Raw genomic sequence first — 45,923 nt, 5'->3', positions numbered from 1 at the left:
GGTGGCTGAGCCGGCACCGACGCCCCCACCCGCACTGGCGCCCCCACCCGCACCGGAGTGGCCGCCGGTCCCGGGCAGGCGCAGGAAGCGCAGCGGCTCCCGACCCGGGGGCTGCTTCGGCCGTTCCAGGACGGGCGTCGGCGGGACCTCCATGCTGACCGGCTGGCCGGGAACCACCCGGACGGTCTTGCCGTGGTGCAGCAACGTCATCGCCGGCCCCGCGGGGACGGTGTAGACCGCCGTCGAGTCGGAGACCTCCACCCGCAGGTGCCGCCCGCGGACACAGAGCCCGAAGGCCAGCCTGGTCAGTCCCTCGGGCAACCGCGGCGCGAACGAGATCACCTCACCGCCGTCACGCAGCCCACCGAAGCCCTCGACGAGGGCGATCCAGCTTCCCGCGAGGGAGGCCATGTGTAGCCCATCTCCGGTGTTGTGCTCGATGTCATGCAGATCCATCAGGGCGGCTTCGCGCAGGTAGTCATGGGCGAGCGACAGGTGCCCACACTCAGCGGCCAGCACCGCCTGGGAGCATGCCGACAGTGACGAGTCCCGAACCGTCAGAGCTTCGTAGTAGGCGAAGTTGCGGATCTTCTCGTCCATCGTGAAGGCATCACCCCGGCGCTGCATCGCCAGGACCAGGTCCGCCTGCTTGACGATCTGCTTGCGGTAGAGGTCGAAGTACGGGAAGTGCAGCAGCAGAGGGTACTGCTCGGGCGCGGTGTTCGCGAAGTCCCAGACCTGGTGTTCGGTGAATCCCTCGGACTGCGGGTGGACGCCGAGATGGGGGTCGTAGGGGATGGACATGTTCTCGGCCGCGTCCCGCCAGGACGCCGTGACCTCGGCATCCACGCCCAACTCGGCGGCCCGGTCGGGATGGCGGCGGGCGGCGTCCGCCGCGGCCACGAGGTTCCGCTGCGCCATCAGGTTCGTGTAGACGTTGTTGTCGGCGATAGCCGAGTACTCGTCCGGGCCCGTGACACCGTCGATCCGGAAGCGGCCGTCGAGGTCGTGATGTCCCAGCGACCGCCACAGCCGAGCGGTCTCGATCAGGATCTCCAGCCCCACCGTGCGCTCGAACTGCTCGTCCCCGGTGATGGTGACGTAGCGGGCGACCGCGTCGGCGATGTCGGCGTTGACGTGAAAGGCGGCCGTCCCGGCCGGCCAGTACCCGGAGCACTCCTCGCCGTGGATGGTGCGCCAGGGGAAGACGGCGCCCTTCAGATTGAGCAGATCGGCTCGTTCCCTGGCCAGTGGCAGAGTCGCGTACCGCCAGTGCAGCGCGTCGGCCACCGCGTCAGGCGCGGTGTACGTCAGGACGGGGAGCACGTACGACTCGGAGTCCCAGAAGGCGTGCCCGTCGTATCCGGGGCCGGTCAGGCCCTTGGCCGGGATCGCCCGCCGCTCGGCCCGCGCTCCGGCCTGCAGGACGTGGAACAGCGCGAAGCGAACGGCCTGCTGCACCTCCGGGTCGCCGTCGACCTCGACGTTGGCCCGCTTCCAGAAGGTATCCAGATACTGCCGCTGCTCGCCGACGAGACCGGGCCACCCGGTCTGCCGCGCTGCGACCAGCGCCGCGGCGGCCTGGTCCCTCAGGGCTGGGAGGGACCGTTGCTCCGACCAACCGTAGGCGATGAACTTGACCATCCGTAGCTTCTCGCCCGGGGCGAGCACCGCCGTGGCCGTCACCCGGCCGGCGTCCGGCTCGCTCTCCGAGGAGACACCCAGCGAGTCCGGCCCGGCGAACTCGTGGTCCATGGCCGCGGCGACACGGATCTCGCTGCGGTGGGTGATGTGGACGAGCTCGACCATCGTGCCGCTCGCCCGATGGCGCTCGGACCGCAGCGGCGACTCCAGCGCAGCCGCGGCCCGCGGGTCACCGTGCCAGGCCGGCAGCTGCTCGTTGGCCACCAGCTCCGACTGGATGACGATCCGCGCCGGGTCGCCCACCGGCTCAATCTCGTAGTACACGGCCGCGATGGAACGCTGCGAGAACGACACCAGCCGCTCGGAGTGCACCCGGATGGTCTGCCCCGCCGGCGAGACCCATTCCACGTCCCGCCGGAGCACGCCCTCCCGGAAGTCGATCGCCCGCTGATGCGACCGCAGATCGCCATAGCGGATGTCGAACGGCTCGTCGTCGACGAGTAGACGGATCACCTTGCCGTTGGTGACGTTGATGACCGTCTGGCCGGACTCGGGATATCCATAGCCGGCCTCGGCATAGGGCAGGGGCCGCAGCTCGTGGACCGAGTTCAGGTAGGTGCCCGGCAGGCCGTGCGGATCGCCCTCGTCGAGGTTTCCCCGGAGCCCGATATGGCCGTTGGACAGGGCGAACAATGACTCGGACCGGCCCAGATCGGAGATGTCGAGACCGGACTCCTGGATGGACCACGGCTCAATCAGATAAGACACTTTGTCGATCATGCGGGGCCGGGTCCGGAGCCGTGGCCGAGCAGGTCCGCCAGGTCGTTTACCACGATGTCGGCCCCGTGGGCGCGCAACGCTGCGGCGTGCCCTACCCGGTCGACCCCCACGACCCAGCCGAACCCGCCGGCCCGCCCCGCCTCGACGCCGGCCAGGGCGTCCTCAAACACCGCCGCCCGCCGCGGCGGCACCCCGAGCAGCCGGGCGCCGGCGAGGAAGGTGTCGGGCGCTGGCTTTCCGGCGAGATGGTCACGGGCGGCGACGATGCCGTCCACCGCTCCGTCGACGAGGGCGTCAAGCCCGGTCGCCTTCAACACCTCGGCGCAGTTGGCGCTGGAGGAGACGACCGCGCGGGGGATCCCCCGCGCGGCCAGTTCCCGCAGGTACGTCACCGAGCCGGGGTAGATGTCCACACTGTCCCTCCTAATCCGTTCCAGCAGGAGGAAATTCTTCCGGTTGGACAGCCCATGCACGGTGAGCGCGGACGGCGGGTCGTCCGGTGTTCCGTCGGGAAGCCTGATGTGACGGGCGTCGAGAAAGGCTCGCACTCCGTCGATCCTGGGCCGGCCGTCAACGCACTCGGCATAGTCATGCTCGAGGTCGAAGGGGACGAACGGCCCTCCCGACCGCTTGGCCCAGTTCTCCAGAAAATCGTCGAACATCTCTTTCCACGCGGCCGCGTGGATCGTCGCAGTGTTCGTCAGCACGCCATCCAGATCGAACAGACATGCCTCGATGTGATCGGGTAGCCCGAGCATCCGTCCCGCCTGTCCCTTCCGCCCCAGCCTTCCCCGGGAGCACCCACCCGTCCGGCCGGGTATTCATCGACCGGCCACGTGCCTCCTACCCGGGTCACGCTCCGTCTCACTCTTCCACACGGCTCCGTCCTCCTCCGGGTGGACGGTGAAGATCAACCTCCGGGTGGAGGGTGAAGATCAACCGCTCATGCTCTAACGTCCGGGACGTGCTGTTGTCCGACCGGGACATCCGGACCGAGATCGCCACGGGCCGGATCCGTCTCGACCCCCACGACCCTGGCCTCATCCAGCCGTCCAGCATCGACCTACGGCTGGACTGCTGGTTCCGGGTCTTCGCCAATCACCGGTACAGCCACATCGATCCCTCTCTCGAGCAGGAGGATCTCACCGAGCTCATCGCCCCGGAGGGCGACGAGCCGTTCGTCCTGCATCCGGGCGAGTTCGTCCTCGGCTCGACACTGGAGATCGTCACCCTGCCCGACGATCTCGCCGGCCGGCTGGAAGGGAAGTCGAGTCTCGGCCGGCTCGGGCTGCTCACGCACTCGACGGCGGGCTTCATCGACCCCGGCTTCTCCGGGCACGTCACGCTGGAACTGTCGAACGTGGCGACGCTGCCGATCAAACTCTGGCCCGGCATGAAGATCGGCCAGCTCTGCCTGTTCCGGCTGTCCTCGCCGGCCGAGCACTCGTACGGCTCGACCATTTACGGCTCGCGCTACCAGGGCCAGCGCGGCCCGACTCCGTCGAGGGCCTACCGGGGCTTCACCCGCGCACCGGTCCCGAACGGGGAGATCCCCCCAGGCTGACTTCCTTGCCTTTCAGCTTCCTTGCCTTTCCAGAGGGTTTCATGTTCGATTTATCCCTCTGGAAAGGCAAGGGCACAATCTAGCCGACAGGCTCGGCGGACGCCTCGGTCGGAGCCGCTGGCGCCGCCGGCGCCAGCGAACGGGCCAGGAGCTGGGAGACGTCAAGCACCTCGACGCCGTCCTTCGCCTCGCCGCTCAGCTTCTTCTCGGTGACGGCGTCGGTGAGCATCACGATGCAGAACGGGCAGGCGGTGGACACGACGTCCGGGTCGAGGCCGAGGGCCTCCTCCATCCGGTCCACGTTGACCCGCTTACCGATCTTCTCCTCCATCCACATCCGCGCGCCGCCGGCACCGCAGCAGAAGCCGCGGTCCTTGCAGCGGTGCATCTCCTGGCCCCGGATGCCCGGGATTGCCGCCAGGATCTCCCGCGGCGGGGTGTAAACCTTGTTGTGCCGCCCGAGGAAGCAGGGGTCGTGGTAGGTGACCGACGACTCCACCCGGGTCACCGGCACCAGCTTGCGCTCCTCGACCAGTTTGCCGAGCAGCTGGGTGTGGTGGACGACCTCGTACTGACCGCCGAGAGCCGAGTACTCCCGGGCGAGGCTGTTGAAGCAGTGCGGGCAGGTGGCAACGATCTTCTTGACGCCCGTGGCGTTCAGCAGCTCGATGTTCGCCTTGGCCATCTCCTGGTACAGGTACTCGTTGCCGAGCCGGCGCGCCGGGTCTCCGGTGCAGGACTCGTTCGTACCGAGGATCGCGAACTCGACCCCGGCGGTGTGCAGGAGCTCCGCGAAGGCCCGCGCGACCTTTTTGGCGCGGTCCTCGATCGCCCCGGCGCAGCCGACCCAGTACAGGTACTCGACGTCGTCGGGGATCTGCTCACCGTCGCCGAGGACACGCACCTCGAAGGGCAGGCCCTCGGTCCACTCGGTGCGGGTCCGCGGCGAGACGCCCCACGGGTTGCCGTTGTTCTCGAGGTTGCGCAGCATGACGCCGGCCTCGGACGGGAACGCCGACTCGATCATCACCTGGTAGCGACGCATGTCGACGATGTGGTCGACATGCTCGATGTCCACCGGACACTGTTCAACGCACGCGCCGCAGTTGGTGCACGACCACAGGACGTCGGGATCAATGACCCCGCCCTCCTCCTCGGTGCCGACCAGCGGCCGGTCGACCTGCGGCTGACCGGGCTGCGGCACCCGGCCGAAGCCGGACTCGGGCACATGGTGCACGGTGTGGGAGTCGGAGGCGTCCTCGACGATCCCGGTGACCGCCTTCGGCGCCTCCTCGCCCTCCGCCGCGCCCTCGGTGGACAGCAGGTAGGGCGCCTTGGCGAAGAGGTGGTTACGCAGATCCATGATCAACAACTTCGGTGACAGCGGCTTGCCAGTGTTCCACGCCGGGCACTGGCTCTGGCACCGCCCGCACTCGGTGCAGGTGGCGAAGTCGAGCATGGCCTTCCAGGAGAAGTCCTCGACCTTGCCGACGCCGACGACCGGCTCGTCCTCCTCCATCAGCTTCTCGATGTCGGGGGTGGTGGCCAGCGGGCCGAGGGCCACCGGCTGGCGCTTGAGCACGACGTTGATCGGAGCCAGGCCGATGTGCAGGTGCTTCGAGTAGACCACCAGCACCGAGAAGCCCATGATCACCGCAATGTTGAGCAGTAGGAAGACCGTCTCGATGCCCTCGTTCACCTCGTGGGAGAGGCCGGAGAAGATGCGGCTCACGGCGTAGGACGCGAAGGCCCACTTTGTCTGGCCCTGCGGAAGGTTGCCGGTGTTGTACTGGGCGCCACGGCAGATCAACAGTGTCACGATGACGGCGGTGATCAGGCCGAGGATGACCCAGGCCGGCCCGGTGTGCGAACCGTAGAATCGCGACTTGCGCTCCAGCCGCGCCGGGGCGTCCTTCAACCGGATGATCGTGAAGGCGGCCAGGCCGGCGAGGACCGCCACGGCGAAGAAGTCCTCGAGGAAGCCGATGGCCGCCCAGTGCCCGAATCCCGGGATGTGGAAGTCGTCGTCGAACAGGCCGCCGTAGGCCTCGATGACGGTCAGCAGCAGGATCGTGAAGCCCCAGAAGGTGAAGAAGTGGGCCGCCCCGGGCACCGACCACTTCAGCAGCTTGCGCTGCCCCCCGACCTCGCTGATCTCCGTCCAGACGCGGGTCGGCAGGTCGTCGAGCCGGCCCTCGGCCGGCTGGCCGGACCTGATCAGCCGGAACAGCCAGAAAACCCGGCGCCCGGCAACCGCGAGAGCAATCAGCGTGATCGCTCCACCGATCGCAATTCTCACAGCATCCTCCATCTGGCACCCACTATCGCGGGCGAGCCTGCTCGTACCGACCAGCAACGTATGGGACGAGTGGCTCACGCCACCCGGACAAGTGGCCCGCGCCACCGTAGGGGCGGGTCCGGTACCACCTCCCGGCCAACCTGCCTGGCTGGGTCCCCACCCCTGGGCGTAGGGGCACTATGAGGCCGACAGCGAACCCGCTCACCGTCGGCCCTGCCACGATGTGGTCCGAGCGGCCCGAGCTAGGGGGCCCAAAGGCCCGATCGTCCGCGCGAGGTGCACGAGACTGCTACGTTCAGCGGCAGACGCCCAACCAACACGCAACGCCTCGCACCGTCACGACTACCACGGCGCCCCGGATCCCGCCATCCCGGAACGTCGCTCCCCCCGCCGGGAGCCTCCCGGGCCGACGAGGTCAACCCTTGTGCCGGCAGGTGCTTCGACGCACCATAAGGACAGCTTTCGCCCACGGTGACCGGGCGATCGTGTGTCCCGCGGTGCTCGCCACCTTCACGTTGTGCATGGGCCCGGTGCCAGCGCTGCCTTGACGACGCCCGGCATGCCCCGGCGGACGGGCCCCCTACCGACGTTGACGACCCCGCGAGCGACAACTCCGCGAACGACAACCCTGCGAACATGGTGGGCACGATGGCGACGATCACCCGGCCGACGATGACCCGAGTCGGCCGCCCTGGACACTCCCTGCAGACGGAGTACCTCCGGGCCAGGGAGAACCAGGCACTCGTGCGGCGGGACAAGCTGAGCCGCGAGGTACCCCGCACCGCGGTGCGCTCGGCCCTGGTGGGACTCGTTCTCGCCCTCGTCATCGGCTTCGGCCTGGGGCTGCCCACGGTCGCGGTCGTCGTGTTCCTGCTGGTCTTCATCGCCTGGCCGGCCGGGATCGTGATCGCCTCGTTCGGGACCGCCCCCGACGTCGAGTCGCTGCGCGAGGGGGCCGAGGCGGAGCGCAGGACCGCCCGCGCCATCGCCCGGCTGCGCCGCCAAGCGTACGTCATCCTGCACGACCGGGCCGTCCCCTACTCCGAGGCGACCATCGGTCACCTCCTGGTCGGGCCCGGCGGGGTGATGGTGCTCAGCAGCGACAACAACAAGGGCACCGTGCGGTACAAGAAGGGTGGGGCGACCTGTGACGGAGAGTCACTCAAGCCCCCGATCGACCGCACCGCCTGGTTGGGTGGCGAGGTCCGCAACCAGATCCGCGCAGCACTGCCGATGCTTAAGATCCCGGTAAGTTCGATCCTGGTGATGGTCGAGGCCAACGTCCTGTGGAGCGACGGCGCCCTCGACGGAGTGACGATCATCAGCATCAAGGACGTCGTCAACTACATCCGGCGCAAGCCCGGCCGGCTCAACCCCGGTGAGGTCCAGCAGATCGCCGCCGCCACGGAACGGCTGTTTCCGGCCTACTCGGCCAACCGCCTCGCCGAGCAGATCACCGTCGGTCGGGACCAGTGGCTGACCCTGATGGACGCGCTGCGCACGATCCGTGAGCGCGACGGGGACGCTTCCGAGATGCTCGACCGGCTCGCCCAGATCGAGTCCGACCTGGGCCGGCAGGCCGACCTCATCAACCGGACCGGAATGCCGCTCACGGTTCCCGGCCGAGCGGGCACTGACGAGGCCGCGAACGGCGGCGGCGCGGCCTCCGGGCCGGACGGTCCGTCGGCTGCCGGCATGGGGCCGGTCGTCTCGCCCCGGCTCGGATCACGCGCGGGCGGACGGCCGCGCCCGGGAGCCCGCCGCGGGCGCATCCTGGCCGCCGTTCGACCGCCCCGGGAGACGACGGACCCCGACGCCGGCCAGGCGCCCGGCGACGGTGCCGCGGGTGACTCGGCCCCGCAGCCACCCGCCGGAAGCTGACGCTCTCCCACTCCACTCCACGCGGCTCCCCCGCAGGCTCTTCCCGCCAGCTCCCCTTCCGGTCCCGTCCGGCGGCGCTGGCGGGAATTTCCCGGCCGCACAAAAGTTGAGCGCGCTAGGATCACCTCTGTCAGGCTATGATAAGAGCCGTCATCATGAGTCAGAGCGACTCAACACACCAGCCTGGCTTAGCGTTGGCGGAACCGAGGCTTCCCGGAGTGATCCTCAAACCTCGGTTCACCGACAGGTTCCATCCCCACGAGGTCGGTGCGCCCGCCTGATCGGCGCCACCGACATGATCGAAAGGCACACAGACATGGCACGAGCGGTCGGTATCGACCTCGGCACCACGAACTCCGTCGTGAGCGTGCTCGAGGGCGGCGAACCCACGGTGATCGCCAACGCCGAGGGCTCCCGGACGACCCCGTCGGTCGTGGCTTTCGCGAAGAACGGCGAGGTCCTGGTCGGCGAGGTCGCCAAGCGTCAGGCGGTGACAAACGTCGAGCGCACCATCCGGTCGGTCAAACGCCACATGGGCACCGACTGGAAGATGACGGTCGACGCGAAGGATCTCACGCCCCAGGAGATCAGCGCGTTCATCCTGCAGAAGCTGAAGCGGGACGCCGAGTCCTACCTCGGTGAGACGGTCACGGACGCGGTCATCACCGTCCCGGCGTACTTCGATGACGCCCAGCGTCAGGCCACTACCGAGGCGGGCACGATCGCCGGGCTCAACGTCCTGCGGATCGTCAACGAGCCGACCGCCGCGGCCCTCGCCTACGGGTTGGACAAGGGCGAGAAGGAGCAGACCATCCTGGTCTTCGACCTCGGTGGCGGTACCTTCGACGTCTCCCTGCTGGAGATCGGCGACGGTGTCGTCGAGGTGAAGTCCACCTCCGGTGACACCCACCTCGGTGGTGACGACTGGGATCAGCGCGTCACCGACCACCTGATCAAGACTTTCAACGGCCAGCACGGGGTCGACCTCGGCAAGGACAAGATGGCCCTGCAGCGGCTGCGGGAGGCTGCTGAGAAGGCGAAGATCGAGCTTTCGCAGTCCACCCAGACCACGATCAACCTGCCCTACATCACCGCGTCGGCCGAGGGTCCCCTGCACCTCGACGTCTCACTGTCGCGCGCCGAGTTCCAGCGGATGACCTCCGATCTCATCGACCGCTGCAGGCACCCCTTCCAGCAGGCGGTGAAGGACGCGGGGATCAAGGTCAGCGACATCGACCACGTCGTCCTCGTCGGTGGTTCCACCCGGATGCCCGCCGTCGTCGAGCTGGTCCGCGAGCTGACCGGGGGCAAGGAGCCGAACAAGGGCGTCAACCCGGACGAGGTCGTCGCCGTCGGCGCCTCGCTGCAGGCCGGCGTGCTCAAGGGCGAGGTCAAGGACGTCCTGCTCCTCGACGTCACCCCACTCTCGCTCGGCATCGAGACGAAGGGGGGGATCATGACCAAGCTCATCGAGCGCAACACCACGATCCCCACCAAGCGATCGGAGATCTTCACCACCGCCGAGGACAGCCAGCCCTCCGTGCAGATCCAGGTCTTCCAGGGCGAGCGCGAGATGGCCGCCTACAACAAGAAGCTCGGCATGTTCGAGCTGACCGGCCTGCCGCCCGCCCCGCGGGGCATGCCCCAGATCGAGGTCACCTTCGACATCGACGCAAACGGCATCGTGCACGTGTCCGCGAAGGACCTGGGCACCGGCAAGGAGCAGTCGATGACCATCACCGGTGGCTCGGCGCTGCCGAAGGACGACATCGACCGCATGGTCCGCGACGCCGAGCAGTACGCCGAGGAGGACCGCAGGCGCCGGGAGGAGGCCGAGACCCGCAACAAAGCCGAGACGCTCGTCTACTCGACCGAGCGGTTCCTCGCCGAGAACGGCGAAAAGATCGACGCCGCGGTGAAGAGCGACGTGGAGGAGAAGCTCGGCACGCTGCGGGGCGCCGTCGCCGGCACCGACACGGCGGCGATCCGCGAGGCGGCCGACGCGCTGGCCGCGGCTAGCCAGGCGATGGGCCAGGCCATGTACGCGCAGGCCGCCCAGGAGGGCGCGGGTGCCTCCGGCGGCGCCGGAGCAGCCGACGACGACGTGGTCGACGCGGAAATCGTGGATGAGGAGGACAAGAAGTGACCTCAAGCCAGGCCGCGGACTGGTGGGGTTCGTCTCGGCCCGACGGCCGGGACGAGGCCGAAGAGCCCCCGGTGGTGGTGCGGGACCGGCGCCGGATCGATCCGGAGAGCGGCGAGGTCCGGCCGGAGGCCGCTGCGTCCCCCGGCCCGACGGCCACGGAGGTTCCACCCGCCGGAGTCCCGGCGGGCGAGGGTAACGGTGAGCTCGTGGCGTCACTACGCCAGCAGGTCACCGAGCGGACCGCGGACCTGCAGCGCCTGAAGGCCGAGTTCGACAACTACCGTCGGCGGGTCGAGCGGGACCGTCAGCAGATCGGCGAGCAGGCGACGGCGAAGCTGCTGGCGAGTCTGCTGTCGACCCTCGACGACATCGGCCGGGCTCGTGACCACGGCGATCTGGAAGGCCCGTTCAAGGCGATCGCGGAGGCCTTGGAGGCAGCCCTGGAGGCGACCGGGCTGGAGCGCTACGGGGCGAAGGGCGACGAGTTCGACCCGTCGGTCCACGAGGCCCTGATGCACTCCTATCGGTCGGACGTGAGCGGGCCGACTTGCGTGGACGTCTTCCGGGCGGGTTACCTGCACGCGGGCAAGGTGTTGCGGCCCGCGCAGGTGTCGGTCGCGGAACCGTCGGGCGAGGTGGACGAGACCGTCGATCAGCCTGTCGAGGCGGAGGTCGTCGCCGGGGCCGGCGAGGCGGCGGGGAGCGGCCCGGGCCAGGCAGGCGGCCCGCCGAATCGGCCGGCATCGGTCCCCGATGACACGGGCAGTGCGCCCGGGCCGGACAACGGCGGGCCCACTGTCAGCGCCGACTGAACACCGGCTGAAGAGGGGAGCCAGGTCCGTCCGGCCGTCCGCGAGCCGGGGTCTGACGGGCATGGCCGGCCACCGCCTCGCGCGGATGACATCGTGAAGGAAGGAGGGGCGCCGTGAGTGTTCGCGACATGGTCGAGAAGGACTATTACGCCGCTCTCGGCGTTCCAAAGGACGCCTCGGCGACCGACATCAAGAAGGCGTACCGCAGGCTGGCCCGTGAGCTGCACCCCGACAAGAACCCGGGGGACGCCAAGGCCGAGGCGCGGTTCAAGGAGGTCTCCGAGGCCTACGACGTTCTCTCGGACGAGGGCCGTCGACGGGAGTACGACGAGGCCCGGGCGCTGTTCGCGGCCGGCGGTCGTCCCGGCGGCGGCTTCGGCGGGCCTGGCCGAGCCGGGGGTTACGGCGGGTTCGGCGCACCCGGCACGGGCTACGGCAGCGGGCCGAACCTCAACCTCGACGACCTTCTCGGTGGGGCGAACGGCGGCCTCGGTGGCATCTTCGACAACCTGTTCCAGCGGTCGGCACCCGGACGCGGCCCGCGTCGGGGTGCCGACATCGAGGCCGAGGTCACGATCCCCTTCGAGAAGTCGCTGACCGGCCTGGAGGCGTCGGTCCGGCTTCCCGGGGCCGCGACCTGTACCACCTGCACCGGCAGCGGGGCGCGTCCCGGCACGACGCCGCGCACCTGCCCGACCTGCCGTGGACTGGGCGTGGTGTCCCGCTCCCAGGGTGGCTTCGCACTCTCCGAGCCCTGCCGCGACTGCCTGGGCAAGGGCACCTTGATCGACCATCCCTGCCCGGACTGCCGGGGCACCGGCCGGCGTGAGCGTGAGCAGCGCATCCGCATCCCACCTGGGGTGAGCGACGGACAGCGGCTGCGGGTCCGGGGGCGTGGCATACCCGGCGAACGGGGCGGACCGGCCGGTGATCTCGAGGTGACGGTGCACGTGCTGCGCCATCCGGTGTTCGAGCGGGAGGGGAACAACCTGGCGATCACTCTCCCCGTGACGATCACCGAGGCCGCCCTCGGCGCATCGATACGGGTGCCGACCCTGGACGGTGCTCCGCTCACGATGAAGGTACCGGCGGGGACCTCCAGCGGTCGACGCCTGCGGGCCCGCGGGCGGGGTGTCCCCACAGCCGGGGGCGGGAACGGGGACCTCATCGTCACCCTCGAGGTGACGGTGCCGAAGCCGAGTGATCTCTCGCCACGGGCACGTACGGCGTTGCTGGAGTTCGCCCAGGCCCATCCCGAGGACCCACGGGCGCCGTTGATGGAACGGATGGGGGCAGGCGGATGACCGGGCGGCCGAACCGCACATCCGACCCGTCGCCCGCCCGGCGCGGGCGAGCGACGGGAGCAGGGCGAGCGATGGGAGCAGGGCGAACAGGGGAACGGCAGCTCCAGAGAGGACCGGCGGCGTCCCCCGCTGAGGTTCGGCCGGACACCGAGATTCGGCCGGAGGGCTACTACCCCGCCGGCCCGCTGCCGGGCCCGGCCCACGACGAGGACGCACCGGTCTACGTCATCTCGATCGCCGCGCAGCTCGCCGGGATGCATTCCCAGACCCTGCGGTCCTACGACCGGCTCGGGCTGGTCACGCCCGGGCGCACGGCCGGGCGGGGGCGGCGTTACTCCGCCCGGGACGTGGCGTTGCTGCGCGAGGTGCAGCGGTTGTCCCAGGAGGAAGGCGTCAACCTGGAGGGGATCAAGCAGATCCTCCGGTTGAGCGCCCAGGTGATGGCGCTGCAGGCGCAGGTGCGTCAGCTCACCGAGGAGCTCGCCCGGTCCCGCGCCGACACGGACCGCGCGGTGGCCGAGGCGCATGCCAGTCACCGGCGCGACCTCGTCCCGGTGGATCGCGGCGCGCTCGTGGTCTGGCGGCCGCTGCCCCGCCGCTGACCGGCCGGGCGGAGCCGGCAAACGGATGCAGGGGGTTCATCGCGGCGCGCCCGCAAGGTTGAGTGGGAACGACTCAGGTATACTGAGCGTTGAAAAAGCGACAGTGCACGCCGTCCGACCATCTGGGATCCGCCATGAACGCTGAACGCCTCACCGCCCGGTCGCAGGAGGCACTCTCCGCAGCGATCAGTCGAGCCACCGCCGACGGGTCACCCCTCGTCGACCCCCTCCACCTGCTCACCGCACTGCTCGAAGCGTCTGACGGGGTCGGCGCGGCGCTGCTGGCGTCCGCGGGCACCTCGGTCGACACGGTGCGCTCCCGAGCCGAGGCCGCAGTGACGCGGCTGCCCCGCGCGACGGGCATGAGCGTGTCCCCGCCGCAGCTGTCCCGCCAGCTCATCGCGGTGCTGAACAACGCCGAGCGGCAGGCCGGTCAGCTGGGTGACGAGTACACCTCGGTCGAGCATCTGGTCGTGGCGCTCGCCGAGGAGGGGGGCGAGGCCGGGCGGATCCTTACCTCCGCCGGCGCCACCCCCGACGCGCTGCGCGGCGCCTTCGAGAAGGTGCGCGGCGGCGCCCGGCGGGTGACCACCCGGGACCCGGAGGGCTCCTACCGCGCGTTGGAGAAGTACTCCATCGACCTCACCGAGCGTGCGCAGCAGGGCAAGCTGGACCCGGTGATCGGCCGCGACGCCGAGATCCGCCGCGTCATCCAGGTGCTGTCGCGGCGGACGAAGAACAACCCGGTCCTCATCGGCGAGCCCGGGGTCGGCAAGACGGCCATCGTCGAAGGGCTCGCGCTGCGGGTCGTCGCGGGTGACGTGCCCGAGTCGCTGCGCGGCCGGCGCATCGTCTCGCTCGACCTCGGTTCGATGGTTGCTGGCTCCAAGCTGCGCGGCGAGTTCGAGGAGCGGCTGACCTCCGTCCTCAACGAGATCCGCGAGGCCGAGGGTCAGATCATCACCTTCATCGACGAGCTGCACACCGTCGTCGGCGCCGGCGCGGCCGAAGGAGCGATGGACGCCGGCAACATGCTCAAACCGATGCTCGCCCGCGGCGAGCTGCGCATGATCGGCGCCACCACCCTGGAGGAGTACCGCACCCGGATCGAGAAGGACCCGGCGCTGGAACGTCGCTTCCAGCCGGTCCTCGTCGGCGAGCCGACGGTCGAGGACACCATCGGCATCCTGCGCGGGCTCAAGGAACGCTACGAGGTGCACCACGGCGTGCGCATCACCGACACCGCGCTGGTCGCCGCGGCCACCCTGTCCGACCGCTACGTCACCGCACGCTTCCTGCCGGACAAGGCGATCGACCTGGTCGACGAGGCCGCGTCCCGGCTCCGCATGGAGATCGACAGCCGGCCGGTGGCGATCGACGAACTCGAGCGCGCCGTGCGCCGCCTGGAGATCGAGGACATGGCGCTGTCCAAGGAGAACGACGAGGCCTCCCGCGAGCGGCGGGGGCGCCTGCAGCGCGAGCTCGCCGACCGGCGTGAGGAGCTGTCGAGCCTGACGGCCCGCTGGCACCGGGAGAAGGACTCGATCTCCGAAGTTCAGAAGATCAAGGAGGAGTTGGAGAACGCGCGGCGCGCCGCGGAGCTCGCCGAGCGCGACCTCGACCTCGCCAAGGCCGGGGAGCTGCGGTACGGCACCATCCCGACGTTGGAGAAGCGGCTGTCGGCGGCGACCGGCGCGCTGGCCGGCGCGGACTCCCCCGGTGGGGCGATGCTCAACGAGGAAGTCGGCCCGGACGATGTCGCCGAGGTCGTCGCCGCCTGGACCGGGATCCCGGCCGGTCGCCTCCTCGAAGGCGAGACGGCGAAGCTGCTGCGCATGGAGTCCGCACTGCACGCGCGGGTCATCGGCCAGGACGACGCGGTGCGGGCCGTCTCCGACGCGGTCCGCCGGGCCAGGGCCGGGATCGCCGACCCGGACCGGCCGACCGGCTCCTTCCTCTTCCTCGGGCCCACCGGGGTCGGGAAGACCGAGCTCGCGAAGGCGCTCGCCGACTTCCTCTTCGACGACGAGCGGGCGATCGTGCGCATCGACATGAGCGAGTACGCCGAGAAGCACTCGGTGGCCCGCCTGATCGGCGCCCCGCCCGGGTACATCGGGTTCGAGTCCGGCGGTCAGCTCACCGAGGCGATCCGCCGCCGGCCGTACAGTGTCATCCTGCTGGACGAGGTCGAGAAGGCCCATCCGGACGTCTTCGACGTCCTGCTGCAGGTTCTCGACGACGGGCGGCTCACCGACGGCCAGGGCCGCACGGTGGACTTCCGCAACACGATCCTTATCCTGACCTCGAACCTCGGGTCGCAGTTCATCGCGGACCCCACGCTCAGCCCGCAGGTGCGCCGCGAGTCGGTGATGGTCGCCGTGCGCGACGCCTTCAAGCCGGAGTTCCTCAACCGCCTCGACGACGTCCTCGTCTTCGACCAGCTGGGCCGGGACGAGCTGGCCCGCATCGTCGATCTCCAGCTCGATCGGCTGCGGGCCCGGCTGCTCGACCGGAGGATCACCCTCAACACCACCGACGCCGCCAAGGGATGGCTCTCCGACGTCGGCTACGATTCGGTGTTCGGGGCCCGCCCGCTGCGGCGGCTGGTCCAGACAGCGATCGGCGACCAGCTCGCCAGGGAACTGCTCGGCGGGCAGATCCGGGACGGCGACGAGATGCTCGTCGACGCCGCGCCGGACCGCTCGGGTCTGACGGTCAAGGCCGCCACCGTCAAGTCCCTCTGACAGGCCTCCCGGCGAATCGCCGCAGACCGGGCGAGGACCATCGTGGGGACGGCGCGCCGCCGGTTCCTCGGCCGATTCGGGCCGGACGTATCGGATGTGCGACTTATTGTTGCGGAATGCACGACGCTCTTCTGCCGGATCCCGCGCAGTGGCGGGTCCTGCCACCGGACCTACGGCGGCTTCGACGGGCGCTCCTGATCGTGGGAGCCGTCCCGGTGGTGGCGCTCACCCTGCTGATCACGGCGGCGTTCGGCGGCTGGCCCTGGATACTGATCACGGTGGCGCCGGTTCTCGTGACGGGCTGGCTCTGGCGCTCGATCGGCCTCCGCTGGCAGGCCTGGCGCTACGCCGAGCGGGAGGACGATCTCCTGATCAGCCGCGGGGTGCTGACGCGTCGCCTGATCGTGGTGCCGTACGGCCGGATGCAGCTCGTCGACGTCACCGCCGGGCCGCTGGCACGCCGTTTCGGCATCGCCAAGGTGCAGCTGCACACCGCGGCCGCGGACAGCGATGCCGTCATCCCCGGCCTGGCCCCGGACGAGGCCGCACGGCTACGTGACGCGCTCACCGAACGCGGTGAAGCCCGGTCGGCCGGGCTGTGACAATCGAGCGGGGGTCCACCACCGGCGAAGCGCCGGCTCGGGCGACACGCCCCGGCCAGGACGGGTTTCACCGGCTGCATCGGCTCACCCCGTTCCTGCGCGGCTGGGTGATCGTCGCGGCGTTCGTGGCGACGGTCGGCAGGAACCTCGCCGACGACGCCACGCCCCGCATCATCGGGCTCACCCTGATCTTCCTGATCCCCGCCGCCGGCATCTACGGATACTGCGCCTGGCGGTTCACCCGCTACCGGGTCGAACGCGACAATCTTCGGCTCGATACCGGGCTTTTGGTCCGACGGACCCGCCATGTCCGGCTGGATCGGTTACAGTCGGTGGACATCGCCCAACCGCTTCTCGCCCGAGCCGCGGGATTCGCGCCGGACGTAGGCGAGGCACCGCAGCGCCCACTCGCCGAGGTGCCACCACGGCGGCTGGTAGCCGCGATCGCGCTGTCCCCCGCGCCGTGGGTGGCGCTGTTCGGCGCGGCCGCGATCGCCACGCCCGCCCTGCTGACCGGTATCCTCACCGGCGCCCTCGGCGCCGTTCCGATGCTCGGCAGCCTCTGGCACACGACGTTTCGCCGGTTCGCGGCCGGCTACCCCTACACCGTCTCCGAGTCACCCGACGGGCTGCGCATCATCAGCGGTCTGCTCAACCGCACCCACGCCACGGTCCCGCCGGGACGGGTCCAGGCGATCAGCATCGGCGAACCGGCGCTGTGGCGCTGGTCGGGCTGGGTGACGGTCCGGATGAACGTGGCTGGCGGCGGACCCTCCGTGCTGCTACCGGTGGCCCGCCGGGCGGATGCGCTGGCCCTGATCGGCCGGCTGCTGCCCGGAGTGGACGTCGCCGCGGTGGCGATGACCCGGCCGCCACGCCGGGCCGCCTGGCTCGCCCCGCTCCACTGGCGGCGGCTGTCCTGCGGAGCGGACGACACGGTCTTCGTCGTACACCGGGGAATCGTCCGGCGGCACACCGATCTCATCCCTCACGGCAAGGTGCAGAGCATCCGGATCGTGCAGAACCCGCTGGCCAGACTGCTACGGCTGGCCGACGTGCACCTCGATACCACCGGCGGCCCGGTGACGGTGCGCGCCGGCCTGCGCGACGCCGACGAGGCGGTCTCGCTCGCCGCCGCGCAGGCCGAGCGATCCCGGATCGGTCGGCGCCACGCCGTACCGGACCGCTGGATGAGTCGGGGCGCCGGGTAAACGAAGCGCGCTACCGGCCCGCCCTCAGCCGAACGTGGGGAACTCCGGTCCGAAGAGGGAACCCCACAGGTTCACGGCCTCCTCGTGATCGTCGGCCTGTTCCGCATCCACCGCCTTCGCCGAGTAGATCCGGGCGAGCCGGACACTCTCGGCCAACGCCTCGATGTCCTCGGCACGCAGGTACGACGACAGGTCCCCGCCGACGCCGGCCGGGTCGGCCACGGTGAGGCCGACGTCGTCCAGGTGCCGGAAGACCTCGGCGAGCCCCTGCCGGGTGTTGAGCCCGCGACCGGCGAGGACCTGCCCGGCGAGCGCCTCGATATGGAAGGAGCGCAGGTGGCTGCCGCGCACCCGGTTCCACGCCTTGAGCAGGCGGACCGCCGAGATCACCCGGGGGCCGAGGTCCGCCGCCCAGCTCGTGTGCCGCTCCGGCCGGGTCGGCAGCCAGCCACCGACCCGGTCGGGTATGACGTACCCGGCACGCGGATGATCGAAGGCCGGCACCAGATGGACGTCCGGGGGGGCGTCGTAGACGATGCGCAGCGCCTGGCCGCGGCTGCCGATCGTCTGGATCCGATCTCCGCCGATGGCGTTGCGTACACAGAGCAGCAGGTCGCGGGAGTCCCAGCGGAAACGCTTCCAGGCGCTGTTGGCCGCCGAGAAGACCGCGAAGATGTCGACCTCGTCGAGCGGACGGATCATGGTGTCCCGCCCCGCCGAGCCGATCGTGGCGACCCCGACCAGCGGCAGCGCGCAACGAGGCGGGAAGATCGCGCGCAGCGCCCGCTCCGCCTCGTCGCGGCGAGCCGCGACGACGGCACGGTCCTCGGCACTGAGACAGATCAGGTCGTCGAGTTTCGCGAAGGCACGCGCCGTGGTGCCGACCAGCAGCGGACCCGTCAGCGGACCGGTTGTCGGGTTAATCGGCGACGTCGAGCCGGCCGCAGCCGGCTCGGAGCGGAGGCCTCCCTCGGAGGGGAACAGAGGGTTGAGCGTCCCCGGCGCCGACTCCTTCGGCCGACGCCAGTGCGGCGGAATGATCAGATGGTCGTACGTGACCTCGCTCGGCCGGACTCCGGCCGGTGTCCCCCGAGGGGTATCCACACTCATGGTGCTGACCTCCCAGGCGCAGGTGGCGCCGGACCGTTCGGGCTCCCCTCCCCGGGCACGCGACGGCCCTCCCACGGACCCCCACGGACGCCCCGCCCAGCTTCGGCCCGTCGGCCATTGGTCGCGACATCGCCTTACATGGTGCCCCAGGGCATCACAGTCTGAACAGGGGGCTGTCTCCGCGGCGTGTTCACCACTCTCCTCGTGACGACGAAAGAATGAGCCGGGAGCTGTCACCCAGCCGACAACACAGCATGGTAACAGTACCGTCACGATGACCTTCTGCCGCGCCGCGAAAGGCGGCTGGACATGGGTTCTGCCCGTTCGGGCCGGATGACGGCCGGATCCGGACGGTACCGGAGCGGTCGGCGGTGACCCGCGGCGCCAGGCCCGGACGAAGCCCGGCGCCCAATGACGTTGCGTGACAAACCTCAATGGTCAACTTGGCGGCGGACGCAGCCAGATCCGCCACCAATCGGCGATCAGCACACCGGTGGGCACGAACGAGGTCGCCTGCGCGAGACGCTTCCCCACGCTGTCCCCGCGCCGGATCCGCGTCTCCACCAGAGCGCCGCGGTATTCGAACCATCCCGCGACCGCGCGGATCGCCTCGGTGGCGTAGCCGCTGCGCCGGCATCCGAGCACGATCGACACCCCGACCACCACCCGCCGGCCGTGGGCCTCCGCCGCGAGCAGGCCCACCGCCGCCGATCCTGGATGGCGACCCGGATGGCGACGCAGCACCCAGGTCAGGACCGTGTGGCCGGCGCTCGCCCGACGGCGCAGTTCGCGCCGCAGCGCCCCCGCCGGATCGTCGGGATCGGGCGCCCCCGCGGCAGGATCGGTCCCGACGATTCCGCCGAAGGGGCCGGATCCGTCACCGGGAGCGCCACGCGCGCCTGATCGCGGGGTGATGACCGTGAACGCCAGCGAAGGCGCGAGCTCCTCGGCGACGTATCCCGCGTTCCAAATGGTGAGCGGGAGTGCGAGTAGTCGGGAGGTGGTGAGTGTAGGGCCCTCACCCACGACGGGATGGCTCCCGGACCCCGAGCAGACCCCGTTCCCGGAGCCAGGACTCGGTGCGGTTCATGCCCTCGGGCAGCCGCACGACCGGCGACCATCCCGTCCGGGCCCGGATCTTCTCGATGGAGAGGCCCGCGTCGCGGGTCAGGGTGCGCACGGTGAGCGGACCGAGGTCCACCCGGGCGCGGGGATCGACTCCGGCCACCAGACGGGCACCGACACCGCGGACCAGGCCCGGTGCCCGCCGCGACGGGATCGCCGAGTTCATCGGAACGGCCGGAACGGCTGAGCCCGCTGGCCGTACCGAGGTCGTCGAGACCGCCGGGACCGGGTGGGTGGGGAGGGGTGGCGTCTCAGCCGCGGAACCGTCCGCGCCTCGCCTCCGGTAACCCTCCGCGAACGAACGGACACGATCAATCGCGTCGACCGCTTCGAAGATCCTGGCCGGTACGGAGCGGGGCGCCGCGATCGCGAGCATCTGACAGTAAAAGGTGAAGAAGTCGGCGGCGGACACCGACTCCCCCCCGGTCACGTGCAGCACCTCACCGGCGACCGCCGACCGGTCCGCACCGGCGACGGTGGTCACCGCCGTGACCACGTCGTCGACATGCACGGGGCTGAGCACACCCCGGCCGCCGTCGACGAGGACGAACCGCCCGGCCCGCATCAGCAGCACCGGCCAGAGGGTCCAGCGACCAGCCCGGGGACCGTAGGCGTCCCCGATCCGCAGGACGGTCGCGCCGAGTCCGTGCGCAGCGGCCGACCCGACCGCCTGTTCCGCGGCGGCCATGGCGTCGGCGCGGACGTCGCCAGTCAGCCCGATCGGCGTGGTCTCGTCCAGTGGTCGGCCGACGGCTCGCGCGGGCCCCCGGTCCCCGGTCCCGCCGGGGACCGGGCCACTCGTCCGGGCAAGCACGTCCACACAGGAAAGATGGATGAAGCGGTCGACCCCGGCCCGACCCGCGGCGTCGAGCAACGCCGCCGTGGCGCCGAGGGTCACCCGCCGGATCTCGGCGTCGGGCACCCGTACCGGCGCTCCGGCTCGGCCGGGACGCACCGGGGTCAGTTCCGCGACGCCACCGGTCCCGATGGCGGCGGCATGGATCACCAGCTCCGTGCCGTAAAGGGCTTTCTCCCACTCACCGGGACGGCTGACGTCGGCCTGCATGACACCCGGCGCGCGCCGGATGTCGATGGCGACAACGTCGTCACCGCGCCGCCGCAGCGCGTGGGCCAGCGCTCCGCCGAGGAAGCCGGCCGCGCCGGTGACCACCGCCCGAACCAAGGTCACTCCTCCTGCCAGGATCACCCTCGCCGACGGCGCTGCCGCGCGGCCCGCCAGCCCGTCTACCGGCTGGGTCCGCGGGCTTTACCACGCTCGCTGTCGTGCTCGTTGCCGTGCTCGCTGCCGTCGGCGACGATGACCCGACCCTACGGGATCGACTACTGATCAGGACCGGGACATCCCCGCGAGTCGCGGAGGATCGAGGTCGGGTGCACCTCGCGGGATGCCACGGGCCGGTCGCGCCCGGCAAGTGGGCCGGGCCCCACGGCGTCCCGAAGTCCTGGGTCCAGTAGGTGCCGTACCTGCCGCCCGTCGCTTAGCCCACGCCGATCCGGGTCAACGAACAGGTGAGGATGTTCGATCGGTGGTCCGGGCTGTTCATCCATCCGCGCATCACCTCGGCCACGGTGCGCTGACCGGCGGCGATGTTCTCGGCGGCGATGGAGAAGGAGAAGCCGGCGGCGATCCGGTCGAAGGGCGAGCGACTGTCCGGGCTGTCGTGGCCGAAATAGCCGGCCGTGGCCATGTCGACGCTGTGTGCCTGGGCCGCGGCGGCCAACCGTAAGTCGACGATCAACGGAGGGCAACCGGCCGCCCGGCGCTCGAGGTTGGTCGAGGTCACGGCCTGACCGACCAGGCTCGTCCAGGAGGCCGGCAGGTACGGCGGGCGCGGCGAGATAACAGCCGGCGCCGGGGCCGACGCGGACGGAGCCGTCACCGGCGCGGCCAGGGCCAGAGCCGACGCCCGCGCAGCGGGCAGCTGATCCGGACCGGCCGGGCGAGCGGCGGGCTGCGGCTCGGCCCCGGGCCCGGTCGGCGCACCCCGATCCGCGATCCGATCCGCGATCGACGTGGGAGGGACCCCGGCCGTCACCCCGACCACGCCCCGACCCGGCTGCGCGCCGACGCGGCCGGCCACGTGGTCACCGTCACGCGGTCCCGAATGACCACCCGCGAGCAGCACGATCGCCAGAACCGCGGTCAAGGCCCCTGCCGCGGTGCAGAGGACGGGGCCGGCGCGACGCCGTTCCGCATGGTGCCGCCTGTGGTGTCGAAGCATCGAATCCTTCGGTGGTCGGACCCCCCGACCGCGTACCTGGATCGATCAAGGTTAGCCGGCCATAGCCAGAAATTGCCATAGGAAAGGGAATTGATCGTCCAATGTGATCTGGTCGTAACGTCGTGGAGACTACCGGTCCACGGATCTCCCGACGGGATCCGGCGCCGCGGGGCACTAACGGACAACATCCCTACGCTCCTCGCCCGACCCTCGGCGCTCCTCGCCCGACACGGACTACCGCGGCCCCTGGTCGGGGAGCCGGCCCGATCGCCGACGCAGCAGCTCACCGGCGATCCCGGCGATGACGGAGATGGCGATCACGACGAGCGCGATCCACACCGCCGCGTCCCGCAGCCCAGGAATGGCGGCCGCCGTATAGCCCAGAAGGATCAATCCGGTCCCCCAGACGAGCGCTCCGAGCATGACCGCGATCAGAAAGCGGGACCATGACATCGCCACGGCCCCGGCGAGTACCGGCGCGAACGTCCTCGCCCACGGCACGAAGCGGGCCGCGACCAGGGTGATCGGCCCGAACCGTCGGTAGAATTCCTCCGTACGGGCCAGCACCGTGGCGTACCTGCGCTCCAGGTACGGCCGGCCGAGGCGATGCCCGGTGTAGTAGCCCGCCACCGCCCCGACGGTGGCCGCCGCTGCGACCCCGATCGAGAGGACCGCGACGGACACGTTCGACGCCGCGTCCGCCGCCATCAGCCCGGCCGCGAAGAGAATGGTGTCACCCGGAAGCCAGAACCCGATCAGGATCCCGCTCTCGACGAAGATGACCGCGAAGAGGACGACGTACAGCGTCATCCCGGACAGGCTGCCGACATCCACTCGACCAGTGTGCCGACCCTTGGTCGGCACCCGCCCCGCGCCCGGCGCGCGGACCGGCACCGCGTCGGCGACGTCAGCCGCATCCGACCCCGGGACGGGGCAAGGCGTCATACCCTTCGCCCATCAGGAGTCCACGGCGGGCTTCGGCCCGATCCGGCTGTCCTGCACCGCGGGTGCAGGGCTGATCGGCGCCCCTACAGGTTCGTAAGGAGCCCCACCGATGCCCATCGCCACGCCAGACGTATATGCCGAGATGCTCGACCGGGCGAAGGCCCAGTCCTTCGCCTACCCCGCGATCAACGTGACCTCGTCGCAGTCCCTGAACGCCGCGCTGCGGGGCTTCACCGAAGCCGGCAGTGACGGCATCGTGCAGGTGTCCACCGGCGGTGCCGAGTACCTGTCCGGCTCGACGGTGAAGAACATGGTCCTCGGCGCGGAGGCACTAGCCGAGTTCGCCCACCATGTCGCGGAGGCGTATCCGGTCAACATCGCCCTGCACACCGACCACTGCCCGGCCGACAAGCTTGACACCTACATCCGTCCCCTGATCGCGATCTCGAAGGATCGGGTGGCCCAGGGGCGCGAGCCGCTCTTCCAGTCGCACATGTGGGACGGCTCGGCGGTCCCCCTTGAGGAGAACCTCAAGATCGCCGAGGAACTACTCGCGGATGCCGCCGCCGCGAAGATCGTTCTCGAGGTCGAGATCGGGGTCGTCGGCGGCGAGGAGGACGGCGTCGTCGGCGCGATCGACGAGAAGCTCTACACGACGCCGGAGGACATGTGGCGGACGGCCGAGGTGCTCGGCACCGGCGCGAAGGGGCGCTACCTGCTCGCCGCCACCTTCGGCAACGTGCACGGTGTGTACAAGCCCGGAAACGTCAAGCTACGCCCGACGATTCTGCACGAAGGACAGGAGTACGTCGCCAGGAAGCTCGGGCTGCCAGCCAGCGCGAAGCCGTTCAACCTCGTCTTTCACGGCGGTAGCGGGTCGGCTCTCACCGAAATCCGCGAGACGCTCGACTACGGGGTGGTCAAGATGAACGTGGACACGGACACCCAGTACGCATTCACCCGCCCCATCGTGGACCACGTGTTCAAAAACTATGACGGCGTTCTCAAGGTGGACGGTGAGGTCGGCGTGAAGAAGGCATACGACCCGCGTACCTACGGAAAGCTCGCGGAGAGCAGCATGGCGGCCCGCGTCGCCCAGGCGTGTGAGGACCTCCGTTCCGCCGGCACCAGCCTCGGACGGGCATAGTCCGGGCCAGGAGCGCACGCCGGCTGGCGGGATCGGTTCGTCGGATACCGTCCGGCCGGACCGCCGGCCGGCGGACAGGAGGCGGGCAGGAGGACAGATAGCCGCCGGCCGCGAAAACGGGCAACCGGGCAACCGCCGCCGCTCGTCCGAGGGCATTCTCCGGACCCCTCGACCCGACACTCTCCATCGTTTCCGGCGGACGGAACGACCGGCACGCGGCGGACATCCGACCCGCCCCGGTCCGATGCACGACCTGCCGATTTCCCGTACTATGCCGGCCCCACGGTTCCCCGGTCGCTCCGACGGCTGGGGGACCACTGTTTACCGGGCGAGGGACCCCGCTCCTCGCGTAACGCCGCCTCCGCTGGCGACCAGCAGGTTGCGGCCACATTAGCGGACACGCACCGGGCCTTCGGTAACCGTTCACCTACCGCCCCGCCCCACGGAACCCCTTCGTCCAGCGTGGCGGCCCGACAGGCAATTTTCACAATCGGTGTTCGATCGAATCCGCCGTGTGCAAAAATCACAACGCTGCAAGTTACCGCCCGATTTCCGTTGTTTTTCTCACAAAAACAGGCTTCAACGGACGAAGCGTAGTATCAGGCCGATCACTCGCGTCGATCTCGTAGCAGGGCCGTCACACCTTTGTTGACATATCACACATCTGGCCTGATACGGGACTCTCCGCTCATCGTCGCCCATCGGCAAACAGGGTGATCGGCCAAGCACAAATGCCTCCGCACGTCGTACCGCCAGTTTGATGAGCGGGCGCGCACGCGCGATACCAGGCCGTCGATTCCTGCTCAAGCAGGCGCGCCGAGTGTGCTCTTTTTCACGCACCCTATTCAATGCTTGGCGACTCGCCGGGCGGCGTGGTTATGGTTTTCGCCGTGCCCGGCAACAACGCCGGGCATTCGTCGGGCGGCACGCCGAATCCTGCCCCCGGCCGACGATTTCTCGAACCGGGCGGCAGGAACGGGGGACCCATCTCCGAGTATCGAAAGGATTCGATGCTCTCGGGGTGAAGCCATGTGCGACGACCACACGGAAAGGTGTTTCCGGTGCGGCTTCCGTCTCCAGGGAATCCCTGGCACGGCCGGGCAGTTCCCAGTCCGAATCCGACAGCTTACCTCGCAGGCGTGGGGAAGGACCACAAGACATGTCCGACGCACGTATCAGTGGCCGACAATGCCGCGCCGGTACCCGCAGCCGGGCCCGGGCCCTCGTGGTCGCACCCGTACTCGCGGCAGCGGTGGGCGGCACCTTCGCGCTCAGCCAGCCGGCCGGTGCGGCCACCACCTGGACGGGCCTGCGGCAGTGCGAGTCCGGCGGTGACTACACGATCAACACCGGCAACGCGTACTACGGCGCCTACCAGTTCTCCGCCAGCACCTGGCACGGCCTCGGCTACAGCGGTCTGCCGCACCAGGCTCCCCCGGCTGTCCAGGACGAGGCCGCACTCAAGCTCGCCCGGCGGTCCGGCTTCGGCCAGTGGCCGACCTGTGGCCGCGGGATGGGCGCCGACCAGCTCGCGGGCGGCTCGTCGAGCTCCTCGGGCCAGGCGTCGCGCACGGCGAAACGCAGTGAGCTGACGGTCAGCCCCATCTCCGTGAGCACCCCCGTATTCACCCGTAACCTGACGACCGCACTGGCCAGGCAGGTACGTGACGACGTGCGGGCCTGGCAGGCCCGCGTCAACCATCTGGGGTATCCGATCACGATCGACGGCCGTTACGGACCACGCTCCGCCGCAGTCGCCCGCGCCCTGCAGGCCGCCAAGGGACTCGCCGTCGACGGCATCGTCGGCCCGGCGACCTGGCGGGCCACCTTCAGCTGATCCTCTCTATCAGCTCTATCAGCTGATCCATTCACTCCGTCAGCTCCGTCAGCTGATCTCTTCACTCCGCTCCCGCGACGGGGGACGACCGCCGCGGCAACCGGACATCCCACCCCGGCGACACCGGTCAGGGGATCTCACCTCGACGACGGGCCGGCCCGACCGGCCTCCGGACGATCTCCGGTTGACGGCCCGTACGGGCTGGCCCGTGCAACCCACCACCAACATCACCCGGACCACACCCTGACCGGCCTCCGGCAGAGCCGATCTTCGGCAAGGCCGGCGAGGAACAGCAGGACCAGCGAGCCACCTGCGGAACCTGTACAGAAGTGGCACGATTCGCGCGATCCTCACTGGTTACTCCGGACCACCCCGGTTTGCGCTCCATGAGCGGTTCTCGCTAGAGTGCCGCTCACTCGCCTCGTCGGCGAGGCCGCCCGGACGGACGCCGAGTCCTGCCCCCGTGCGAGCGGCCGGAACGAACATCAACCGCAGCGGGCAGGAGTGGGGGACCCACATTTCGGGCGCCGCAAGCAGCGTCCTTGGGGTAAAGCCGGTGCATCCCGGTCCATGGTGGAGAGCGGTTCCTACTCGCCACCCGGGGTCGGATCCTCCGGCCGGGCCATCCCAGCCCGCACCCGACAGCTCACCCCGCAGGCGACGGGATTGGACGAACATGCCCTCTGGGCGTCGTGGCGGCAGACATCGAGCACCGCAGGCCCCATCGCCCGCCGGTCGCATCCTGCGCACCACCGGCGCGGTCACGGCCATCGTCGGCAGCGGCCTCGCGGTCACCGCGGCTCCGGCGGGCGCGGCCACCGCCGATGACTTCGCCAAGCTCCGCCAGTGCGAGTCCGGCGGCAACTACGCGATCAGCACCGGCAACGGCTTCTCCGGTGCCTACCAGTTCGACGACCGGACCTGGCACGGGCTCGGGTACTCCGGCCGGCCGTACCAGGCGTCGCCCGCCACGCAGGACGAGGCGGCCGCGAAGCTCTACAACCAGCGGGGCTGGCAGCCATGGCCGTCCTGCTCGGTCAAGATGGGCCTGACCAACAACGGCCCGGCCAGTGTCCCGGGCGGCTCTGGCGACGTCATCCAGCAGGCCATCACCCCGGTGGAACCCCCCATGACGCTGGACCGGGCTCGCCGGGAGATGGGGGACGGCTCGTTCAGGGGCACGGTCCTCGACGCGTCCCTCAGCGACGACGTCCGCCCGGAGGCCTTCGTCTGGCAGGACAGAATGCGCCAGAAGGGCTTCGTACTCACCGTCGACGGCAAGTTCGGACCGCAGTCGCAGGGCATCGCCGCGCTGTACTCGTACCTCACCCGGGTGAACGACGGTCAACCCGGGGTCGTCGGCCAGAATCTGTGGAACGTCAGCGTCAGGGCCTGACCGACCCGGTCACCGTGCGCGCAGGGCGGGCGCGTCCGGGGTGACCTCCATGACGTGTGCGGCCAGTCGTCGGGCAGGATGCACTCATGACGACGCCGTCCGCCTCGGGAAAGCCCAACCTGCTCTCCGGTCCGCCGCCGACGCTCCTGCCCTCCGACGCGGCCGCGACCGAGGCGCTGGCCGCCGGTGATCCGCCGGATGCCGTCGCCGCCCGGCTGCCCGCGTTCAGCGCGCCCTGGGCCGCGCTCGCCGAGCTCGCGCTCACCGGCGGACGACCCATCGAGGCCTATGCCTACGCCCGCACGGGCTATCACCGCGGCCTCGACGCCCTGCGCCGCTCGGGCTGGAAGGGCAACGGGCCGATCCCCTGGTCACACGAACCCAACCGCGGGTTCCTGCGTTCACTCGCCGCTCTCGTCCGGGCGGCCGCGGCCATCGGGGAGGCCGAGGAGGCCACCCGCTGCCGGACGTTCCTGACCGGCAGCAATCCCGTCACCGCCAGTGAGATCGGCTTCACCTGACAGTGAGTTCATCAGGCCGCGTCGGTGGTGGAGGCCAGCGAGGACGCCGCAGCCGGCCCCACGGCCCCGCCATCCCTAGTAACCTCGCCCGGTGCCTGCTCTTGTCCTCATCGGTGCCCAGTGGGGCGACGAGGGAAAAGGAAAGGCGACCGACCTCTTGGGCGGCGCCGTCGATTACGTCGTCCGATACCAGGGTGGCAACAACGCCGGCCACACCGTGGTCATCGGGGCGGAGAGCTACGCGCTCCACCTGATTCCCAGTGGCATGCTGCGAGCCGACTGCGTTCCCGTGATCGGCAACGGGGTCGTCATCGACCCGGGCGTGCTGCTGGCCGAGATGGACGGGCTCACCGCCCGCGGCATCGACGTCTCCCGGCTCCTGATCAGCGCGAACGCCCACCTGATCATGCCCCATCACCGGGCGCTGGACCGGGTCATCGAGCGCTACCTGGGCAAGGCGCGGATCGGTACCACCGGTCGCGGCATCGGTCCCACCTACGGCGACAAGGTTGCCCGTACGGGCATCAGAGTGCAGGATCTCCTCGACCCGGGCATCTTCCACAAGAAGCTCGAACTGGTGCTACGGGAGAAGAACCAGGTCCTGGCCAAGGTCTACAACCGGCGCCGGATCGAGCTAGACGAGGTGGTCGAGGAGTACGCCGACTACGCGAAACGCCTCCAACCCCACATCGCCGACACCGGCCTGATTCTCGACCGGGCGCTGCGCGCGGGCAAGGTCGTGCTGCTCGAAGGCTCCCAGGGCACTCTCCTCGACGTCGATCACGGCACCTACCCGTTCGTCACGTCATCGAACCCGACCGCCGGCTACGCGGCCACCGGCGCCGGCATCGGCCCGACGAGGATCAGTCGGGTGATCGGCATCATCAAGGCCTACACGACCCGGGTCGGCGCCGGCCCCTTCCCCACCGAACTGGACGACAAGGTCGGAGAGGAGCTGCGCCGCATTGGCGGGGAGTTCGGCGTGACGACCGGCCGGGCACGGCGCACCGGCTGGTTTGACGCCGTAATCGCCCGCTACGCGGTGCGGGTCAACGGTCTGACCGACCTTTTCCTCACCAAGCTGGACGTCCTGTCGGGCTTCGACCGGGTGCCCATCTGCGTCGGCTACGACATCGGCGGCGAACGGGTCGACGAGATGCCCATGACCCAGACCGAGTTCCACCACGCCAAGCCGATCTACACTGACCTGCCCGGCTGGCACGAGGACATCTCCGGCGTCCGGTCGTTCGCCGACCTGCCCGGCACCGCGAAGGACTACATCAGGGCGTTGGAGGAGTTCTCCGGCGCCCCGGTGTCGGCGGTCGGCGTCGGTCCCGGGCGGGACCAGACGCTCGTCATCAATGACCTGGTCTGAACAAACTGGTCCGAAAAGACCTGGTCTGATCCCGCCCGGCGCGGGCCAAGATCCGGTCGGTTCCGGTTGCAGCCGGAAGCATTACCATCGACGCTTGGGCGGTCACGCAAAGCAATGACGTCCGGGGGTGGTGGCGGTGGCCGTTGTCAGGTCCCGGCCGTCGGATGACGACCCTTCCATCCCCGGGCGGACACCGCTGTCGCTGCCGGAACCGGCCGAAGCCCCGCAACCGGCCCGTTGGCCACCGGCCGTGAGACGCGGTTACCTGCACCCGACCGACTCCGACGCCTGGCCGGTCGGGTTCTCCCCCACCGGCGAGGCTCTGCCACAGACACTGACCGACGTGCTGCTGCGGGGCAGCCACGCCATCCGGAGCTCGAAGCGGGCCGAGGCGCAGCGGCTCGAACGCGCCGCGGCCGTCGCCAGTCACGTCGACGCCCAGATCCGTGACTTCCTGGACTTCTGCGCGGCCGAACACCTGGTACCACCGGTCACGGTGCGGGCGGCCCGCACCGCGCCGCACCGCGCGCCGGCGCGGTACCGCGCCGGCCGGCCGCTGCCCGCGCTGGACCTGAGCGAGGGCGGGGCGACACGGGCGGCCACGGACCCGGCAGCCCGGGCAGATCGGGCGGACCCGGGCGAGGCGGCCGTCGACCCCGGTCGCCGCCGGCGTTGGCCAAGACGGCGGGAACGGCTGCAGGCGTGGCCGCTGCTGTACTGGCGCTGCGAGAACTTCCCGGCCGCAGGGCGGTCGCTGCACCTGTTCGTCGAACCGGGTGGACGCGCCTTCGAGGGCCGCGACGATCCCGCCCCGCTGACCGTGCTCGGCCGGGAGGTCCGGGTCTGGCCGGTCGACGCCGCCGCCATCGTCGCGGGCATGGCCGAGGTGGACGCACGCCGCTGCGCGCTGCACCTGGTGCACGGCATGGCCCACCTGCTCTGGCGGTCGGGCGTCGGGCTGTAGCCGCTCAGCGCGGATCGTCCCGGGTGACCGGCCGGGAGTCACCGGCACCGACCGGGCACGACGCGCACGATGATCAGCATACCCGCTACTGTGGAACTGTGACCCGACCGAACTGCGACGACGCGATGCCCCAGGCGGGGTTCGCCGGTTCGCGACGGCACCCGCGCCCGGTCCGGATCTCCGTCCCGGCGCCGCGCGCCGGGGACAACCGGTGACGGCCTCCACCGACCCCCACGTCCCCCGCGCACGGCCGTGGCGGCGACGCGGCCCGGTCCGCCGGCATTACCGGGAATCCGCCGCCGCGCACCGGGCCGCTGCTTGCGTCGCGAGGTGAACTGATGAAGGTTCTTGTTGTCGGCTCCGGCGGCCGTGAACACGCGCTGTGCCGGGCGCTCGCCCGCGATCCCCGGGTCGGCTCGCTGATCTGCGCGCCCGGAAACGCCGGGACCGCCGAGCTCGCCGAGCCCCGCCCGCTCGCCGTCGCCGACCCGGACGCCGTCGCCGACCTTGCCGAGGCGGTCGGCGCGGACCTCACCGTCATCGGTCCGGAGATGCCGTTGGTAGCCGGGGCCGCCGACGAGCTACGCGCCCGCGGCCTCGCGGTCTTCGGCCCGAGCGCGGCCGCGGCCCGGCTGGAGGGCAGCAAGGCGTTCGCCAAGGAGGTCATGCGCGCCGCCGGGGTGCCCACGGCGGCCTCTCGCGACCACACCGAGATCGAGCCCGCCCTGGCCGACCTGGACGTCTTCGGCCCGCCGTACGTGGTGAAGTACGACGGGCTCGCCGCCGGCAAGGGCGTCACGGTAACCGAGGATCGCGACGCGGCCGTCGCCGCGGTCCGCGCGAGCCTGCGCGGACCGGACGGCCGGGTTGTCCTCGAGGAGTACCTCGACGGGCCCGAGGTCTCCCTGTTCGCCGTGGTGACCGAGTCCGGCGCGGTCCTCCCGCTGCTGCCGGCGCAGGACCACAAACGGGTCGGCGACGGCGACACCGGCCCGAACACCGGGGGGATGGGCGCGTACACCCCGCTGCCCTGGGCCTCGCACGGCCTGCCGGCGGAGATCGTCGCCACGGTGATCCGGCCGACAGTGGCCGAGATGACCCGGCGCGGCACCCCGTTCACCGGCCTGCTCTACGCCGGGCTCGCGCTGACCACCCGCGGCCCGCGGGTGGTGGAGTTCAACGTGCGCTTCGGTGACCCCGAGGTGCAGGCCATCCTCGCCCTGCTCACGACGCCGTTGACGGACGTGCTCTCCGGCCGGCGGGCACCGGTGTGGCGCTCCGGCGCGGCGATCAGCGTCGTCGTCGCCGCGCACGGCTATCCGGCGGCACCCAGGCTCGGCGACCCGCTCCGCGGGCTCGCTGCCGCCGGTGCACTGGCCGGCGTCGACGTCCTGCACGCCGGTACCCGGAGGGAGCCGGATGGCCGGGTCGTCTCGGCCGGCGGCCGTGTGCTGTCCGTTACGGCCATCGGCTCCAACCTGGAGTCCGCGCGAGGATCGGCCTACGAGGCTGTCAGCCGCATCTCGCTGCCCGGCGCCCATTACCGCACCGACATCGGAGATCCGTCCCGGATGCGCCACGCGGCCGACGTCCGTCGAGCGGACGTCGCGTCCGGCGAGGATCCCGCAGGACATAGAAAGAAAAAGAAGGAGTAGACCGTGTCGCAGAGCACCCCCGGGCCGGGCCATCCCCAGGTGGCGATCGTCTTCGGATCACCGTCGGACACCCAGACCATGAGCAAGGCCGGCGCCACCCTGGAACGCTTCGGTGTGCCCTACGAGCAGGTGTCGCTGTCGGCGCACCGGGCGCCGCGCACCCTCGCCGACTACGTGGGTCAGCTGCGGGCCCGCGACATCTCGGTGGTCATCGCCGGGGCAGGCCTGGCCGCTGCGCTGCCCGGCACCATCGCGGCCCTCACCACGCTGCCGGTAATCGGCGTGCCGATCTCCGGCGGGGCGCTGGACGGCATGGACTCGCTGCTCGCCATCGTGCAGATGCCGCCGGGCGTCCCGGTCGCGACCGTGGGCCTGAACAACTCGACGAACGCGGCGATCCTGGCGATCCAGATCCTGGCGCTGGCCGATCCCGATCTGGGGCTGAAGCTGGCCGCGTTCAAGGACGAGTTCGAGCAGGCCGCGGCGGACGGGCTGAGCGCGGCGGCCGCGGCCGGCAGCCAGTCATGATCGGCCGTTACACCCTGGCGGAGATGGGCCGGGTGTGGTCGGAGGCGCACAAGTACGAGCTGTGGTGTCGCGTCGAGGTGCTGGTCATGGAGGCGCACGCCGCCGCGGGCCGCATCCCCGCCGATTCCGTCGAGCCGGTCCGGGCCGCCCCCGCTCCGACGCCCGAGGCCGTTGCCGAGGTGGAGGCCGTCACCCAGCATGACGTCATCGCCTTCCTGACCGCTTGGGCCGACCGCACCGAACCCCGGTCCGCCGCCGCCTACGCGCACTTCGGCATGACCTCCTCAGACCTGCTCGACACGGCGCTCGCGCTGCAGCTGGTCGAGTCGACCGACCTGCTGCTCGCCCGGGCGGACACCCTCGTCGCCGCGCTGCGCGACCTCGGCCTAGCCCACCGGAACACCCTGCGGGTCGGCCGGACGCACGGTATCCACGGCGAGCCGACGGTGTTCGGGCACCGCGTCGCGGACCTGGCGTTCGGGCTCGCCCGCTGCCGCGACCGGCTGCGCGCGGCCCGCGCGGACGTGGCCGTCGCCAAGATCTCCGGCGCGGTCGGGACGTACTCCAACATCGACCCCGACGTCGAGGCCTATGTGGCCGACAAGCTGGGCCTCACCGCGGCCCCGGTGGCCACCCAGGTCGTGCTGCGCGACGGCATCGCCTCCTGGGTCGCGGCGCTGGCTGGGCTCGCGACCGTCTGCGAGGCGGTCGCCCTGGAGGTCCGGCACGGCCAGCGCACGGAGGTCCGGGAGCTGTCCGAGCCGTTCGGCTCCGGGCAGAAGGGCTCCTCCGCGATGCCCCACAAGAAGAACCCGATCATGTCGGAGCGCATCGCCGGGCTCGCCCGGATCGTCCGGGCGCAGTACGTCCCGGTGCTGGAGGGCGTCCCGCTGTGGCACGAGCGCGACATCTCCCACTCCTCCACCGAGCGCATCGCGCTGCCGGACGCCGCCACCGGCGTCGACTACCTGCTGCACCTGACGACCCGGCTGGTCACCGGGCTGGTCGTGGACACCGCACGGATGCGGGCGAACCTCGATGCCACGGGCGGGCTGGTCTACACCTCGGCGGTGCTGCTCGAACTCGTCGAGACGGGGCTGTCCCGCGAGGACGCCTACGCCGTCACCCAGACGGCGGCGATGGAGACCTGGCAGACCGGCGTGCCGTTCCGGGAGACGCTGCGCAAGCACGCCGGCGACCGCGGCCTGGCCCTGGACGAGGCCAGGCTCGACGAGGTGAGCCGGCCCGAGCGCTACACCAAGCGCCTCGGCCCGGTCTTCGACGCCTTGGCCGCCCTCACCTGACCCGCGCGCCCCCGCGCCTGACCCGCCGCACAGCGGCGCAGGCATGGCGCGGGACCCCGCCCCGCAGGTGCTGTTGTTCTCCCTGGGTACGGTCGGTGTATGCCGCTGACACATGAGGAGTTCGCCGGGCTCACCCACCTGGGTTCGGGCAAGGTCCGGGAGCTGTTCGCGGTCGGGGACGACGCCGTGCTGCTGGTCGCCAGCGACCGCATCTCGGCGTTCGACGTGGTCCTACCGACCGAAATTCCCGACAAGGGAGCCGTTCTCACCGGGCTTTCGCTGTGGTGGTTCGACCAGCTCGCCGACCTGGTCCCGTCCCACGTCGTCAGTTCGAACGCCGATGAGTACCCGGCCGAGCTCGCTCCGTATAGGGAGCAGCTGCGCGGCCGGTCGATGCTGTGCCGACGCCTGAACATGGTGCAGATCGAGTGCGTCGCCCGTGGTTATCTGACCGGCAGCGGGCTGAAGGACTACCAGCGCACCGGCGCGGTCAGCGGGCATCCCCTGCCCACCGGGCTGGTGGACGGCAGCAAGCTGCCGGCACCGATCTACACGCCGTCCACGAAGGCGCCGATCGGTGAGCACGACGAGAACATCAGTCGGGCCGACGCGGCCGGCCGGATCGGCACCGAGCTCGCCGCCGAGCTCGAGCGGCTGACCCTGCAGATCTTCGGCCGGGCCAGTGTCCTCGCAGCCGAGCGCGGCATCCTGCTCGCTGACACCAAGTTCGAGTTCGGTCATGACACCCAGGGCACGCTGCGGCTCGCCGACGAGGTCCTGACCCCGGACTCGTCCCGGTTCTGGCCGGAGGACACCTGGCGGCCCGGAGCCTCCCAGCCGTCCTTCGACAAGCAGTACATCCGCGATTATCTGACGAGTACCGGCTGGGACAGGACCGCGCCGGGGCCGGAGCTGCCCGCGGACGTCGTCGAGGCGACCCAGGCCCGTTACGTGGAGGCCTACGAGCGACTGACCGGCATCTCCTTCAAGGACTACCTGTCCACCGCCTGACCGCGCTCACACCGCGAACAGTACGAGAAGTTATCTTCTGGATACTATATAGGTTCTCTCCTAGAAGGAGATCGAGATATTGAGAGAGGTGGGCTGCCATGGCCACGAAGACGGACACTCCGCCACGGGCACGGCCACAGCCGCACCGGGAGGACACGGACACCTCTGCCCCTGAGCGGGACCAGCAGCAGCCGGCCCCGCCCACGGGCCCCGAGCGGTCGCCGGGCACACACACCTTCACGGTCCGGCTACCGCTGCTCACGTCGCGGTTCGAGGTTGGGCGAGGTACGAGCACGCAGTGGCCGTCGCTGGGCAAGGGCGCCTACTACCTGGGGCTCGGCGGGCTCGCCGCGGCCTCGATCATCGAATGGCCGGTCGCGGCGGCGATCGCCGCCGGCACCTACGTCGCGCAGCACACCCGTCCAGGAGCCCCCACGCCCTCTTCCCCCCAGGAGGCCGAGGCCCCTGAGCGGGCCGAGCCCGCGCACACCGGGGCCTGAACTCCGGTGGGCTCGCCGCCCCAGCGGGATATCATATAACGTCACAAAGCAACAAATTGCACCTTCCGGAGTGAGCAGAGGGCTTCGTTCGGGCGATCGCCCGAACGAAGCCCAGCTCACAGAGGAGGGCAGCAATCATTGCAGCCGAGTTACAGTTGCCAACGACGTCCGGTATCCCATCCGAGGACTGGAGCGGATCATGACTGCTGTTTTCTCCACCACGCCTGACCGCCCATCGACGGGATCCCGCGATCAGGCGGCCACCGCCACGGCCCCCTCCGCTAGGAGCATTGCCCCCTCCGTCCGGCCCAGCACGCTCCCCGGCTCGGGCAGTCCCGTCCTGGCCAGAGACCGGGCCGAGCTGCGCGCCGCGCTCGACCGGCAGGCCACCATCGCCCGGCAGAGTGAGGCCGGTCTGCCTGCGCCGGACGACGCGCCCGCGCGGGCGGCAGCCGGGCACGCGCGCCCGACCAGGGCCGTCGTCATGACAATGGGAGCGCTGCACGAAGGCCACGCCTCGCTGCTGCGCGCCGCCCGGGCCCAGGCGGACCAGGTGGTTGCCACGATCTACGTTAATCCGCTGCAATTCGGCGCGGGTGAGGATCTCGACCGGTACCCGCGCACCCTGGCCGCCGATCTCGACATGTGCGCGCGGGAGGGGGTCGACCTCGTCTTCGCCCCCCAGGTGATCCACGACTCGCCGCCGCTCGTCCGGTTGCAGGCCGGGCCGCTCGGTGAGCTACTCGAAGGCGCAACCCGTCCGGGCCATTTCGATGGGATGCTGACCCTGGTGGGGACCATGCTCCACCTGGTCCGTCCGGACCTGGCGTTCTTCGGGCGCAAGGACGCCCAGCAGCTGGTCTGCATCCGCCGGATGGTCGCGGACCTCGCCTTCGACGTCACCGTGATCGATGTGGAGACCGTGCGCGAGCCCGACGGCCTCGCGCTGTCGAGCCGGAACGTCTATCTGACCCCCGAGCAGCGGCGCAGCGCGCTCGCCCTGTCCCGGGCGCTCGCCGCCGGGGCCCGGGCCCAGGCGGGCGGGCAGGACGCCGTGCTCGCGACCGCGCGGGAGGTTCTGGCCGCCGCGGACGGGGTGGACGTGGACTACCTCGCCCTGGCCAGCCCCGACGATCTGCGTCCGGTCCGGAGCGGTCCCGCCCTGCTGCTCGTCGCTGCCCGGGTGGGCACCACCCGCCTGATCGACAACATCGACCTCGTCCTGCCTCCGGAATCCCCGGCGCCGGCCCCCACTGGGTCTCCGGCATCCGCCGGGTCTCCCGCCCTCACCCCCCGACCGGACCGTCCCGCCGACCGCGATCACCCGGGAGCCTGACCGTGTTGCGCACCATGCTCACCGCCAAGATCCACCGTGCCACAGTCACCCAGGCCGATCTGCACTATGTGGGCTCCGTGACGATCGACGCGGACCTGCTGGCCGCCGCCGACCTGCTGCCCGGCGAGCAGGTCACGATCGTCGACATCAACAACGGCGCCCGGCTGGAGACGTACGCCATCGCGGGACCGGCGGGAAGCGGGATCATCGGTATCAACGGTGCCGCGGCGCGCCTGGTCCAGCCGGGCGATCTGGTGATCATCATTGCGTACGGGCTCATGGACGACGCCGAGGCGCGCCGGCACGTCCCGAAGGTGCTGTTCGTCGACGCGGCAAACCGGATCATCGGGCACGGCGACGACCCGGCCGAACCGCTCCCCGGCGACCCGTCGAGCCTGCGTGGCGACATCCCGGTCGACATCCCGGTCGACATCCCGGTACCTGCGGCCGCGGCGGCGGTCCGATCGGCCGTGGCTACGCAGTGACCGTGCTACCTTGCCGGCTCGACGCGCCCCGCCCGGGATGGCTGCGCGCCGCGGACGTCGTCGTCATCGGTTCGGGCATCGCCGGGCTCACGACGGTCCTGCACCTGCGCCGGGCGCTGCCCGCCGCCCGGGTGCTGCTGGTGACCAAGGCACGCCTCGACGCCGGGTCGACCCGGTGGGCGCAGGGTGGGATCGCCGCCGCGCTCGCCGCGGAGGACTCGCCCGAAGATCATCTCTCCGACACCCTGGTCGCCGGCGTCGGGCTGTGCGACGAGGACGCAGCCCGAGTACTGGTCCGCGATGGACCGGCGCGGGTACGTGAGCTCGCCGAGCTCGGCGCCCGGTTCGATCGGACCACCGACGGCTCGTTCGCCCTCACCCGGGAGGGCGGCCATCTACGCAACCGCATCATCCATGCGGGTGGGGACGCCACCGGCCTGGAGGTGGAACGCGCCCTGATCACCGCCGTCCGGGCGGATGAGAGCGTCGAGGTCATCGAACACGCACTGGTCCTCGACCTGCTGCTCGACTCCGACGGTCGGGCCGCCGGCGCCACCCTGCACGTGCTGGGGGAGGGCAGCCGGGACGGCGTCGGCGCGGTGACGGCGGGCGCGGTGGTCCTGGCGACCGGCGGGATAGGGCAGATCTTCGCGTCGACGACCAATCCCGGCGTCTCCACCGGGGACGGGGTGGCGCTGGCTCTGCGCGCGGGCGCCGTCGTCGCGGACCTGGAGTTCGTCCAGTTCCACCCGACCGCCCTGTGGCTGCCCCCGTCCAGGCCGGGCGCCGTCGCCGACCTGCTCGGGGGCCAGCAGCCGCTGGTCAGCGAGGCCATGCGGGGGGAGGGTGCCGTTCTCGTCGACGCGGCCGGCGAGCGGGTGATGGCGGGCGTCCACCGGCTGGCCGACCTCGCGCCGCGCGACGTCGTCGCCAAGCAGATGTCGCGGGTCATGGCGGCCCAGGGGGTCGATCACCTGTTCCTGGACGCCCGGAGGCTGGGCGCGGCGACCATCGAGCGGCGGTTCCCCTCGATCACCGCGCGCTGCCGGTCCGCCGGCATCGATCCGGTCGCCAGACCGATCCCCGTCGCGCCGGCCGCCCACTACGCCAGCGGCGGAGTGCGCACGGACCTGTGGGGCCGCACGAGCGTGGCCGGCCTGTACGCCTGCGGGGAGGTGGCCTGCACAGGGGTGCACGGCGCCAACCGGCTCGCGTCGAACAGCCTGCTGGAGGGGCTGGTCTTCGCCGCACGCATCGCGGAGCACCTAGCCGGCACCGCGCCCGGCGGCCAGCGCGGCGCCGCCATCCCCGCCGCGCCGGTGGTCGGTCGCGGCAGTGGTCTGACCGACCCCGCCGAACGCGCGGAGCTCGCGCGCGCGATGACCGACGGTGTCGGGGTGCTGCGCAGCGCGGACAGCCTGCGGGCGACGGCGAAGGTACTGGCCGGTCTCGGGGACCTGCGGGTCAGCGGGGCGACGGTCACGGCCGGGCCGCCGGCCTGGGAGATGACCAACCTGCGCACGGTTGCGACGGCCCTCGCCGCCGCCGCCGCCATCCGGACGGAGACCCGCGGGTCCCATTGGCGGGAGGACTTCGGTGAGCGGGACGACGAACACTGGCTCGGCCGGATCCTCACCCGGCTCGATCCAGAAGGGGAACTGATCGTGGACGTCGAGCCCATGCGCGGCTCGCGGTGAGCGGTTCCGGTTCCGCCGGCGTGCCCGGCGGACGGCTCTCGCCCGCCACCCGCAGTGCCCTCGCCTCGGCCGGCCTCGACCCGGACGGGGTGGTGGCCCTGGTCGGCCGCGCGCTCGTGGAGGACCTCCCGGTCTGGGAGGAGAACGAGGTGACCGGCCAGATCGGCGCGGTCGACGCGACCTCCGAGGCGACGGTCGACCCCGCCCTCGTCGGGCACGGCGCCATCGTCTCGCGGGCCGCGGGCGTCGTCGCCGGCCTGCCGGTCGCCGCCGCCGTCTTCGAAAGCCTGCTCGGGCCGGCCGCGACCGTCACCCTGACCGCTCGCGACGGCGACCCTGTCCCGCCGGGCACCACGGTGGCCTACGTCAACGGGCCGGTCCGCGGCCTGCTCACCGCCGAACGCACCGCGCTGAACCTGCTGTGCCACCTGTCCGGGATCGCCACCCTGACGCGGGCCTGGGTCGACTCGGTCACCGGCACCGGTGCGGTGATCCGCGACACCCGCAAGACGCTACCCGGCCTGCGCGCGCTGGAGAAGTACGCGGTGCGCTGCGGGGGCGGGGTGAACCACCGCATGTCGCTGACGGACGCAGCCCTGATCAAGGACAACCACGTAGTCGCGGCGGGTGGCGTGGCGGCGGCGTTCGCCGCGGTGCAGGCCCGGTTCCCCGGGCTGCCCGTCGAGGTCGAATGCGACACCGTCGACCAGGTCGCGGAGGCCGTCGATGCCGGATGTGATCTCATCCTCTGCGACAATATGTCGCTGGCGGACCTGCGGACCGCGGTCCAGCTCGCCCGTCCGGCCGGGGTGCGGCTCGAGGCGAGCGGCGACCTGACCCTGCGAACGGCGGCGGCGGTGGCAGCCGTCGGCGTCGACTATCTCGCCGTCGGCGCCCTGACCCATTCGGCGCCCGCTCTCGACCTCGGCCTCGATCTCGCCCTGGATCCCGATCATCGCCCGGGATCGGCCACCGCGGGCCCACCGATCGAGGGTCTGATCGTGGAGGAATCCTGATGCTGCTCGCCATCGACGTCGGTAACACCAACACCGTCGTCGGCGTGTTCGAGGGTGAACACCTCGCCGACTCCTGGCGGGTGCGCACCGACCCGCAGGCGACCGCGGACGAACTGGTGCTACTCTACCGCGGCCTGCTCGGCGAGTACAAGGTCACCGGTGTCTCGATCTGCTCGACCGTTCCCGCCGCGCTTCGAGCCCTGCGCCGGATGGTGGTCCGGGCCTTTCACGACATTCCGGTCGTCATCGTCGAACCGGGGACGCGGACCGGGGTTCCCATCCTCATCGACAATCCGAAGGAAGCCGGCGCGGACCGCATCATGAACACGCTCGCCGCGCACCACCTCTACGGCGGGCCGGCGATCGTCGTCGACTTCGGCACCTCGACGAACCTGGACATCGTCTCGGCACGCGGCGAGTTCATCGGCGGAATCTTTGCACCGGGCATCGAGATCGCGCTGGACGCACTCGCGTCCCGGGCGGCCCAGCTCCGTAAGGTGGAACTGGTCGCGCCACGTTCCGTCATCGGCAAGAGCACGGTCGAGGCACTCCAGTCCGGCATGATCTACGGCGTCGCCGGTCAGGTGGACGGCCTGGTACGCCGCATCCGGGCCGAGCTCGGGACGGATGCGGTGACGATCGCCACCGGGGGTCTCGCGTCCGTGGTCATCAAGGAAAGTGAGACCCTTGACCGCCACGAGCCCCATCTGACACTCATCGGCCTGCGTCTCGTCTTCGAGAAGAATATCTGATCCGATCCCGACCGGGCTCGTTCGGGCTGCATTACGGCGACCAGGATAATTACGACGATCGCGCATCTCCGGGGCTTCGACCGGTCCAGCGGATTAGGCAACCGACTCTGCCGAGCGACAGCCGCCGGGTTCGACGGACCGTCCTCCCGCGACTCGGTTACGATTCCGTGCCATGCGGGACCGAAACTCGGGAACACAGTCCGGCGTATCGTCACATCCCGGCAGCGGATACTTCACTCATCCCTTTCTTGTCACCGCGATGGCAGCATTCCTGTTCGCCGCGGTTCCGATTACGTACGGTTGGGGTGATCCGGCTTCGGCCGGTCCGCAGCCCCGTACCCTGGCCGTGCTGGGCGACTCCTACTCCTCGGGGGAGGGCAATCCTCCCTTCGACTCGCTGGCCCCCCAGTGCCGGCGGAGCAGCCAGGCCTGGCCACGACTGCTGGGCGGTATGGGATCGGGGGTCACCGTCTCGCTGTTCGCCGCGTGTTCCGGAGCCACCACCGGCGCCCTACACGAGTCGTTCAAGGGCGAGAAACCCCAGCTGGCCCAGCTACGTGCACTGGGCCGGGCCCCAGACGTCGTCACCATCACCATCGGCGGCAACGATGCCGGATTCGGCAAAGTCATCTTCAGTTGTTATGCGTGGAGATGCTTCTGGGATGGCAACGACCGCCGCGAGCGCGATCTTGTCACCAAGGAACTTCCGGGTGTCCTGAGCGCCAACTACGCGGCGGTGAAGGCCGCCGCCCCGCATTCGCGGATCATCGTGGTCGGCTATCCCTACATATTTCCGGGCAACCAGCTCAACAACATCTGTACCTGGCTGACCAACAGGGAACGTCGACAGCTGACGAGGCTGAACAGACAGCTCGACCAGGTCATCAGAAAAGCCGCGTCGGATGCGGGAGTGGAGTTCGTCTCGACGGGTCGAGCGCTACGCGGTCACGAAATCTGCACACCGGACCCGTGGGTGGCTCCGGTCAATCTGTTCGGACCGACACGTGATCTGAGCGCGCACCCCACCATGCACGGGCAGCAGGCCATCGCCGAGGCCGTCCAGCGCCATCTCGCCACGGACAGCTGGTGACGCGGGCCGACCAGCCCGGCAACCGCGCGATGTCGACCCACCCATGATGCCGGCCACGATGACTCGTGGGCATAGCACTGATGGCGGCTCCAGTTGACGCCAGACATGAAGTTAGCCTTACTTAAAGCCATGCTCATGCTAACGCCACTCTGCGAGAGATCCTGCACCCTGGCACAGCTACGCCCGGCCCAGCCGCGGCACACCTCCCGGTCCCGGCAGTGAAGCGGTCGGTGAACGAACGCCGCACCGGCTCGGCGGCGTCCCCGGCGGCGCCTTCCAGGGAAGTAGTCCCCGAGGGGACGGCGCCGGAACTCTCCGGGGGTACCGTCCAGTGCGCCGAACCACCGTTCGAGGCAAGCCTGCGGGACCTCGCCGAGGTGCTGGAGCCGCGCGGTGTGCAGTTCGGGATGCCGGACGGCCCGGGCTGGGCCGACTGTGCCTTCCTGACCGGACCAGCAGGCGTGGCCGAGGCGCTGGCCCGGGTGGGCGCTGCACACGGCGCCAGCCCGGAGGTCGCCGCGAGCTACCTGGCGAACTGGTACTCGGCGAACGTCGCCGCCCCGGCCATCGCCTGTTTCGTCCTCCTGCACCGGGTGCCGGCCCTGACCCCGGCAACGATGTCCCTACGCGCCCTCGACGGCGGCTGGTTCGACCAGACCGCGTTCCACCGGCCGGCCATGACCGTCCTGGCGGATGACCCGATCGCGGGGGGCGTCACCGCCGGAGACGGGGTGAATGCCCGGATCGGCGTGGTCGGGGACGTGGTCGGGGACGTCGCCGCGTTGCGTAGTCGCCTGGTCGAGGAGGTGCTCGCGCATCTCCAACCGTTCGTCGAGGAGCTGCGGGGACGGGTCCGGCTCGGCCTTCCGGCGCTGTGGGGGGCGGTGGCCGCGCAGTGCGCCCGCGCCTTCCTGCTGACCGAGCGCGCGACCGGCGATCCCCACCTCGGCCGAGTGGAGGCCGACGCCTTCTTCTCCCGGGCTACTCCCACCATGCGGGCCCGGCCCCGTTGGCACGAGTTCGTCCACCACGGCCGGCGGTACACCGGCATACGCCGTGGGTCGTGCTGCCTGGCCTACCGCCTTGGTGACGACTACTGCACCTCGTGTCCCTTTACCGGTGACCAGGATCGCGAGGAACGGCTGCGCGCCTGGGTCGACACGCAGGGCAACGGAGGACTTGCGGTCTGAGAATCACCCGAAGCACAGCCCGAGTATGCGCACGTAAAGTAGTTACTCACAAGATGCAAGCAAGATCTGTCGCTGAAACTCCCCAGGGCGGCGACAATGAGTAACATTGACAACGCAAAACGATATACATGTGAGTTGAATCACAACAAGATGCACCTCCTCATCCACTACCGTCGGTAGCATCGGTGAGGAGGCTCACCGAGGTGGGACGCACCGCTTGACGCGTCCCACCGCACCGTACGCCCGACCGGAGACGTCGCGAAGCGGGCGGCGTCGTTCTGCTCTTGGCGGAACGACGTGACGGAGTCATGGCTGGTCGGCTGCGGTTGCCTTAGACGTCTCCGCTGGTCGGACCGGTACTTGCGCCGGTCCGCCGCCCACGACGATGTGGACGGTGCCGGCGGGTAGATTTCTGTTCGATGCGTGAGGACATGCCTCGGCGGAGCTAGCATGCGGATACCGGCTGTCGTGTGGTCGGTCGCAGCTCGAAGGAGCGCACATGTTCGAGAGATTCACCGACCGGGCACGTCGGGTCGTCGTCCTGGCCCAAGAAGAGGCCAGGATGCTCAACCACAACTACATCGGGACCGAGCACATCCTGCTCGGCCTGATCCACGAGGGCGAGGGCGTCGCCGCCAAGGCCCTCGAGTCCCTCGGCATCTCCCTTGAGGGTGTGCGGTCACAGGTCGAAGAGATCATCGGCCAGGGGCAGCAGGCACCGAGCGGGCACATCCCGTTCACGCCGCGCGCGAAGAAGGTCCTGGAGCTGTCGCTTCGGGAGGCACTGCAGCTCGGTCACAACTACATCGGCACCGAGCACATCCTGTTGGGCCTGATCCGCGAGGGCGAGGGCGTCGCCGCTCAGGTGCTCGTCAAGCTGGGTGCGGACCTCAACCGGGTGCGCCAGCAGGTCATCCAGCTGCTGTCCGGTTACCAGGGCAAGGGCGAGACCGCCACGTCCGGCGCGCCCGCCGAGGGGACCCCGTCCACCTCCCTGGTGCTGGACCAGTTCGGCCGCAACCTCACCGCGGCGGCGCGCGAGTCCAAGCTCGACCCGGTCATCGGGCGCGAGAAGGAGATCGAGCGCGTCATGCAGGTGCTGTCGCGCCGGACCAAGAACAACCCGGTCCTGATCGGTGAACCCGGCGTCGGCAAGACCGCCGTGGTCGAGGGACTGGCGCAGGCGATCATCAAGGGCGAGGTGCCCGAGACCCTGAAGGACAAGCAGCTCTATACCCTCGACCTCGGCGCTCTGGTCGCCGGTTCCCGCTACCGCGGTGACTTCGAGGAGCGGCTGAAGAAGGTCCTCAAGGAGATCCGGACCCGCGGCGACATCATCCTGTTCATCGACGAGCTGCACACACTGGTCGGCGCGGGCGCGGCCGAGGGTGCCATCGACGCGGCGTCGATCCTCAAGCCCATGCTCGCCCGCGGTGAGCTGCAGACCATCGGCGCGACTACGCTCGACGAGTACCGCAAGCACTTGGAGAAGGACGCCGCTCTCGAGCGGCGGTTCCAGCCGATCCAGGTCGCGGAGCCGTCAGTGGCGCACACGATCGAGATCCTCAAGGGGCTGCGGGACCGGTACGAGGCGCATCACCGGGTATCGATCACCGATGCCGCGCTGGTGGCGGCCGCCTCCCTGGCCGACCGTTACATCTCCGACCGGTTCCTGCCCGACAAAGCGATCGACCTGATCGACGAGGCGGGTTCGCGGATGCGCATCCGTCGGATGACCGCTCCGCCGGACCTACGCGAGTTCGACGAGCGCATCGCCACCGTCCGCCGGGACAAGGAGTCCGCGATCGACGCGCAGGACTTCGAGAAGGCCGCGTCCTTGCGGGACAAGGAGAAGACCCTCCTCTCCGAGAAGGCGAAGCGGGAGAAGGAGTGGAAGGCCGGCGACATGGACGTCGTCGCCGAGGTGGGCGACGAGGAGATCGCCGAGGTGCTCGCCATCTGGACGGGCATCCCGGTCTTCAAGCTCACCGAGGAGGAGACCGCGCGCCTGCTGCGCATGGAGGACGAGCTACACAAGCGCGTCATCGGCCAGCAGCAGGCCATCAAGGCCGTCTCCCAGGCGATCCGGCGCACCCGTGCCGGGCTGAAGGACCCCAAGCGCCCCGGCGGTTCGTTCATCTTCGCCGGCCCGTCCGGTGTCGGTAAGACGGAGCTGTCCAAGACGCTCGCCGAGTTCCTCTTCGGTGACGAGGACGCGCTCATCCAGCTCGACATGTCCGAGTACATGGAGAAGCACACCGTCTCGCGGCTGGTGGGTTCCCCGCCCGGCTACGTCGGCTACGAGGAGGGCGGCCAACTCACCGAGCGGGTGCGGCGCAAGCCGTTCTCGGTGGTCCTGTTCGACGAGGTCGAGAAGGCGCACCCCGACGTCTTCAACACCCTCCTGCAGATCCTGGAGGACGGTCGGCTGACCGACTCCCAGGGCCGGCTGGTCGACTTCAAGAACACCGTTCTGATCATGACGTCGAACCTGGGCACCCGGGACATCTCCAAGGGCCCCGGCATCGGGTTCGCCACCGGTCAGGGCGCCGTCGACTACGAGCGGATGAAGGCGAAGGTTCAGGACGAGCTCAAGCAGCACTTCCGGCCCGAGTTCCTCAACCGGATCGACGACATCATCGTCTTCCACCAGCTGTCCGAGGCCGAGATCATCCAGATCGTCGATCTGATGCTGGCCCGGGTGGACGCCCAGCTCAAGAACAAGGACATGGCTCTCGAGCTGACGTCGGCCGCCAAGGCCCTGCTGGCGAAGAAGGGGTACGACCCGGTGCTGGGCGCCCGGCCACTGCGCCGGACGATCCAACGGGAGATCGAGGACGTGCTGTCCGAGAAGATCCTGTACGGCACGCTCAAGCCGGGCGAGATCGTCGTCGGGGACGTCGAAGGCGATGGTGACGAGGCGAAGTTCGTCTTCCGTGGCGAGGTGAAGCCGAACCAGGTGCCCGATGCCCCGCCGGTCGATCTGGCCAAGTCCAGCGAGTAGGCACTCGGGAAGTTCCGGCTGCCTCCCGGGAGGCGGCCGGTCCGGTGACCTCGCAATGGCCGGACGCGATAGCCGGGCGTGATGGCCAGACGGCGATGGCCGG

Annotated in this window: 36 protein-coding genes and 2 riboswitches; of the genes, 28 read left to right on the top strand and 8 right to left on the bottom strand. The window is 70.3% G+C overall.

Features of this window, described 5'->3' with window-relative positions:
• Window positions 1-2,424: glycoside hydrolase family 65 protein (locus AC08OJ_RS03210; protein WP_476595026.1), on the bottom strand; the 2,424-nt coding region annotated here is incomplete at its 3' end.
• Window positions 2,421-3,182 (bottom strand): beta-phosphoglucomutase family hydrolase, encoded by a 762-nt coding sequence (locus tag AC08OJ_RS03205; RefSeq protein WP_476595025.1) that lies wholly within the window; start codon window positions 3,180-3,182, stop codon window positions 2,421-2,423. The genes AC08OJ_RS03210 and AC08OJ_RS03205, both read right to left, overlap by 4 nt.
• Window positions 3,183-3,388: 206 nt before the next feature.
• Here AC08OJ_RS03205 and dcd point away from each other — a divergent pair, with 206 nt between their 5' ends.
• Window positions 3,389-3,988, top strand: coding sequence for a dCTP deaminase (dcd, locus tag AC08OJ_RS03200; RefSeq protein WP_476592663.1), 600 nt, complete (start codon window positions 3,389-3,391; stop codon window positions 3,986-3,988).
• A 79-nt stretch (window positions 3,989-4,067) separates the two neighbouring features.
• Here the strand turns inward: dcd and AC08OJ_RS03195 are convergent, their stop codons facing one another.
• The gene (locus tag AC08OJ_RS03195; RefSeq protein WP_476595024.1) at window positions 4,068-6,287 is read right to left on the bottom strand and encodes a (Fe-S)-binding protein; all 2,220 of its coding nucleotides are present in this window, start codon (window positions 6,285-6,287) and stop codon (window positions 4,068-4,070) included.
• 648 nt (window positions 6,288-6,935) lie between these two features.
• Here AC08OJ_RS03195 and AC08OJ_RS03190 point away from each other — a divergent pair.
• The 8 genes from AC08OJ_RS03190 to AC08OJ_RS03155 all read left to right on the top strand — a co-directional run bounded on the left by AC08OJ_RS03190 (window position 6,936) and on the right by AC08OJ_RS03155 (window position 17,589).
• Window positions 6,936-8,168 carry a nuclease-related domain-containing protein gene (locus tag AC08OJ_RS03190; protein ID WP_476592661.1) on the top strand — a complete coding sequence of 411 codons (1,233 nt, stop codon included), beginning with the start codon at window positions 6,936-6,938 and terminating at the stop codon, window positions 8,166-8,168.
• 316 nt (window positions 8,169-8,484) lie between these two features.
• Window positions 8,485-10,314, top strand: a complete 1,830-nt coding sequence (gene dnaK, locus AC08OJ_RS03185; protein WP_476592660.1) for a molecular chaperone DnaK — start codon at window positions 8,485-8,487, stop codon at window positions 10,312-10,314.
• Window positions 10,311-11,126 carry a nucleotide exchange factor GrpE gene (gene grpE / locus AC08OJ_RS03180; RefSeq protein WP_476592659.1) on the top strand — a complete coding sequence of 272 codons (816 nt, stop codon included), beginning with the start codon at window positions 10,311-10,313 and terminating at the stop codon, window positions 11,124-11,126. Before dnaK ends, grpE begins: the two co-directional genes overlap by 4 nt.
• A 113-nt stretch (window positions 11,127-11,239) precedes the next feature.
• The gene (gene dnaJ / locus AC08OJ_RS03175; RefSeq protein WP_462202767.1) at window positions 11,240-12,430 is read left to right on the top strand and encodes a molecular chaperone DnaJ; all 1,191 of its coding nucleotides are present in this window, start codon (window positions 11,240-11,242) and stop codon (window positions 12,428-12,430) included.
• Entirely contained in the window at window positions 12,427-13,032 is a 606-nt protein-coding gene (locus tag AC08OJ_RS03170; RefSeq protein ID WP_476592658.1) for a heat shock protein transcriptional repressor HspR, read from the top strand. Before dnaJ ends, AC08OJ_RS03170 begins: the two co-directional genes overlap by 4 nt.
• Before the next feature lie 134 nt (window positions 13,033-13,166).
• Window positions 13,167-15,776 (top strand): ATP-dependent chaperone ClpB, encoded by a 2,610-nt coding sequence (gene clpB, locus AC08OJ_RS03165; protein ID WP_476592657.1) that lies wholly within the window; start codon window positions 13,167-13,169, stop codon window positions 15,774-15,776.
• Between the two features lie 116 nt (window positions 15,777-15,892).
• Complete coding sequence (locus AC08OJ_RS03160; RefSeq protein ID WP_462186393.1) at window positions 15,893-16,378, top strand: PH domain-containing protein; 486 nt, start codon at window positions 15,893-15,895, stop codon at window positions 16,376-16,378.
• Window positions 16,375-17,589 carry a PH domain-containing protein gene (locus AC08OJ_RS03155; protein WP_476595023.1) on the top strand — a complete coding sequence of 405 codons (1,215 nt, stop codon included), beginning with the start codon at window positions 16,375-16,377 and terminating at the stop codon, window positions 17,587-17,589. The genes AC08OJ_RS03160 and AC08OJ_RS03155 overlap by 4 nt, the downstream gene beginning before the upstream one ends.
• 24 nt (window positions 17,590-17,613) lie before the next feature.
• Here AC08OJ_RS03155 and AC08OJ_RS03150 read toward each other — a convergent pair whose 3' ends face one another.
• The 5 genes from AC08OJ_RS03150 to AC08OJ_RS03130 all read right to left on the bottom strand — a co-directional run bounded on the left by AC08OJ_RS03150 (window position 17,614) and on the right by AC08OJ_RS03130 (window position 23,012).
• Window positions 17,614-18,699, bottom strand: a complete 1,086-nt coding sequence (locus AC08OJ_RS03150) for a nucleotidyltransferase domain-containing protein (RefSeq protein WP_476592655.1) — start codon at window positions 18,697-18,699, stop codon at window positions 17,614-17,616.
• Between the two features lie 438 nt (window positions 18,700-19,137).
• Window positions 19,138-19,725 (bottom strand): GNAT family N-acetyltransferase, encoded by a 588-nt coding sequence (locus tag AC08OJ_RS03145; RefSeq protein ID WP_476595022.1) that lies wholly within the window; start codon window positions 19,723-19,725, stop codon window positions 19,138-19,140.
• Complete coding sequence (locus tag AC08OJ_RS03140) at window positions 19,718-21,007, bottom strand: NAD-dependent epimerase/dehydratase family protein (RefSeq protein ID WP_476595021.1); 1,290 nt, start codon at window positions 21,005-21,007, stop codon at window positions 19,718-19,720. Before AC08OJ_RS03140 ends, AC08OJ_RS03145 begins: the two co-directional genes overlap by 8 nt.
• Window positions 21,008-21,323: 316 nt before the next feature.
• Window positions 21,324-21,992, bottom strand: coding sequence for a CAP domain-containing protein (locus AC08OJ_RS03135; RefSeq protein ID WP_476595020.1), 669 nt, complete (start codon window positions 21,990-21,992; stop codon window positions 21,324-21,326).
• Between the two features lie 309 nt (window positions 21,993-22,301).
• Entirely contained in the window at window positions 22,302-23,012 is a 711-nt protein-coding gene (locus AC08OJ_RS03130) for a DedA family protein (RefSeq protein ID WP_476595019.1), read from the bottom strand.
• 109 nt (window positions 23,013-23,121) lie between these two features.
• On the opposite strand from AC08OJ_RS03130, the gene fbaA reads away from it, so the two are divergent.
• From fbaA to AC08OJ_RS03035, 19 genes are all read left to right on the top strand, one after another.
• Window positions 23,122-24,159 (top strand): class II fructose-bisphosphate aldolase, encoded by a 1,038-nt coding sequence (gene fbaA, locus AC08OJ_RS03125; RefSeq protein WP_476592072.1) that lies wholly within the window; start codon window positions 23,122-23,124, stop codon window positions 24,157-24,159.
• A gap of 917 nt (window positions 24,160-25,076) precedes the next feature.
• Window positions 25,077-25,312: riboswitch (cyclic di-AMP (ydaO/yuaA leader) on the top strand.
• 6 nt (window positions 25,313-25,318) lie between these two features.
• A complete protein-coding gene (locus tag AC08OJ_RS03120; RefSeq protein WP_476592071.1) occupies window positions 25,319-25,996 on the top strand; it encodes a transglycosylase family protein in 678 nt (225 codons plus the stop codon).
• A 477-nt stretch (window positions 25,997-26,473) separates the two neighbouring features.
• Window positions 26,474-26,670: riboswitch (cyclic di-AMP (ydaO/yuaA leader) on the top strand.
• A 2-nt stretch (window positions 26,671-26,672) separates the two neighbouring features.
• On the top strand, window positions 26,673-27,392 hold the full coding sequence (locus AC08OJ_RS03115; protein ID WP_476595018.1) for a transglycosylase family protein: 720 nt from the start codon (window positions 26,673-26,675) through the stop codon (window positions 27,390-27,392).
• 86 nt (window positions 27,393-27,478) lie between these two features.
• A complete protein-coding gene (locus tag AC08OJ_RS03110) occupies window positions 27,479-27,913 on the top strand; it encodes a DUF3151 domain-containing protein (RefSeq protein WP_476592069.1) in 435 nt (144 codons plus the stop codon).
• A gap of 91 nt (window positions 27,914-28,004) precedes the next feature.
• A complete protein-coding gene (locus AC08OJ_RS03105) occupies window positions 28,005-29,288 on the top strand; it encodes an adenylosuccinate synthase (RefSeq protein WP_462186406.1) in 1,284 nt (427 codons plus the stop codon).
• Between the two features lie 196 nt (window positions 29,289-29,484).
• Window positions 29,485-30,252 carry a hypothetical protein gene (locus AC08OJ_RS03100; protein ID WP_476595027.1) on the top strand — a complete coding sequence of 256 codons (768 nt, stop codon included), beginning with the start codon at window positions 29,485-29,487 and terminating at the stop codon, window positions 30,250-30,252.
• A gap of 338 nt (window positions 30,253-30,590) precedes the next feature.
• Window positions 30,591-31,907, top strand: a complete 1,317-nt coding sequence (gene purD / locus AC08OJ_RS03095) for a phosphoribosylamine--glycine ligase (protein ID WP_476592067.1) — start codon at window positions 30,591-30,593, stop codon at window positions 31,905-31,907.
• A 3-nt stretch (window positions 31,908-31,910) separates the two neighbouring features.
• Window positions 31,911-32,435, top strand: a complete 525-nt coding sequence (purE, locus tag AC08OJ_RS03090; protein WP_462186408.1) for a 5-(carboxyamino)imidazole ribonucleotide mutase — start codon at window positions 31,911-31,913, stop codon at window positions 32,433-32,435.
• Complete coding sequence (gene purB / locus AC08OJ_RS03085) at window positions 32,432-33,739, top strand: adenylosuccinate lyase (protein WP_476592066.1); 1,308 nt, start codon at window positions 32,432-32,434, stop codon at window positions 33,737-33,739. The genes purE and purB overlap by 4 nt, the downstream gene beginning before the upstream one ends.
• Before the next feature lie 99 nt (window positions 33,740-33,838).
• Window positions 33,839-34,750: a phosphoribosylaminoimidazolesuccinocarboxamide synthase gene (locus AC08OJ_RS03080; RefSeq protein ID WP_462186410.1), complete on the top strand. Its 912-nt coding sequence runs from the start codon at window positions 33,839-33,841 to the stop codon at window positions 34,748-34,750.
• A 98-nt stretch (window positions 34,751-34,848) separates the two neighbouring features.
• Window positions 34,849-35,250 (top strand): hypothetical protein, encoded by a 402-nt coding sequence (locus AC08OJ_RS03075; protein ID WP_476592065.1) that lies wholly within the window; start codon window positions 34,849-34,851, stop codon window positions 35,248-35,250.
• 199 nt (window positions 35,251-35,449) lie between these two features.
• On the top strand, window positions 35,450-36,586 hold the full coding sequence (panC, locus tag AC08OJ_RS03070; protein WP_476592064.1) for a pantoate--beta-alanine ligase: 1,137 nt from the start codon (window positions 35,450-35,452) through the stop codon (window positions 36,584-36,586).
• 2 nt (window positions 36,587-36,588) lie between these two features.
• Entirely contained in the window at window positions 36,589-37,071 is a 483-nt protein-coding gene (gene panD, locus AC08OJ_RS03065) for an aspartate 1-decarboxylase (RefSeq protein WP_476595017.1), read from the top strand.
• Window positions 37,068-38,768 (top strand): L-aspartate oxidase, encoded by a 1,701-nt coding sequence (locus AC08OJ_RS03060; protein WP_476592062.1) that lies wholly within the window; start codon window positions 37,068-37,070, stop codon window positions 38,766-38,768. Before panD ends, AC08OJ_RS03060 begins: the two co-directional genes overlap by 4 nt.
• Window positions 38,765-39,784 carry a carboxylating nicotinate-nucleotide diphosphorylase gene (gene nadC / locus AC08OJ_RS03055; RefSeq protein WP_476595016.1) on the top strand — a complete coding sequence of 340 codons (1,020 nt, stop codon included), beginning with the start codon at window positions 38,765-38,767 and terminating at the stop codon, window positions 39,782-39,784. Before AC08OJ_RS03060 ends, nadC begins: the two co-directional genes overlap by 4 nt.
• Window positions 39,784-40,536 (top strand): type III pantothenate kinase, encoded by a 753-nt coding sequence (locus AC08OJ_RS03050; RefSeq protein ID WP_476592060.1) that lies wholly within the window; start codon window positions 39,784-39,786, stop codon window positions 40,534-40,536. The genes nadC and AC08OJ_RS03050 overlap by 1 nt, the downstream gene beginning before the upstream one ends.
• Before the next feature lie 172 nt (window positions 40,537-40,708).
• Window positions 40,709-41,626, top strand: a complete 918-nt coding sequence (locus tag AC08OJ_RS03045; protein ID WP_476595015.1) for an SGNH/GDSL hydrolase family protein — start codon at window positions 40,709-40,711, stop codon at window positions 41,624-41,626.
• A gap of 230 nt (window positions 41,627-41,856) precedes the next feature.
• The gene (locus AC08OJ_RS03040) at window positions 41,857-42,816 is read left to right on the top strand and encodes a (2Fe-2S)-binding protein (RefSeq protein WP_476592058.1); all 960 of its coding nucleotides are present in this window, start codon (window positions 41,857-41,859) and stop codon (window positions 42,814-42,816) included.
• A 499-nt stretch (window positions 42,817-43,315) separates the two neighbouring features.
• Window positions 43,316-45,820 (top strand): ATP-dependent Clp protease ATP-binding subunit, encoded by a 2,505-nt coding sequence (locus AC08OJ_RS03035; RefSeq protein WP_462202849.1) that lies wholly within the window; start codon window positions 43,316-43,318, stop codon window positions 45,818-45,820.
• Window positions 45,821-45,923: the final 103 nt, after the last annotated feature.

The organism is Frankia sp. CgKIO3 (genome assembly GCF_977946435.1).
This window is presented reverse-complemented; position numbering and strand designations above follow the sequence as displayed.

What these genes read in the sequence shown, in the direction of transcription:
- AC08OJ_RS03205 (WP_476595025.1), bottom strand. Translation starts at nt 3,182, where the DNA reads ATGCTCGGGCTACCCGATCACATCGAGGCATGTCTGTTCGATCTGGAT.
- AC08OJ_RS03190 (WP_476592661.1), top strand. Translation starts at nt 6,936, where the DNA reads ATGGCGACGATCACCCGGCCGACGATGACCCGAGTCGGCCGCCCTGGA.
- dnaK (WP_476592660.1), top strand. Translation starts at nt 8,485, where the DNA reads ATGGCACGAGCGGTCGGTATCGACCTCGGCACCACGAACTCCGTCGTG.
- AC08OJ_RS03170 (WP_476592658.1), top strand. Translation starts at nt 12,427, where the DNA reads ATGACCGGGCGGCCGAACCGCACATCCGACCCGTCGCCCGCCCGGCGC.
- clpB (WP_476592657.1), top strand. Translation starts at nt 13,167, where the DNA reads ATGAACGCTGAACGCCTCACCGCCCGGTCGCAGGAGGCACTCTCCGCA.
- AC08OJ_RS03160 (WP_462186393.1), top strand. Translation starts at nt 15,893, where the DNA reads ATGCACGACGCTCTTCTGCCGGATCCCGCGCAGTGGCGGGTCCTGCCA.
- AC08OJ_RS03150 (WP_476592655.1), bottom strand. Translation starts at nt 18,699, where the DNA reads ATGAGTGTGGATACCCCTCGGGGGACACCGGCCGGAGTCCGGCCGAGC.
- AC08OJ_RS03130 (WP_476595019.1), bottom strand. Translation starts at nt 23,012, where the DNA reads ATGACGCCTTGCCCCGTCCCGGGGTCGGATGCGGCTGACGTCGCCGAC.
- fbaA (WP_476592072.1), top strand. Translation starts at nt 23,122, where the DNA reads ATGCCCATCGCCACGCCAGACGTATATGCCGAGATGCTCGACCGGGCG.
- AC08OJ_RS03120 (WP_476592071.1), top strand. Translation starts at nt 25,319, where the DNA reads ATGTCCGACGCACGTATCAGTGGCCGACAATGCCGCGCCGGTACCCGC.
- AC08OJ_RS03115 (WP_476595018.1), top strand. Translation starts at nt 26,673, where the DNA reads ATGCCCTCTGGGCGTCGTGGCGGCAGACATCGAGCACCGCAGGCCCCA.
- AC08OJ_RS03110 (WP_476592069.1), top strand. Translation starts at nt 27,479, where the DNA reads ATGACGACGCCGTCCGCCTCGGGAAAGCCCAACCTGCTCTCCGGTCCG.
- purD (WP_476592067.1), top strand. Translation starts at nt 30,591, where the DNA reads ATGAAGGTTCTTGTTGTCGGCTCCGGCGGCCGTGAACACGCGCTGTGC.
- purB (WP_476592066.1), top strand. Translation starts at nt 32,432, where the DNA reads ATGATCGGCCGTTACACCCTGGCGGAGATGGGCCGGGTGTGGTCGGAG.
- AC08OJ_RS03080 (WP_462186410.1), top strand. Translation starts at nt 33,839, where the DNA reads ATGCCGCTGACACATGAGGAGTTCGCCGGGCTCACCCACCTGGGTTCG.
- AC08OJ_RS03075 (WP_476592065.1), top strand. Translation starts at nt 34,849, where the DNA reads ATGGCCACGAAGACGGACACTCCGCCACGGGCACGGCCACAGCCGCAC.
- panC (WP_476592064.1), top strand. Translation starts at nt 35,450, where the DNA reads ATGACTGCTGTTTTCTCCACCACGCCTGACCGCCCATCGACGGGATCC.
- AC08OJ_RS03050 (WP_476592060.1), top strand. Translation starts at nt 39,784, where the DNA reads ATGCTGCTCGCCATCGACGTCGGTAACACCAACACCGTCGTCGGCGTG.
- AC08OJ_RS03045 (WP_476595015.1), top strand. Translation starts at nt 40,709, where the DNA reads ATGCGGGACCGAAACTCGGGAACACAGTCCGGCGTATCGTCACATCCC.
- AC08OJ_RS03035 (WP_462202849.1), top strand. Translation starts at nt 43,316, where the DNA reads ATGTTCGAGAGATTCACCGACCGGGCACGTCGGGTCGTCGTCCTGGCC.